Annotated in this window: 48 protein-coding genes and 5 pseudogenes (2 of these 53 cut by a window edge); 15 read left to right on the top strand and 38 right to left on the bottom strand. The window is 61.9% G+C overall.

The annotated features are described in order from the left end of the window. From ACF8E5_RS01455 to ACF8E5_RS01440, 4 genes are all read right to left on the bottom strand, one after another. Nucleotides 1–854, bottom strand: the 5' portion of a protein-coding gene (locus ACF8E5_RS01455) for an NTP/NDP exchange transporter (RefSeq protein ID WP_197844466.1). The gene continues 430 nt to the left of window position 1, outside the view; 854 of the gene's 1,284 nt are visible here — the first part of the coding sequence; its start codon is at nt 852–854; the stop codon falls past the left edge of the window. Nucleotides 855–858: 4 nt separating this feature from the next. Continuing rightward, entirely contained in the window at nt 859–1,767 is a 909-nt protein-coding gene (locus ACF8E5_RS01450; protein WP_392474800.1) for an aldo/keto reductase, read from the bottom strand. Nucleotides 1,768–1,848: 81 nt separating this feature from the next. Further along, nucleotides 1,849–2,736: a Dyp-type peroxidase gene (locus ACF8E5_RS01445; RefSeq protein ID WP_392474798.1), complete on the bottom strand. Its 888-nt coding sequence runs from the start codon at nt 2,734–2,736 to the stop codon at nt 1,849–1,851. Nucleotides 2,737–2,861: 125 nt separating this feature from the next. Then, the gene (locus tag ACF8E5_RS01440; RefSeq protein ID WP_392474797.1) at nt 2,862–3,332 is read right to left on the bottom strand and encodes a sterol desaturase family protein; all 471 of its coding nucleotides are present in this window, start codon (nt 3,330–3,332) and stop codon (nt 2,862–2,864) included. A 398-nt stretch (nt 3,333–3,730) separates the two neighbouring features. On the opposite strand from ACF8E5_RS01440, the gene ACF8E5_RS01435 reads away from it, so the two are divergent. After that, nucleotides 3,731–4,426 carry an MgtC/SapB family protein gene (locus tag ACF8E5_RS01435; protein WP_058604574.1) on the top strand — a complete coding sequence of 232 codons (696 nt, stop codon included), beginning with the start codon at nt 3,731–3,733 and terminating at the stop codon, nt 4,424–4,426. Between the two features lie 50 nt (nt 4,427–4,476). Here ACF8E5_RS01435 and ACF8E5_RS01430 read toward each other — a convergent pair whose 3' ends face one another. Then, nucleotides 4,477–6,024 (bottom strand): sensor domain-containing diguanylate cyclase, encoded by a 1,548-nt coding sequence (locus ACF8E5_RS01430; RefSeq protein WP_196185909.1) that lies wholly within the window; start codon nt 6,022–6,024, stop codon nt 4,477–4,479. A gap of 140 nt (nt 6,025–6,164) precedes the next feature. On the opposite strand from ACF8E5_RS01430, the gene ACF8E5_RS01425 reads away from it, so the two are divergent. Together ACF8E5_RS01425 and ACF8E5_RS01420 are read left to right on the top strand one after the other, a co-directional pair. Continuing rightward, on the top strand, nt 6,165–6,665 hold the full coding sequence (locus ACF8E5_RS01425; RefSeq protein WP_078478633.1) for a DUF4142 domain-containing protein: 501 nt from the start codon (nt 6,165–6,167) through the stop codon (nt 6,663–6,665). A gap of 7 nt (nt 6,666–6,672) precedes the next feature. Next, nucleotides 6,673–6,942: a hypothetical protein gene (locus tag ACF8E5_RS01420; protein WP_058604664.1), complete on the top strand. Its 270-nt coding sequence runs from the start codon at nt 6,673–6,675 to the stop codon at nt 6,940–6,942. A gap of 100 nt (nt 6,943–7,042) precedes the next feature. Here the strand turns inward: ACF8E5_RS01420 and ACF8E5_RS01415 are convergent, their stop codons facing one another. Together ACF8E5_RS01415 and ACF8E5_RS01410 are read right to left on the bottom strand one after the other, a co-directional pair. Then, on the bottom strand, nt 7,043–7,213 hold the full coding sequence (locus ACF8E5_RS01415) for a DUF6021 family protein (RefSeq protein WP_196125528.1): 171 nt from the start codon (nt 7,211–7,213) through the stop codon (nt 7,043–7,045). A gap of 53 nt (nt 7,214–7,266) precedes the next feature. Next, complete coding sequence (locus ACF8E5_RS01410) at nt 7,267–8,256, bottom strand: DNA-binding protein (RefSeq protein WP_392474796.1); 990 nt, start codon at nt 8,254–8,256, stop codon at nt 7,267–7,269. A gap of 259 nt (nt 8,257–8,515) precedes the next feature. Between ACF8E5_RS01410 and ACF8E5_RS01405 the strand changes: the two are divergent. Further along, nucleotides 8,516–9,115, top strand: a pseudogene (locus ACF8E5_RS01405) (transcriptional regulator); the annotation flags it as partial. A 2-nt stretch (nt 9,116–9,117) separates the two neighbouring features. Next, nucleotides 9,118–9,522: pseudogene (locus tag ACF8E5_RS01400) on the top strand (ornithine cyclodeaminase family protein); the annotation flags it as partial. Between the two features lie 11 nt (nt 9,523–9,533). Here the strand turns inward: ACF8E5_RS01400 and ACF8E5_RS01395 are convergent. Further along, a pseudogene (locus ACF8E5_RS01395) lies at nt 9,534–10,001 on the bottom strand (amidohydrolase family protein); the annotation flags it as partial. On the opposite strand from ACF8E5_RS01395, the pseudogene ACF8E5_RS01390 reads away from it, so the two are divergent. Both ACF8E5_RS01390 and ACF8E5_RS01385 read left to right on the top strand, forming a co-directional pair. Then, nucleotides 9,995–10,978 (top strand): annotated as a pseudogene (locus ACF8E5_RS01390) (putative bifunctional diguanylate cyclase/phosphodiesterase); the annotation flags it as partial. The pseudogenes ACF8E5_RS01395 and ACF8E5_RS01390 sit on opposite strands and share 7 nt — an antisense overlap. A 61-nt stretch (nt 10,979–11,039) precedes the next feature. Further along, complete coding sequence (locus tag ACF8E5_RS01385; protein WP_153302505.1) at nt 11,040–12,026, top strand: site-specific integrase; 987 nt, start codon at nt 11,040–11,042, stop codon at nt 12,024–12,026. Nucleotides 12,027–12,044: 18 nt separating this feature from the next. On the opposite strand, the gene ACF8E5_RS01380 is transcribed toward ACF8E5_RS01385, so the two are convergent. After that, on the bottom strand, nt 12,045–13,184 hold the full coding sequence (locus ACF8E5_RS01380; RefSeq protein WP_197844456.1) for a glycerate kinase: 1,140 nt from the start codon (nt 13,182–13,184) through the stop codon (nt 12,045–12,047). Nucleotides 13,185–13,316: 132 nt separating this feature from the next. Further along, nucleotides 13,317–14,414 carry a sugar diacid recognition domain-containing protein gene (locus ACF8E5_RS01375; RefSeq protein ID WP_078478641.1) on the bottom strand — a complete coding sequence of 366 codons (1,098 nt, stop codon included), beginning with the start codon at nt 14,412–14,414 and terminating at the stop codon, nt 13,317–13,319. A 161-nt stretch (nt 14,415–14,575) separates the two neighbouring features. Between ACF8E5_RS01375 and ACF8E5_RS01370 the strand changes: the two genes are divergently transcribed. The 3 genes from ACF8E5_RS01370 (at nt 14,576) to ACF8E5_RS01360 (ending at nt 19,589) form a co-directional block, all read left to right on the top strand. Continuing rightward, entirely contained in the window at nt 14,576–15,904 is a 1,329-nt protein-coding gene (locus ACF8E5_RS01370; RefSeq protein WP_326383449.1) for an MFS transporter, read from the top strand. Between the two features lie 163 nt (nt 15,905–16,067). Continuing rightward, a complete protein-coding gene (locus ACF8E5_RS01365) occupies nt 16,068–17,588 on the top strand; it encodes an FAD-dependent oxidoreductase (protein ID WP_392474795.1) in 1,521 nt (506 codons plus the stop codon). Nucleotides 17,589–17,672: 84 nt separating this feature from the next. After that, nucleotides 17,673–19,589, top strand: a complete 1,917-nt coding sequence (locus ACF8E5_RS01360; RefSeq protein ID WP_197844453.1) for a sigma-54-dependent Fis family transcriptional regulator — start codon at nt 17,673–17,675, stop codon at nt 19,587–19,589. 46 nt (nt 19,590–19,635) lie between these two features. Here ACF8E5_RS01360 and aldA read toward each other — a convergent pair whose 3' ends face one another. The 4 genes from aldA to ACF8E5_RS01340 all read right to left on the bottom strand — a co-directional run bounded on the left by aldA (nt 19,636) and on the right by ACF8E5_RS01340 (nt 25,225). After that, complete coding sequence (gene aldA, locus ACF8E5_RS01355; RefSeq protein WP_058639297.1) at nt 19,636–21,069, bottom strand: aldehyde dehydrogenase; 1,434 nt, start codon at nt 21,067–21,069, stop codon at nt 19,636–19,638. Nucleotides 21,070–21,076: 7 nt separating this feature from the next. Next, a complete protein-coding gene (locus tag ACF8E5_RS01350; protein ID WP_230379099.1) occupies nt 21,077–23,200 on the bottom strand; it encodes a PQQ-dependent dehydrogenase, methanol/ethanol family in 2,124 nt (707 codons plus the stop codon). 240 nt (nt 23,201–23,440) lie between these two features. Further along, on the bottom strand, nt 23,441–24,145 hold the full coding sequence (locus ACF8E5_RS01345; RefSeq protein ID WP_392474794.1) for a TraX family protein: 705 nt from the start codon (nt 24,143–24,145) through the stop codon (nt 23,441–23,443). Between the two features lie 6 nt (nt 24,146–24,151). After that, nucleotides 24,152–25,225, bottom strand: a complete 1,074-nt coding sequence (locus ACF8E5_RS01340) for a metal-dependent hydrolase (protein WP_392474826.1) — start codon at nt 25,223–25,225, stop codon at nt 24,152–24,154. Nucleotides 25,226–25,448: 223 nt separating this feature from the next. Here ACF8E5_RS01340 and ACF8E5_RS01335 point away from each other — a divergent pair, with 223 nt between their 5' ends. Beyond that, nucleotides 25,449–26,393: an alpha/beta hydrolase gene (locus ACF8E5_RS01335; RefSeq protein ID WP_058604556.1), complete on the top strand. Its 945-nt coding sequence runs from the start codon at nt 25,449–25,451 to the stop codon at nt 26,391–26,393. Here the strand turns inward: ACF8E5_RS01335 and ACF8E5_RS01330 are convergent. Further along, complete coding sequence (locus ACF8E5_RS01330; RefSeq protein WP_058639248.1) at nt 26,344–27,075, bottom strand: hypothetical protein; 732 nt, start codon at nt 27,073–27,075, stop codon at nt 26,344–26,346. The genes ACF8E5_RS01335 and ACF8E5_RS01330 overlap by 50 nt on opposite strands. 113 nt (nt 27,076–27,188) lie before the next feature. Beyond that, nucleotides 27,189–27,980: a histidinol-phosphatase gene (gene hisN, locus ACF8E5_RS01325; RefSeq protein ID WP_058604555.1), complete on the bottom strand. Its 792-nt coding sequence runs from the start codon at nt 27,978–27,980 to the stop codon at nt 27,189–27,191. A 214-nt stretch (nt 27,981–28,194) separates the two neighbouring features. Here hisN and ACF8E5_RS01320 point away from each other — a divergent pair, with 214 nt between their 5' ends. Beyond that, complete coding sequence (locus ACF8E5_RS01320) at nt 28,195–28,368, top strand: hypothetical protein (protein ID WP_230375251.1); 174 nt, start codon at nt 28,195–28,197, stop codon at nt 28,366–28,368. Nucleotides 28,369–28,488: 120 nt separating this feature from the next. Here ACF8E5_RS01320 and ACF8E5_RS01315 read toward each other — a convergent pair. Further along, nucleotides 28,489–28,597: pseudogene (locus ACF8E5_RS01315) on the bottom strand (AMP-binding protein); the annotation flags it as partial. A 166-nt stretch (nt 28,598–28,763) separates the two neighbouring features. On the opposite strand from ACF8E5_RS01315, the gene ACF8E5_RS01310 reads away from it, so the two are divergent. Further along, on the top strand, nt 28,764–30,899 hold the full coding sequence (locus ACF8E5_RS01310; RefSeq protein ID WP_392474793.1) for a TonB-dependent siderophore receptor: 2,136 nt from the start codon (nt 28,764–28,766) through the stop codon (nt 30,897–30,899). Between the two features lie 51 nt (nt 30,900–30,950). On the opposite strand, the gene ACF8E5_RS01305 is transcribed toward ACF8E5_RS01310, so the two are convergent. After that, nucleotides 30,951–31,472 carry an acyloxyacyl hydrolase gene (locus ACF8E5_RS01305; RefSeq protein ID WP_058604547.1) on the bottom strand — a complete coding sequence of 174 codons (522 nt, stop codon included), beginning with the start codon at nt 31,470–31,472 and terminating at the stop codon, nt 30,951–30,953. Nucleotides 31,473–31,838: 366 nt separating this feature from the next. Next, complete coding sequence (locus tag ACF8E5_RS01300) at nt 31,839–32,708, bottom strand: LysR family transcriptional regulator (RefSeq protein WP_058639239.1); 870 nt, start codon at nt 32,706–32,708, stop codon at nt 31,839–31,841. A 106-nt stretch (nt 32,709–32,814) separates the two neighbouring features. Here ACF8E5_RS01300 and ACF8E5_RS01295 point away from each other — a divergent pair, with 106 nt between their 5' ends. Beyond that, complete coding sequence (locus ACF8E5_RS01295) at nt 32,815–34,200, top strand: aldehyde dehydrogenase family protein (RefSeq protein ID WP_196125511.1); 1,386 nt, start codon at nt 32,815–32,817, stop codon at nt 34,198–34,200. A 315-nt stretch (nt 34,201–34,515) separates the two neighbouring features. Here ACF8E5_RS01295 and ACF8E5_RS01290 read toward each other — a convergent pair whose 3' ends face one another. From ACF8E5_RS01290 to ACF8E5_RS01260, 7 genes are read right to left on the bottom strand one after another with little or no spacing between them, the layout of a single operon-like run. After that, complete coding sequence (locus tag ACF8E5_RS01290) at nt 34,516–35,682, bottom strand: OmpA family protein (protein WP_197844449.1); 1,167 nt, start codon at nt 35,680–35,682, stop codon at nt 34,516–34,518. Between the two features lie 11 nt (nt 35,683–35,693). After that, a complete protein-coding gene (tssE, locus tag ACF8E5_RS01285; RefSeq protein WP_197844448.1) occupies nt 35,694–36,140 on the bottom strand; it encodes a type VI secretion system baseplate subunit TssE in 447 nt (148 codons plus the stop codon). 4 nt (nt 36,141–36,144) lie between these two features. After that, on the bottom strand, nt 36,145–36,681 hold the full coding sequence (gene tssJ / locus ACF8E5_RS01280; RefSeq protein WP_197844447.1) for a type VI secretion system lipoprotein TssJ: 537 nt from the start codon (nt 36,679–36,681) through the stop codon (nt 36,145–36,147). Continuing rightward, the gene (gene tssG / locus ACF8E5_RS01275) at nt 36,662–37,759 is read right to left on the bottom strand and encodes a type VI secretion system baseplate subunit TssG (RefSeq protein ID WP_197844446.1); all 1,098 of its coding nucleotides are present in this window, start codon (nt 37,757–37,759) and stop codon (nt 36,662–36,664) included. The genes tssJ and tssG overlap by 20 nt, the downstream gene beginning before the upstream one ends. Continuing rightward, nucleotides 37,723–39,492, bottom strand: a complete 1,770-nt coding sequence (gene tssF / locus ACF8E5_RS01270; protein ID WP_197844445.1) for a type VI secretion system baseplate subunit TssF — start codon at nt 39,490–39,492, stop codon at nt 37,723–37,725. Before tssF ends, tssG begins: the two co-directional genes overlap by 37 nt. 23 nt (nt 39,493–39,515) lie before the next feature. Next, the gene (gene tssA / locus ACF8E5_RS01265; RefSeq protein WP_197844444.1) at nt 39,516–41,102 is read right to left on the bottom strand and encodes a type VI secretion system protein TssA; all 1,587 of its coding nucleotides are present in this window, start codon (nt 41,100–41,102) and stop codon (nt 39,516–39,518) included. Continuing rightward, the gene (locus ACF8E5_RS01260) at nt 41,099–43,297 is read right to left on the bottom strand and encodes an ImcF-related family protein (RefSeq protein WP_392474792.1); all 2,199 of its coding nucleotides are present in this window, start codon (nt 43,295–43,297) and stop codon (nt 41,099–41,101) included. Before ACF8E5_RS01260 ends, tssA begins: the two co-directional genes overlap by 4 nt. Before the next feature lie 615 nt (nt 43,298–43,912). Here ACF8E5_RS01260 and ACF8E5_RS01255 point away from each other — a divergent pair. Next, nucleotides 43,913–44,398, top strand: coding sequence for a hypothetical protein (locus tag ACF8E5_RS01255; RefSeq protein ID WP_197844954.1), 486 nt, complete (start codon nt 43,913–43,915; stop codon nt 44,396–44,398). 1 nt (nt 44,399) lies between these two features. Here ACF8E5_RS01255 and ACF8E5_RS01250 read toward each other — a convergent pair whose 3' ends face one another. The 12 genes from ACF8E5_RS01250 to ACF8E5_RS01195 all read right to left on the bottom strand — a co-directional run. Next, nucleotides 44,400–45,452, bottom strand: a complete 1,053-nt coding sequence (locus ACF8E5_RS01250) for a hypothetical protein (protein WP_326383437.1) — start codon at nt 45,450–45,452, stop codon at nt 44,400–44,402. 77 nt (nt 45,453–45,529) lie between these two features. Continuing rightward, nucleotides 45,530–45,787: a PAAR domain-containing protein gene (locus ACF8E5_RS01245; protein WP_197844952.1), complete on the bottom strand. Its 258-nt coding sequence runs from the start codon at nt 45,785–45,787 to the stop codon at nt 45,530–45,532. Beyond that, complete coding sequence (locus ACF8E5_RS01240; RefSeq protein ID WP_197844955.1) at nt 45,787–46,281, bottom strand: DUF3304 domain-containing protein; 495 nt, start codon at nt 46,279–46,281, stop codon at nt 45,787–45,789. Before ACF8E5_RS01240 ends, ACF8E5_RS01245 begins: the two co-directional genes overlap by 1 nt. 85 nt (nt 46,282–46,366) lie before the next feature. Next, entirely contained in the window at nt 46,367–46,783 is a 417-nt protein-coding gene (locus ACF8E5_RS01235; protein WP_326383434.1) for a hypothetical protein, read from the bottom strand. Next, complete coding sequence (locus tag ACF8E5_RS01230) at nt 46,771–47,235, bottom strand: DUF3304 domain-containing protein (RefSeq protein WP_058606172.1); 465 nt, start codon at nt 47,233–47,235, stop codon at nt 46,771–46,773. Before ACF8E5_RS01230 ends, ACF8E5_RS01235 begins: the two co-directional genes overlap by 13 nt. A gap of 85 nt (nt 47,236–47,320) precedes the next feature. After that, nucleotides 47,321–47,950 (bottom strand): hypothetical protein, encoded by a 630-nt coding sequence (locus ACF8E5_RS01225; protein ID WP_392474825.1) that lies wholly within the window; start codon nt 47,948–47,950, stop codon nt 47,321–47,323. Beyond that, nucleotides 47,887–49,662, bottom strand: a complete 1,776-nt coding sequence (locus tag ACF8E5_RS01220; protein ID WP_392474791.1) for a phospholipase effector Tle1 domain-containing protein — start codon at nt 49,660–49,662, stop codon at nt 47,887–47,889. The genes ACF8E5_RS01225 and ACF8E5_RS01220 overlap by 64 nt, the downstream gene beginning before the upstream one ends. After that, a complete protein-coding gene (locus ACF8E5_RS01215; protein ID WP_392474790.1) occupies nt 49,650–50,483 on the bottom strand; it encodes a DUF4123 domain-containing protein in 834 nt (277 codons plus the stop codon). The genes ACF8E5_RS01220 and ACF8E5_RS01215 overlap by 13 nt, the downstream gene beginning before the upstream one ends. Continuing rightward, nucleotides 50,480–52,861 (bottom strand): type VI secretion system Vgr family protein, encoded by a 2,382-nt coding sequence (locus ACF8E5_RS01210; protein WP_392474824.1) that lies wholly within the window; start codon nt 52,859–52,861, stop codon nt 50,480–50,482. The genes ACF8E5_RS01215 and ACF8E5_RS01210 overlap by 4 nt, the downstream gene beginning before the upstream one ends. Before the next feature lie 2 nt (nt 52,862–52,863). Next, the gene (gene tssH, locus ACF8E5_RS01205; protein ID WP_392474789.1) at nt 52,864–55,518 is read right to left on the bottom strand and encodes a type VI secretion system ATPase TssH; all 2,655 of its coding nucleotides are present in this window, start codon (nt 55,516–55,518) and stop codon (nt 52,864–52,866) included. Nucleotides 55,519–55,667: 149 nt separating this feature from the next. Then, entirely contained in the window at nt 55,668–56,171 is a 504-nt protein-coding gene (locus tag ACF8E5_RS01200; RefSeq protein WP_197844944.1) for an Hcp family type VI secretion system effector, read from the bottom strand. A gap of 16 nt (nt 56,172–56,187) precedes the next feature. Beyond that, nucleotides 56,188–56,804, bottom strand: partial view of an OmpA family protein gene (locus ACF8E5_RS01195; protein WP_392474788.1) — the 3' portion only. Its footprint extends 1,045 nt past the window's final position; 617 of the gene's 1,662 nt are visible here — the last part of the coding sequence; its start codon lies off the right edge, out of view; the stop codon is at nt 56,188–56,190.

Here is a 56,804-nt window from a genome sequence, read left to right as displayed (position 1 = left end):
GCCAGTGCCTGAACGACTGCATCTATTGCGCCGAACACCTGCGTCTGCCGAGTACGGTCGGTGAAGGTTTCACTGACAATGCGAGCCTGTTCGAAATAGAGGAATGTGCTGACACTGGCCAGCAGCACGACGAACAGAGCAATACCGAGCAGGTACGGCGTGCGTATTACCGCCGTTGCACCGGAAAACGGATTGCCGCCCAGTGCGCGGCCCTCGCAAGCGGGATCGCGGGTCGGGAGTGGATTATTCGTGCGCCAACGCTGCAACACCCAGGCGGCCAGTACGCTGCCCAGCAGCAACACGGCCGCGAGCGTCAACAAACCGGGGTGTCCGAGGGGCGCAACCAGCAGCGTGCCGAGCAGCGGCCCGCACAATCCGCCCACACTCGCCCCTGCTGCCAGTACGCCGAACAGGCGCTTGCCTTGCTCGGTGCTGAACAGGTCGGCAAGTACGCTCCAGGCCAACGAGATACTCAGCAGATTGAATACCGACAACCAGATATAGAACGCCCGCGCCACCCAAGGCCCGTCGGGATGGCGTGCCAATAGCGCGGCAAAGGCGAGCAGGTTGCAGATGAAGAAGCCATAGGTCCAGGGCAATATGTGCCGGCGCCGTACACGGGAGGCCATCCAACCAAACACAGGCAGGCAAACCAACGTGGCGATGAAGGTACCGGTGAACAGCCATTGCAGGTTTTCGACGCCACCGGCAACGCCCATGGTTTCTCGCACGGGCCGGAGCATGAAATACCCCGTGAACAGCATGAAGAACAGTAGGCTGCCTGCCAGAACCGCTGGCGCTTCCCCGGGCCGCATGTCCAGCATCTGCTGTAGGCGCTGTCGCCGCGTCACCATGGTGTCAGGCGAACTGTTTGATCAGCGCTTGCTGCTGCGCCTGGGTAAGCATCGGACCCTGCCCTGCCTTGAGTTGGTCCAACTGACGATCCAGTCGGCCAGTGGCCGGTATCACGGCGGTGACTGCCGGGTGGCTGAGTGCGAACTTCAGGAACAACTGGGCCCAGCTACCGACGCCCTGTTCCTGTGCCCATTCTGGAAGGGCGCGATCCTTGACCGCCGCGAACAGACGACCGTCATCGAAGGCGCGGTTGATCAGCACCGCCACGCCCTTGTCACGGCACAAGGGAAGAAGCTCACGCGCAGCGCCAGGGGCATTGACTGCGTAATTGATCTGGATGAAGTCCAGAGCCTGGCTGCGCACGATCGCGGCCACCTGGTCGTGTCCCGAGTCCAGATAGTGGGTGATGCCCACATAGCGTGTCTTGCCCTGTTGCTTGAGTTCACGTGCATAGGGCAACTGCTGTTGCCAGTCACGCAAATTGTGCACTTGTAGCAGGTCCACCTTGTCCGTGCGCAGGCTGCGCAGCGTGCCGTCCCATTGGGCCTGCGCATCTGCGCGGCTGTTGGCGGCGATCTTGGTGGCAATGAAGCACTGGCGGTGCCACCCGCCTTCGGCGAGCAGTTGACCCAGGATGCTGTCGGCGCCGCCGTAGTTGGGAGAGGTGTCGATGACCCGACCGCCACCTTTGAAGAAGGCTTCAAGCACCTGATACAGCTGCCGGTAGTCCGCTGAGCCGGCCTCGACTTCGAAGCTGCCTGACGTGCCGGCGCCGATCACCGGCAGTAGCTCACCCGTTGACGGAATCGGCCGCGAGAGCAGGCTCGCCATTGCAGCTGCGCTCAGCCAGGGGCTGGTGGCCAGCAGACCGATCGCAGCGCCCGCACGTAGGACATCCCGACGTCCATACATAGGAAATCTCCGTAACAGAGCGGAAATATCCAATGCTAGTTCGTGGAAGCTGTCTTGCGATCATCTTGTGTATCTGGATGTTTAAGCCTCGGGCTGCAACAACAGGCGCAAGTCCAGCGAACCCTGCGCCATCGGCGGGCACCAGTAGTAGCCCCCGGTCAGCGGGCGTGTGAACTGATACAGGGCATCGATCACACCGTCCTCCAGCCCGCTCATGCGGCGCAGCTGAACCTCGAACGAGGTGAAAGACGTACCCAGCGCCACGAACGCCAGCCCTGCACCGCGGGTATCAGCCCAGGAAACCGAGCGACGCACCATGAAAGCCTCCGGTGCATAGCTTTCCTGGGCAGTACGCTTCACATGGGCGGACTCAGGCGCATCCTCCAGTTCCTCGTTATCGCTCAGGCGCCGGCCGATGATGTTGTCCTGCACCTGCTGTGGCAGCGATTTGAAGTAGTGCATGTCGTGCTTCCACAGCTGGAACGCGGCGAAGCTCGACCCCTGCAAGCCAGGCGCGCCCTCACTCAGGATGGCGGCTTCGATGGCGTCGTCGCCGCTGGGGTTTTCCGTGCCGTCTTCGTAGCCCGTCAGATCCCGGCCGCCTCGGTGGAGGAAGCCATCAACATGATCAACCAGCGCAAAGGCTGGGCTCAATAGACGCTCCAGCGCCTGGGCCTGCAGATACAGGTCCCCGCGTTCGTCTCCCCGCAACCACAGCCACAGCGCATGCTGGGTACTGGGGTTCTCGACCGCGGCGTCCAGCAGCGGGAACGGGGTCAGGCCTTGGATCTGGGCGTTCAGGGCTTTTGCCAAAGGGGCGCCCACACCCAGTGTCACACGCAGGCCGTCGACATGGCCCAGCAAGGCATCGAGGGCCGCAGGCACGGCCTCGGTTGACTCGATGGAGAAGAACAGGTGACGCGCGTGCACCGGCACGGGCGTGGCAAGCAGACCTTGCTGATACGGCATGAAGGGCGAGTCCTGGGGTGAAAAGCGCGCATGCTACTGCGCAGGTCCAGACAGTGCAATGTATGCCGGGCAGGCAGGATGGTGGAGGCAACCCGGTCAGCAAAGGCGCCTGTGCGCTTGAGACCTCAGAGAGCAGAGCCCCTGTTGCGCCGCAGCTCGCGCACCAGCCGCTTTAACGGGGGCGCGTAGAAAAAACCGAACGACACGCTACCCTTGCGCCCTTTGACGGCGTGGTGCAGCCGATGCGCGCGGTGCAGGCGCGTCAGGTACCGCCCCACCGGGCGCACCGTGCGGGGCCAGTGACGGTGAAAAAAGCCGTCATGCGCGATTACGTACAGCGCGCCGTAAGCCGCCACCCCGCCTCCGACCCACTGCAATGGCGCATGCCCGGCTTTGCCGACCGCCACCAGTGCCAGCGAAATCACCGCCAGTGCCAGCAGGTACACGTCGTTGGTTTCGAGCACGCCCAGCTGGGGTTCGTGGTGCGAGCGATGCAGCCACCAGCCCCAGCCATGCATGATGTACTTGTGCGCCAAGGTGCCGACACCCTCCATGGCCACCAAGGTGCCAAGCAGGACGAGGATATTGAACAGCATGGATCAGCCCGCAACGGTTCAGAAAAGGCAAAAGGTTAACCATTGGCCGTGAATTTTTCCATCGTACCGGCAGGCTTGTCAGGCATTTGCGGATGAAGCCATTGTCATGTTTTTACCCTTGACCTGATCGAGGGTCGGGCTTATCGTCCGCGCCGCACTTTTGCATTCACCAATAGGAGCCCTGCATTGGACACTAGCCCCAGTCGCTTGCGACAGGCCCACGCGGCGCGCTAGCCCGGCAGTCTCCCACGCTGCCTGGCCGAGTTGCCGAGGCAGCCGATGCACAGCATCGCCCCCTCCTTCCCCCCCCGTGGTCCTTTCGCATCTCTGGTTTTTACCACCGCGCTTTCTTGAGTGATGGCGTTAGAGCGGGCCTGTGCCCGTGGAAGAGGTTCATAATGGATTGGAAAGTATTTCTGCTGCGTGTCAGCACCGCCCTGCTGCTGGGGGCTTTGATCGGCGCCGAACGCCAATTGCGTCAGCGCTTGACTGGCCTGCGCACCAACGGCCTGGTCAGTACGGGTGCCTGTCTGTTTGTACTGATGACCCAGGCGGTTCCAGGCATGGCGCCTACCGACGCCTCCCGGGTGGCGGCGTATGTGGTGTCGGGTATCGGTTTCCTGGGCGGCGGCGTCATCATGCGTGACGGCTTCAATGTGCGGGGGCTGAACACCGCGGCAACGCTGTGGTGCACCGCTGCCATCGGCGTGCTGTGCAGCCTGGGGCTGCTGCTCGAAGCAGCCCTGGGCGCGGTGGTCGTGCTGTGCGCCAACATCTTGCTAAGGGATATCGCCCAACGCCTGGACCGCCAGGAGGTGGTGCCCGCCACGGAGGTAGAACAGCAGTTCGAGGTGCGTATTGTCTGTCGAGCCCAGGATGAGATTCAGGTACGCAGCTTGATGCTGCATAGCCTCGGCGAGCCTGAACTGCGCCTGCAGTCCTTGCACAGCGAGGACTTGCCAGACCCGGCCCGCCTGGAAGTGCGTGCCCAGTTGCTGGGTACCTCACAGGCGCCCGCCCAGTTGGAGCGGCTGGTCAGCCGGGTCAGCCTGGAGAAGGGCGTCAGTTCGGTACGTTGGCAACTTCAGGCATGAAGTCGATGCCCGCCAGGGCCAGGCGGGCTGCCTGCATCCCGATGCGGTTCTCAAGGGTCAGCGACCGCGTAGCGGTCCCGGCCCTGGCGCTTGGCTTCATACAGTGCCGCATCTGCGGCTTCGAGCAGTTGCTGTGGACTCTGTTCACTGCGCGTGGGTTCTGCCACCGCAATACCCGCACTGAAAGAGACGATCCCCAGTGGACTGCCCGCATGCACCAGCATCTCCTTGCGCAGAGCTTGCTGCAGCGTCTCGACAAACGCCTTGGCTCCGCGTAAATCCGTGTCGGGTAACAGCAAGGTAAACTCCTCGCCCCCGTAGCGTACGGCCAGATCTGCCGGACGCTGGGCGGCTTGGCGCAGCAGTTCGCCGAAGCGTTGCAAGCACTGATCGCCTGCCGCATGTCCGTAACGGTCGTTGTAGGCCTTGAAATGATCCAGGTCGAGCATCACCACGCACACCGGATACGCCTGGCGCCGAGCCCTGCGCAGCTCGGGCTCGAACACCGCGTCCAGCCTGCGACGATTACCCAACCCGGTCAGGCTGTCGGTCAAGGCAAGGGTCTTGAGGGTCTGGTGGGCCTGGTGCAAGGCGCGCTCGATCACGATGCGTTCGCGCACCTGGCGAAGGACCACCCAACCGAACAACGCAAGGACCATGACCAGCACCAGTAACACCACCAGCGATTTGATTGCATCCTGGCGCCAGGGGGCGATGATTGACTCGCGTGACAGGCCCGCTTCGACCACCAGCGGGTAGCTGGCCAAGGCTCGGTAAGCGTACAGGCGCGGTGTACCATCGACGACGGCCACCGCTTCGACCAACCCTTGGGCTGCATAGGGCAGGTGGTGCTTGAAAATATCGCTGTTGGCCAGGTTACGCTCAAGCAGCGGTTCCACGAATGGGCGCCGCACCAGGATCGTACCGTCGCGCTTGGCCAGCACCAGCGCACCACGTTCGTCGATCTTGAATTCGCCGTAGTAACGCACGAACCAGTCGACCTTGATGGTCCCAAGCAGTACGCCCGCAAAACGCCCATCCGGATAATTCAGGCGCCGAGAAATAGGTACGATCAGATCGCCCGTCGAGCGGCTGCGTACCACTGCACCGATGCGAATGGCGCTATCGGGATGGTCGCGGTGGTAGATGAAGTAATCACGGTCGCCATTGTTAGCGGCCGGCGGCGTTGCCGAGCGGTCCGTGACGAGCCAGCGACCATGGCTGTCGTAGATGAACAGGCCGTGGAGCTGAGGGATGATGCGCACCTGTTGGCTGAGCAACCCATGCATGCGTTTGCGATCCAAGTGCTCGAACCCATCGCCTTGCACGCGCTCCACCAGCGCCGCACTGATGGAATCGACCTGGCGAATGGCATCCTCGGCATGCTGGGCGGTGGCCTGGGCCAGATTGGTCACCATGTTCGCGGCATTGTGGAACGCGTCCCGGTAATCACGCCAGATTCGCCAGCCCTCAACGGCTGCGAACGTGGTCATGACCACCAGCATGAACGCCAGCACCAGGCGAAACAGGGCTACCGCTCGTCCCTGGCCCGCCAGCGCAAGGGCTCTTTCTTCATCGGTCTGCCTGGCGCTTCGCATGCACATCCCCTGCACGTGCTTGGTCAACGCTGTTGACCACTGCCACACCCTGTTGATGCAAAAAAGATGAAACCTTTGGCCTGCGCGCGCCCTCAACAGTACGCGACACTGATGTCGCGCCATCGTTTAAGGAGTGAAACATGAGCAATCTCTTCGTCAAGCGCGTCGGCCTTTCCATGGTGCTGGGCATGGCCTCGGTTCACGCCTTTGCTGCCAGCTCGGACGACTTCGTAGACGCGGCTACCGAAGCCGGCATCGCAGAGATCGTGACCGGCAACCTTGCTTTGGAAAAAAGCCAGAACGCCGAGATCAAGACCTTTGCCCAGCACATGGTGACCGACCACACCAAGGCCAACCAGGAGCTGGCAGAAATTGCCAAGAAGCTGGACATCTCGGTGCCCGATGATGCGGCCATCACCGACAAGGTGAAAAAAGTGATTCTGGAATGGCGTGACGAGTCCTTCGACAAGTCTTACGTGAACAATCAGGTCGATGCTCACGAGAAGACCGTCGAACTGTTCAAGAAAGAAGCCACTTCTTCTGACAAGGCTGAGCTCAAGGCATTCGCTGCCAAGACCCTGCCAACCCTTGAGAAACACCTGCAAGAAGCCAAGGCACTGCAAACCCAGCATGGCAAGTGAGGCGCGCATGAGTAACGACGCACTGAAAAGCGAAATCCTGACCCGACTCAACCATGCTCACCCCCATGGTCTGGGCAAGGAACTGCTGGACAACTACCGCGGTGAAAAAGCTGTGGCCGGCATGCTTAAATCGCTGCAGGACGATGGCCTGATCCACGACGGTAGCGTAAGTGTGGATGCTGAACATGAGATGACGCTCAACTACCCGATCAAGCTCTCTGCCAAGGGTGTCGAGGCGGCCAAGCAGGCTGAAGTGGAAAAACAGGCACAAGCCTGACGTCCGCTGGTCAGCACGGGCAAAGTCCACCCTGACCTTGATGCTGGATAAAAAAGGCCCTGATCGTATCGATCAGGGCCTTTTGCTTGGTGCGTGCCCTTCAGGTGTCTTTCTCTACATCCCTTGGTGGTTTGGCGGGGCCTTGGGGGTCTACCTGAGGATCATCGAGGTCGGGAGAATCAGGGTCAAAGCCAAGGTCATCCGGTTTATCGGCTTCGTCGGTCGAGTGAGGGCCGTGCTGCGTGCCGTGGGTTGTGCCTCGTTCGCTCATGCGGTCTTCTCCAAATGGCTGTCTAAGGAAGAAAGCCGTTGCGCCAGAAAGTTTTATTTATCTTCGCTGACGCTTAGCTGATCCTGACATCGGCGCAACGACGCCTGGTTCTCTGTCAGCTCCCGCTCCAGCGTCTCAAGCTTTAGCGCCTGATCCCGACACAAGACCTTGCTGTCCTCCAGCGCTTTGGCCTGCATAGCCAATTGGCGGCGCAGCTCGTCGCTGCTCCCCTGGGCCTGTGCCAGCATCGTGCGCAAGCCCTGGATCTGGGCGTCGCGCTGCTCTAGCAGCTGTTCCTGAGCCCGCCGTTCGCTGCTCGCCTGGCGATTCTCCCCAAGCAGACGCTCGTTATCACGGTGCAGGCGAGTGAGCTCGTCCTGCTTGACGATCATGGCCTGCTGTAACTGCCGTACTTCGACCTGCATCTGCTGCAACTGAGCTTCGTGACGACGCTGCTCGTGTTCGCGCTGCTCGCGACTGGCCGTGCGGTAGTGCTCAAGCGCATCGCGGGCGTGTCGGTGCTTGTCTTCCAGGGATTTGACCTGCTCATCCTTATCCGCCAGGCGTACTTGCAGTTCCCCCAGGGACTGGTTGAGGCTGGCGCTGCGCAGCTGCTCAGCCTGTAGCGTGCTGAGCGTGCTGGTGAGTTTCTCTGACTCCGCGCGCAGGGCCGCTGCATCGATTTCGTGTTGTTGCTCAGCCGCTGCAAGCGCCTGCTGGGCTGCCGCCAAGGCCGCCTCGAGCTTCTCGCGCTGCTCGGTGAACACGCTTTCAGCACGCTCGATCACCAAGTCCGCTTCATCTTGCAGTTGCGTCGCCAACTGTCCTACCAGGCGGCTCAACACTTCACTGATCGGCGCGCCACCTTCGGAGGGCATTGGCTGCTGTCCGTTGAGCTCCTTGAGGTAGCGGTGAATGGTGGTTTTCGAGCCCGTATTGCCCAGCTCGATGCGGATGGCATCGATGCTGGGGTTCTCCCCTCTTGCAATCAGAGCCTGCCTGGCCTGTTGCACAACCACCTTGTTGATACCGCCACGTGCCATGCATGCTCCTACGATTTCGTAATGTTGTACGTACTATGTAATTACGTACCAATTCTGCTGGTTCCGAACTGCTAAAACAAGTGCAATCTCACATGGAATAATCACGGCTTATCGAATGTTAGGCCGATTTTGAGCCGGTTCTGGTCGCCACCAGCCCGTCTCAGCGTGTACAGGGTGGTTGATCGGCATACGGCGCCTTGTGCGAGGAGGCATTCGAGAGCCAACATAAGCGCCTCCTTAGAATGCACAGTGGCCCCGCATGTCGCTCGAGAACTACCAGGCAATCGCCGAAAGCATTGCCCTGTTGCTGTATCCCCATGCCGAAGTCGTCGTCCATGACCTGCGCACCCAGACGGTGGTGCATATCGCCAACAACATCTCCAAGCGCAGCCTGGGAGATGACTCGGCCATTGCCGAGGACCTGGACGATCTGCTCGGCGGCGCCAAGTTGGGCCCATATGAGAAGTTGAACTGGAACGGTCAGAAGGTGCGCTCCATCAGTACGGTCTTGCGCGATGAGCAGGGTGATGCTCGGCACCTGATGTGCATCAACCTGGACCTGCCGGTGCTCGAAAACGCCCGTCATGCGCTGGAGGCGTTCTTTCAAATGGGTCGCCTGGTCGAGCAGCCTCAGGCGCTGTTTCGCGATGACTGGCAAGAGCGCATCAATACCTTCATGCATGCTTGGCTCAAGGCGCGCCATTTGTCCCTGCAGACAATGCAGATGGGAGACAAGCGCAGTCTGGTGCAAGCGTTGCATGCCGAGGGTGCGTTCGAAGGCCGAAGCGGCGTGGACTATGTGGCCAATGTGCTGAACATGGGGCGTGCGACGGTTTACAGATACCTCAAGGCGCTCAGGAGAGTACACACGACGCCGCGGAACTGGCGGGCCTTGCCAACCTCATCGTCAGCGCCACACCTTCGCGCGAGCCGCTGTTGCAGGCGCACTAAATACAACCGGGCACTCACATCACTGCTGTCGGTGCGGACGGCCCTGGCAAGCAAGAGCTGGACCCTGGGCTGGTCGCCAGGGCCGACCGCTTGGTCGTCGACTCGATCACCCAGTGCGCCCAATATGGCGAGGTGTCCCATGCGCTCGGCAAAGGCCTGGTGACCGCAAGCCAACTGGTCGAACTTGGCGCGCTGCTGGCAAGCCGAGCCCGTGGCCGGGAGTCCGACGACCAGATCACGTTGGCTGACCTGACCGGCGTTGCCGTTCAGGATGCGCAGATCGCCGATTGTGTGCTGGCGGCCATCGGCGCCTGAAAGCGCCGGATTCAGAACTCGCGTTGTACCTGCGCAGGCCGGCGCCGCATCAGTACTTTTCCGTTGCGCACCGACACCAGCGCGTGGCCCTGGCTGCGCACCATCTCGTAGTCGTCCGGGGCCGAGAGCAGCAGCAGGTTCGCAGGGCGACCGGTCTCGATGCCATAGCGCTCACCCAGGTTCAAGGCGCGGGCACTGTTGTCGGTGATCAGGTCCAGGCAGCGCTGCAGGTCCTGATAGCCCAGCATGTGGCAAATGTGCAGGCCCGCCTCGAGCACGCGCAGGATATTGCCGTTGCCCAGGGGGTACCACGGATCGACGATCGAGTCCTGGCCGAAGCACACGTTCATGCCAGCACGGTCGAGTTCGGCGACACGGGTGACCCCACGGCGCTTCGGATAGGTATCAAAGCGCCCTTGCAGATGAATGCTCTCGGTGGGGCATGACACGAAATTGATGCCGGACAGCTTCAACAGCCGAATATGCCCTGGAAGGACAAGAGGTCAACACCAGTCCCAGTATCGGGGTCAGCATCTGCCCGCGCGATGGCCAGGACATCGACAGCCTGGTGCGCAGCGCCGATGCGGCCATGTATTCGGCCAAGCAGGCCGGCCGCGCGCAGTACCGCTATTTCGACCCCTCCCTGAACGTGGCCGACATCCAGGCATTTTCCCTGGAGCAGGCGTTTGGCGCTGCACTGGCAGGCAGGCAATTCGTCTTGCACTACCAGCCGCAGATCGGCCTCGATGACCACAAGGTCGCAGGCTTTGAAGCGCTTGTACGTTGGCAGCATCCCGAGTTCGGCCTGCTCTACCCCGACCGTTTCATCGCCCTGGCCGAACGCAGCGGCTTCATTGTCGAGTTGGGCTGGGAAGTCCTTCGCCTGGCCTGCGAGGCTTTGTCGGCCTGGCACAGGGAAAGCCGCCAGGTCCGCCTGGCCGTCAACGTGTCTGCCTTGCAGTTGCGTCAGCCTGACTTCACTGTGCGCCTGCTCGACCAACTGAGCGAGCACGGCATTGCCCCCGAGCATCTGGAGCTTGAGATCACCGAAACCACCATCCTCGACCCTGAGGGCCCGGCGATTGCGCATCTACACCGGCTGCGCCAGGCAGGCATCGGGATCAGCCTGGACGACTTTGGCCGAGGCTACGCAGGCTTCGCCCATCTGCATGCACTGCCTTTGAGCAAACTGAAGATTGATCGATCCTTGATCGCCTCGCTGTCCAACAGTCCGGACGACAGCCCCATCGTGGCCTCCACCATCATCCTGGCCAAACGCCTGGGCCTGGTGGTGGTGGCCGAAGGCGTGGAAACCCGCGAGCAGGTCGTGTGCCTGCGCCTGGCGGGGTGCGACGTTGCTCAGGGCTATCATTTCAGCCGGCCCCTGTCCGCCGCGCAGCTGCGTGACTACGTGCCGTTCAAGCATCAGGCGCAGCCCCTGGCCGCGTTGCACTGAAGCGAAGAAGAGCGTGCAAACCCTGGCAAACCCTTGGTACCGGCAGGCCTCAAGGTTTAAGGTGGCACCACTGCATCCATCCGCCGACGCCCGCACCATGACCGATATCGAGCGCTACCTGCGCGCCGCCACGCGTGACAACACCCGCCGCAGCTACCAGGCGGCGGTGGATCATTTCGAGACGCAATGGGGCGGTTTTCTGCCGGCCACTGCCGAAAGCATCGCCCGGTACCTGGCCGACCACGCCCAGCAGCATGCGGTCAGTACCCTGCGCCAGCGCCTGGCGGCCCTCAGCCAGTGGCACATCAGCCAAGGCTTCCCCGACCCCACCAAAGCACCAGTGGTGCGCCAGGTCCTGCGCGGCATCCGCACGCTGCATCCCACCCCGCCCAGGCAGGCAGCGCCATTGCTGCTGCAACATGTGCAAACGGCCGTGACCTGCTTCGAGGAGGAAGCCCGCCAAGCCCAGGCGAACCACGACATGGCCGGGCTGCGCCGCGCCCGGCGCGACACGGCGCTGCTGCTGTTGGGGTTCTGGCGTGGCTTTCGCGGCGATGAACTGGCGCGCTTGCGGGTCGAGCACATACAGGCCGAAGCGGGCGTGGGCATCACGCTGTTTGTGCCGCGCAGCAAAGGCGACCGCGAGGCACTTGGCGTGCAGCACCGCACCCCGGCCCTGAAGGCCCTATGCCCGGTAACGGCCTACCTGCAATGGCTGCAGGTGGCCGGCATCGCCCACGGTCCGGTGTTCCGCAAGCTCGACCGCTGGGGCAATCTCGGTGACCAGCCGCTCAACAGCAACAGCCTGGTGGGCCTGCTGCGGCGCATGTTGGCCCGCGCCCAGGTGCCAGCTGCGCTGTATACCGGTCACTCCCTGCGTCGCGGCTTCGCCACCTGGGCCAGCGCCAATGGCTGGGAGCTCAAGTCGCTCATGAGCTACGTAGGCTGGAAGGACGCCAAGTCGGCGCTGCGCTACATCGATTCGACGCAGCGTTTCGGCGACCTGGCCGTGTTGCCCAGCACACCCCTGCCGGTGCTGGCACCCTGAGCTGCGCGCTTCATCTGCTCAGATGCGCTTGACCCAGGCCCAGAGCCGACCGATGTCACAGGCGCGGGCTTGCAGCAGGCGGGAGGTGTCGCGGCAGGCCTGTTCCAACGTCATGGGACCGTCCACCAGCGCAAAGGCGGCATCTACCCCATGGGCGTACAGCTGCTGATAGCCCTCGCCGAGCATGCCCGCCAGCACGACCACCGGCACGCCATGACGCTTGGCGACCCGGGCCACGCCCATCGGCGTCTTGCCGCGCAGGGTCTGGGCATCAAAACGGCCCTCCCCGGTCACCACCAGGTCCGCGTCCCTGACATGGGCTTGCAGGCCGGCCAGTTCGGCCACCACTTCCACGCCGGCCCGGAACTGGGCACCCATGAAGGCCCTGGCCGCAAAGCCCATGCCCCCGGCGGCGCCGCAGCCTGGGTAATCACGCACATCCTGGCCCAGCAAGCGGGCGCAGTGGTCGGCGAAGTGACCGAGCGCCTGGTCGAGGGCCTGAACCTGTTGCGGGCTGGCCCCCTTCTGCGGCCCGAAGATGGCCGATGCGCCCTGGGGGCCGCACAGCGGGTTGTCCACATCAGCCGCCACTTCGAAATTTACGTGCGCCAGGCGCGGGTCCAGCCCGCTGGCATCGATCCGTGCCAGGCCGGCCAGGGCCAGGCCACCCTCGGCCAGTGGCTGATTGTCTGCATCCAGCAGTCGCAGGCCCAAGGCGCGCAGCATGCCACTGCCCGCATCATTGGTGGCACTGCCGCCGATCGCCAGCACGACGCGCTGCGCGCCGGCGTCGAGCGCCGCGGCGACCAGCTCACCGGTGCCCCAGGTGCAACTGCGGCAGGCGTCGCGCTGACCGGTGGGCACCTGTTGCAGGCCGCTGGCCTGCGCCATTTCGATGATTGCGGTGCGGCTCTGGGGCAGCCAGCCCCAGCCCGCCGCCACAGCTGTGCCCAAGGGGCCGCGCACGGTAAGCCGGCGCAGCTCGCCGTCGCTGGCGGCAAGAATGGCCTGCATCGTGCCTTCGCCACCGTCGGCCATGGGGCACTCGATCAACTGGGCGTCGGGCAGTGCTTCGGCCAGGCCAGCAGCGATGGCGCGCGCCACGTCTGCCGCCTCGAGGCTGTCCTTGAACGAGTCAGGCGCGATGACGATCTTCATGATGATTCTCCTGTCCGGGTAGCGGCATGCTGACAGCTGGCCCGCGAAGCGGCGTCGGTCAAATGCACAAACCGCCCGACGGATTGTTTGGGCAGATGCCAGCGCCAGGCGACAGTGCCCAGCCGGCTATGGCTATCGGATGGGCAGCAACTGCAGCCCCAGGTACAAACTGAGCATGCCCTCCAGGCGCATGGGGTCCACCTCGCCCAGCTCGGCGATGCGTTCAAGCCTGTAACGTAGGCTGTTGCGGTGAATACCCAGCGCCTCGGCACACGCCTGGCTCTGACCATCATGGGCACACCAGGCGCGCAGCGTAGCCAGCAATTGCCCACTGCTGTCGCGGGCCTGAATGCGCAGCAACGGCTCGAGCAGTTCGTCCAGCGCCTCATCGTTGCGATGGCGCCAGAGCAAGGCTGGCAGGCGATAGCGCTGCAAGCTCAGCAGCCGTTCCTGGGGCACCACCTCACGCCCATAGGCCAGCAGGTCGCGCACACGCCGGTAGCCGCGGCGCAGCTGCTCAAGACCCTGCGCGGCGGTACCCATGGCCGAGCGCTCCACCGCCCAACCGTGCCGCTCGATGCGCTCGACCAGCCGTGATACCTCCAGCGCCACGCCTGCCGGGCGACACCACAGCAGCGAGTGGCGCGCTGGGCTCACGCACCAACTGTCGGGGTAGCGGCTCATCAGCCAGCCTGCCAGCGCTTCGGCATCGGGCCCGCTGGCCAACTCGAACAGGCAGGGAATGCGTGGTAGCTGCGGTTTCAGGCCCAGTTGGCGTGCCTCGTCCAGCAGCCGTGAGGCGTCGCCGGTCCCGCCCAGCAGCAAGGCCAGCAAATCGTCGCAGCGCTGCTTGCGCCACTGCTGATCGGCCTGCAGGTGACGCTGGGCCAGCAGCATTTCGGCGGTCATGCGCACCAGCTCGGCATACACCCGAACCTGCTGCGGATCACCCGTCAGCCCCAAGACGCCCATCAGGCGGTCGTCGAGCATCAGCGGCAGGTTCACCCCCGGCTGCACCCCCTTCAGGCAGCGTGCCGCCTCCTGGTCGAGCTCCACGTTGCGGCCATTGGCGAGCACCAGCTGGGCGCCTTCGTGCCGTGTGTTGATACGCTCCGGCTCGCCGCTGCCCAGGATCAGGCCCTGGCTGTCCATGACGTTGACGTTGCAGGGCAGAATGGCCATGGCGCGGTCTACGATATCCTGTGCCAGGTCGTGGTCGAGTTCGAACATTCAACGGTCCTTGGGGGCGTGCGGTTGGGCTCGGGCACAGCAGCAAGGCCCATGGCCTGTGCAAAAGCACAAAGACAGCCACGCCGCCGTCCCCGAGACTCGTTCAGGCGAGCGCCGGAACAGGCGACGCGGTGACAACCATAACAACAGAGAACCCGATCATGGCACACAGCCCCGCCCCTGACCAAGGCACGGACACCACCCGCAATGCGCTGTACCGGCGCATCACCTTGCGGCTGATTCCGTTCATTTTCATCTGCTACCTGTTCAACTACCTCGACCGCGTCAACGTCGGCTTCGCCAAGCTGCAGATGCTCGACGCGCTCAAGTTCAGCGAAACCGTCTACGGCCTCGGTGCCGGTATCTTCTTCATCGGCTACGTCCTGTGCGGCCTTCCGAGCAACCTGGCGCTCAACCGCTTCGGCCCACGGCGCTGGATCGCTTTGATGATGATTGCCTGGGGCAGCTTGTCCACCTGTCTGCTGTTCGTGACGACCCCCACCGAGTTCTATGCCCTGCGCCTGCTCACAGGTGCCGCCGAGGCAGGCTTCTTCCCAGGCGTGGTGCTGTACCTCTCGCGCTGGTTCCCCGGTGCGCGCCGTGGCCGCATCATGGCCTTGTTCATGTCCGCGATCCCGGTCTCGGGCCTGTTGGGCAGCCCGTTCTCCGGCTGGATCCTCGAGCATTTTGCAGCCGGGCAACATGGCCTTGCCGGCTGGCAATGGATGTTCCTGATTCAAGGGCTGCCGACCGTTGCGCTCGGCGTGCTGGCGGTATTCCTGCTCAGCGATGGCTACCAGAAAGCGGCCTGGCTTAGCGATGATGAACGCCGGCTGATCGCCGCCGATCTGCAGGCCGATGCCGACAGCAAGCCGCCCACCACGGGCGACAGCGTTCTGGCCGTGCTGGCCAACCCGCTGATCTGGACCTTCGGCTTCATCTACTTCTGCATCCAGAGCGGCGTGTACGCGATCAACTTCTGGCTGCCTTCGATCATCAAGAACATGGGCTTCGACAACCCCCTGCTCATTGGCTGGTTGAGCGCCATTCCCTACTTGCTGGCCGGGGTTTTCATGATCCTGTGCGGGCGCTCGGCGGACCTTCGCAACGAGCGCCGCTGGCACTTGGTAGTGCCGATGCTGATGGGCGCTGTGGGCCTGCTGATGGCGGTGAATTTCGCGGCTACTCCGGCGATCGCCATCCTGGGCCTGTCCATCGCCACCATGGGCGCCCTCACCGGCCTGCCGATGTTCTGGCCGATGCCCACGGCCTTGCTCAGCGCGGGTGCGGCCGTGGCGGGCCTGGCCCTGATCAACTCGGTCGGCCAAATGGCGGGCTTTCTCAGCCCTTATCTGGTCGGGTTCATCAAGGACCAGACCGGCTCGACCGACGCTGCCCTTTACGCCCTGGCGGCGCTGATCGTGGTGGGTAGCCTGGTGGCCCTGCGCGCCACCCGTATCCTTACGCCCGCACCTGCCACAGCCGACTGACGGTCGCGCCAACGGCGCTTGCTCGTACGGGTCATACGGTCCCGTGCGAGCAAGATTGACCTGCCCTTGTGCCCCGTACTGCGCTCCAGTCGTCAGCTCGACGCAGCCCGACCGGGCAAATCGGCGTCGAACCCTTCCAGAGGCCCCCTTTGGAGAATTCACCATGACCGAACACGCCGTGGCCCGCCTGGCCGACCTCGATGAACACACCCCCCTGCGCGTGGAAGCCGGTAGCGAAGAGCTGATCATCGTCCGTCAGGGCGATCAGGTGCGTGCTTTTCAGGGCAACTGTCCTCATGCAGGCGCGCCGCTGGATGAGGGCCGCGTCTGCGGCGGCTTGCTGATTTGCCCATGGCACAAGGCCGCGTTCGCCGTGGACGAGGGGGCCGTGTGCGAGCCCCCTGCCCTGACCGACCTGCGCCGCTACAAGGCCTGGGTCAAGGATGACCAGGTGTGGGTGGACGACCGCCCTCTGCCCAAGGCGCGCCCGCCCCGGCACAGCGATGCGCGGTGTTTCGTGGTGCTGGGGGCCGGTGCGGCAGGCAGTGCCGCCGTGGCCACGTTGCTCCGCCATGGCTTCAACGGCCGCCTGGTGTGGATCGACCAGGAGCGCCAGCCGGCCTACGACCGCACGGCCCTGAGCAAATTCGTGCTCGCAGGTCAGATGGCCCCGGATGAGGTGCCGATGCTGCTGGAGCCTGATGACCTGCGGATGGGGCAACTGGAGCGTCGGCACGCCAAGGTCCGCTCGCTCAATGCCCAGAAACGCCAGCTCCTGCTGGCCGACGGCCAACGCATTGACTATGACGCCTGTCTGCTCGCCACGGGCGCCAAGGCCCAGCGCCCGGATATCCCGGGGCGTGACCTGCCTGGCGTCTTCACGCTGCGCGCGCGCGCGGACGCGGCGCAACTGCTCGATGCCGTGGAACCGGGTAAACCGGTTGTGATCGTGGGCGACAGTTTCATCGGCCTGGAAGCGGCCTCGGCGTTGAGCGAATACGGTGCCCAGGTCCATGTAATCGGACGGCACGATGTCCCGCTGGCCAAGCAGCTGGGCGAGCGCATCGGCCGGGCGATTCGTGCCTTGCACGAGCGCAAGGGCGTCACTTTCCATGGCCCGGCCGAGGTGAAGGCGATCGAAGGCGTAGATCAGGTCGAAGCGGTCGTGCTTGGCAGCGGCGAGCGCGTGGACTGCCAGGCGGTGCTGCTGGGAACGGGGGTAGCCCCGGCCACGGCTTTTCTCAATGGGGTGTCGCTGGCCGACGACCATGGCGTGCCGGTCAATAGTGAAATGCAGGTGGCCGAAGGCCTGTGGGCGGCGGGTGACATGGCCACCTTCCCACTCGCCGGCCAATCGGTGCGCATCGAACACTGGCGGCTGGCGCAGCAACACGGCGTCATCGCCGCGGCAAACATGCTGGGCCAGCAGCGCCGCTACGCCGACGTGCCGTTTTTCTGGACCTATCACCATGGGCAGCGGTTCGAAGTGCTCGGCCACGCTCGGCAGTGGGACGCCATCACCTTCGTCGGCGCCCCGGAAAGCGGGGATTTCATTGCGCTGCAGTGCCTGGCGGATCAGGTACAGGCCGTGGTTGCCAAAGGTTATGCCTCAGCCATGATGCAGCTGTCGCAACGCATGAAGCGGCCGCTCACCACCGCCGAGGCCCTCGAACTGATCCACTGAGCGCCCTGGCCGCGCGTCTGGGCTGGCAGCGCGCCATCAGCTAGGGTTATCTTCACCCCTGATAACAATAACTGTGGAGCGCCCATGCCCGCTCATAACCCTGCCTCGGAACTGGCGGCCTTCGTCGACAGTCATTTCGGCCACCGCGGCCTGGTCCCGGAAGCGGTGATCGCCGAATCCTGGTACCGCAGTGTCACCCAGCACCGCCTGGACCCAAGTGTGCACCCGACGGACAATATGCTCAGTGCCGCCGAAATCCGCCAGCTGCAAGCCCAGCACCAGGCCTACCTGACCCTCGCCAGCCAGGGCGTGAGTGGCTTGGCCCGGCGGGTGGCCGATGCAGGTTTTGCCGTTTTGCTCAGCGATGCGGCGGGGGTCACGCTCGATGCCCGCCTGCCTGCCGACGCCGGGCACTTCACCGGGTCCGGGCTGGTGGTGGGGGCGCGCTGGGACGAGTCCATCGCCGGCACCAACGGCATCGGCACCGCGCTGGCCTCACAACAGGCGCTGACCATTCACCGTCAGGAACATTTCCTGGCCAGCAATGCCCGGCTCAGTTGCTCGGTCTCGCCGATTTTCGACAGCCATAACCACCTGCTGGGTTGCCTGAACGCGACCTGCTTGTACAACGATGGGCCCAAGCAGGCCCAGCACCTGACCTTGCAGTTGGTGACGCTGTACGCGCGGCTGATCGAAAACGCGCATTTTCGCCAGCGTTACCGCGACTGCCTGACCCTCGCGGTCAAGCCCTGCGACGGCGATGCGGACCTGGCAGCCGAGCAATTGCTGGCCCTCGACGAGGGTGGCCGTATCGTCGGGGCCAACCGGGCCGCGTTCAACAGCAACCCCCATGCCCTGCTCGGCCTGCGTATCGAGCAGGTGTTGAGTGCCGACATCGACCAGTTGCTGGCCCTGACCCAGGGCGGCGCTCGGGGCACGCAGCTGTACGATGCGTGCCAGGTCACGGGCCTTGAGGTTGGCCTGCGCGTGCCGCGCGCTTATCGCCCTTGTGCCTCGACTGCACCGGCGGCCTCTGCCAACGCGCATCCGACACTCGACCAGCTGGCCGGCGGCGACCCGCAGCTGCAGCACGCCGTCGCGCGCCTGCGCAAGGTGCTGGACAAGGACATCGCGCTGCTGCTCAGCGGTGAAACCGGCACCGGCAAGGAAGCGTTCGCTCGCGCCCTGCACCAGGCAAGCGCCCGAAGCGCCCGGCCTTTCGTGGCGCTCAATTGCGCTGCCATTCCCGAAGCACTGATCGAAAGCGAGTTGTTCGGCTACCGGCCCGGCAGCTTCACCGGGGCGGACCGCAAGGGCATGAAGGGCAAGCTGGAACAGGCCAACGGCGGCACGCTGTTTCTCGATGAAATAGGCGACATGCCGGCCGATCTGCAAACCCGTCTGCTAAGGGTGCTGGCGGAACGGGAGCTAGTGGCGCTGGGGGCGGCCACGCCGGTGAGGCTGGATATTCAGGTGATATCGGCGACGCACCAGGACCTGACTGCCAGGATCGCCACCCACCAATTCCGCGAGGACCTCTACTACCGGCTCTGTGGCATGCGCATCACGCTGCCGGCGCTGCGCGAGCGCAGTGACCGGGCGCACGTGATCGAGGGTCTGCTGGCACGTCTGGCACCAGGGCTGAACCTGTCAGCACCTGCACACGCCGCCCTGCTGGCCTACTCCTGGCCGGGTAACATTCGCCAACTGCTCAATGCCCTGCGCCAGGGCGCGGCCCTGGCAGAAGGCGGGTGCATCGAACTGGCCGACCTGCCCGCCGAGTTGCAGCTTGGGCAGGTCGAACCGAGCAGGACAATCTGCGCAACGCCGCAGCTTGGGCAGCAGGTCGAGGAGGCTGAAGCTGACCATCTGCTAACGCTGCTGCGCCGTACCCAGTGGAACATGAGCGCCGCCGCCCAGGCCGCTGGCATCTCGCGCTCCACGTTGTACCGCAAGATCAGGCGCCACGGCATCGTGCAACCCAATCGCCAGGGCCACTGAGCCCAGTGCCCTGCCGTGACGGCGGGGCACTGGCAACTGCCGAGCTTCAACCCTGGATGTAGACCACCTGCGTGCGCGTGTACTCATAGAGCCCATGCTTACCGTCGGCCCCGCCTATGCCCGACTTGCGGGCCCCGGCGTGGAAGCCTTGCATGGCCTCGAAGTTTTCGCGGTTGATGTAGGTCTCGCCAAAGTCGATTTCCCGGCATGCCTTGAGCGCGGCGTTCAGATCGCGGGTATAGAGCGACGAGGTCAGCCCGTACTCGCTGTCGTTGGCCAGGGCAATGGCTTCGTCCAGGTCCTCCACCACCTGGATCGGTAATACCGGCCCGAAGATTTCCTTGCGCATGATCTCCATGTCGCCCGCGCAGCCTGCCAGCACGGTGGGCTGATAATGAAAACCGCTGCCAAGGTCGGCCACCTGCCCGCCCGTGACCACCTGCGCGCCCTGGGCCTGGGCGGTGCGCACCATCTGCGCCACCTTGTCCAGGCCGGCCTGGTTGATCAGCGGCCCCATGTGCAGGTCCTCCTGCGTCGATGGGTCCCCATAGCGCGTGGCGGCCATCGCCTGGGCCACCTGATCGATGAACCGATCAGCCACCTGGCGCGCCACGTACACGCGCTCTGCGCAGTTGCACACCTGTCCGGTGTTGATCACCCGCGAGGCGACGATCGCGTTCACTGCCAGGTTCAGGTCGGCATCGGCCAACACGATGGCAGGCGCCTTGCCGCCCAGTTCCAAGTTCAGCTTGGTGATGTTCGGCGCCGCCGCTGCCATGATCCGTGCACCGGTCGCCACACTGCCGGTGAAACTCACCATATCCACGCCGGGGTGACTGGACAGGCCGTGGCCCACGGCGGCGCCTGTGCCGCCGACCACGTTGAACACCCCGGGTGGCAGGCCGGTTTCGGCCACCAGCCGGGCGAACGCGTAGCAGTTGATCGGGGTTTCCTCACTGGGCTTGACCACGATGGTGTTGCCGGTGATGAGCGCCGGCGCCATCTTGCGGGCGATCAGGAAGAACGGGAAGTTCCACGGCAGAATGCCTGCCACCACGCCCACCGGTTTGCGCATGAGAAACACATGCTCGGCCTGACGGTCGCTGGTCAACACCTCACCTTCCAGGCGCCGCGCCCACTCGGCCATGTAGTCCAGATAATCGGCCGTGAAGCCGACTTCCACCTGGGCCAGAGCCGGGACCTTGCCGCCTTCCAGGGTAATGGTCCGGGCCAGCTGGTCGGCATTGGCCCGTATCCGGCTCGCGATAGCACGCAGGTAGCCCGCGCGTTCCTGCGCAGGCCGGGCTGCCCAGGCCTTCTGAGCCCGGCGTGCCGCGCTCACGGCCTGGTCGACCTGAGCCTGCGAGGACTCAGGCACGCGACCGAGCAACTGGCCGTTGGCCGGGTTATGGACCTCAAGCAAGGCCTCACCGGGTTCGAACCGGTTGTCGATGAAGTTCTGGTAGACCGAATCGTTCATGAGCATTTCACTCCTGTGGTGCATTGTCAGCCAGCGATGAAGAGCTTGCCGGGCGGGCGCTGAACCGCTTCCAGACCTCGCCCTCCTCCTGCAAGTCGTGGGCACGCTTGATCAGGTACTGATGGACCTGCTCGACCTGCTCGGGGTTGAGGTTGTCGGCGAACGAGGGCATGCCATCGGGCACCCTGCCGCCGTAGAGAATCCCGAGGAACATCTGGTGCTTGTCGGCGCTCAGCTTGCGCAGGTCCGGCAGTACCCCGCCGCTGACCGCATGAATGCCGTGGCACTGGGAGCAGTTGCCGTCGTACAGCGCAGCGCCTGCGGCGACCGTCTCGGCGTTGGCCGTCAATGGCGGCGGCTTGGGCGCATCGGCAGGCGGGGCCGGCTCGCGCAGCTTGGCCGTGCCGCCCAGCTTGTAGGTCAGCACCTGTGCGTAGGGCTGCACGCCTGCACGCAACGAGAGTGCCCCAGCGAACGTGGAAAACGCGCCGCCCCAGCCCGCCATGAAGGTGACGTATTGTTCGCCGTCGACGGCATAGGTGATCGGTGCGGCCATCACGCCGCTGGCCGCAGGCGCTTCCCATAGCTTCTTGCCGGTTTCGGCGGCATAGGCAATGACCCGGCCGTCGGCGCTGCCTTCGAACACCAGGTTGCCGGCCGTGCTCAAGGTGCCGCCATTGAAGATGGTGATGTACGGCACTTCCCAGGCAGGCGCCTGCTTGACCGGGTCCCAGGCGATCAGTTTGCCTGACCAGGTCTTGGCCATGTCCAGCAGCCCTTCGGCGCCTTCGGGCATCATGCCGGTACGCAGCCCCAGCTGATAGACGCTTTTGAACGGGTTGCGCTTGGGCGCTTCGGGCACGTGCTCGTAGTAGGCGGACATGATGTGGGCCGGGATGTACACCAGCCCCGTCTGCGGGTTGTACGACATCGGGTGCCAGTCGTGCGCCCCCCAGAACGCCGGGGTCACCAGCTTGCGCTTGCCGTCCTTCCAGTAGGCCGCCGCCTCGTCATCGACGATGGGCCGGCCAGTCTTCATGTCGATGCCCTTGGCCCAGTTCACCGGCACAATGTTCTTGGCCGACAGCAACTCGCCGGTTTCCCGGTCCAGCACATAGAAAAAGCCATTCTTCGGCGCCTGCATCAGCACCTTGCGCGGCTTGCCGTCGATGGGCAGCTCGGCCAGGATCATGTGTTGGGTGGCCGTGAAGTCCCAGGCGTCGCCGGGCGTGGTCTGGTAGTGCCAGGCGTACTCGCCGGTATCGGCATTCACCGCCACGATCGAGGACAGGAACAGGTTGTCGCCCTTGGCCTGGCTGCGCCATTTGGGGTCCCACATCGCGCCGTTGCCCACGCCGATGTACAGCAGGTTCAACTGCGGGTCATAGGCGAAGGAATCCCAGGCTGTCCCGCCGCCGCCCCACTCGACGTAGGCATCCCCGTGCCAGGTCTTGCTGGCGATCTGCATGGCCTTATCCTCAGGCGGTAGCTTCGGGTCGCCCGGTACGGTGTAGAACCGCCATGCCTGGCGGCCGGTTTCGGCGTCGTAGGCGGTCACATAGCCACGCACGCCGAATTCGGCGCCGCCATTGCCAATCACCACTTTGCCGTTGACCACCCGCGGCGCACCGGTGATGGTGTAGCTGCGCGTGGTATCGGCGCGGGTGTCGACCGACCACACCCGCTTGCCGGTCTTGGCGTCGATGGCCTCCAGGCGACCGTCGAGCACACCGACGTAGACCTTGCCCTGCCACACGGCCACGCCCCGGTTGACCGCATCGCAGCAGGCCTCGCCCGCACGGTTGCGGTCGGACTGCGGGTCGTACTTCCACAGCAGCTGGCCGTTGCGCGCATCCAGCGCGTACACCACCGAGAACGGCCCCGTGGTGTACATCACCCCATCGACCACGATGGGAGTCGCCTCCACACCGCGGTCCAGGTCGAGCTTGTAGCTCCACGCCAGCCCTAGCTGGCTGACGTTGCTCTGGTCGATGGTCTTGAGGGGGCTGAAGCGTTGCTCGTCGTACGTGCGGCCATGGCTCATCCAGTTGCCGGGCTCTTTGTCCGCATCAATGATGCGTTGCCCATCGACACCGGCGGCAAAGGCCAGGGGTGTCCAACTGAGGGCCATGGCCAGGCAGCCGAGTGCAAGGCGTTGGGGGCCTGATCGATTCATGCGCTGTTCTCCGTTCTTGTTATGGCGACGCTGCGACGAGCGTCATTCCAGGCAGGAGCAACGGCTGTGCCAAACCGCCGGCTGACGGCCGGAGATACCGCGGTAGAGCCTTTGGCCGTCAGTGAGCAGGGGCCGGATACGGGCGAATGCTCGACACAGTTGCGTCAACCTTGGGTCAGAGGTGGAACAGGTGTGTCACAGCTGAACAATGCCCGCAGCTTTGATCAGCAAAAGGTGCAGCGGGTAGAACCCATAGCCCCAGCGACCCACTGCCGGCACGCGACGCCATCGGCTGTGCAACAGGCCGTTGCCGACCGGGATGGCCACGGCGGCAACCGTCAGCGTGACCCAGGTGAAGGGGGCGCTTAAGTGCGTCATCAACCAGCTGTTGGTCAAGTTGCCGGCAACCGCCGACAGGCACGGCACAAGCCACATTCGGCCCCCGTAGCGGTGGGCAAGCACGCAGGCGGCGGGTAGCAGCACCCCTGGCAGGCCGTACATCAGGTACGGGCTGCCAGCCCAACCTGCGCCCAGCGCGACCAGCCCCAGCAGCCGCGTTGCCAACTGGGTATGCTGCACGCCCCAGGCCAGCAGCAGGCCCAACAACAGCGTCGGCATGATGCTGAACGTGGTCGAGCCGCTGTCCAGCCAGCGGTAAGCGGGCTCGGACAGCACCGTGAACAGCAGCATCAGCCCCAGGTACCGCCCGTGGTGGCGATCAAGCAACGTGTCAGGCCCGCGCCGCACCACGTTCATGGCCATGGCCAGGCAAAAGAGCGGAAACGCCAGTCGGCCAACCACGAACAGGCCGTGGGCCTGCGGCCAGAGAAAGCGCAGGTGGTCAGCGACCATCGCCAGCATCGCGACCCACTTCACCAGGTCCAGCCCGCCTGAGCGCATGGGGGGCTACTCCACCTGGCCTTGCCCTGGCGTTGCAATGCGTGCGGTCCAGGCGGCCAAGGGCAGCGGGGGTTGCTGGAAGACGATGCGGCGCCAGATCAACCTCAGTGCCTGCCCGTCGAACAGATCGCGCGGGCCGCTGACGGTGTGCACGGCCGGCTGCTGCGTCTGCCAGCGGCCCTGCTCGCCCTTCCGTGCCATGTCAAAGCGGAATGTGTAGTTGCCCGGCGTACCCATGCGCAGGTCGGTCACCACCAGCCGGTCGCCGACCTGGTCGTAGCGCAGCCAGTCGTCGGTGAACCAGCGCAGCCGCTGGTGCAGCGGATCGTTTGCCAGCACCTGGGCCAATGACAGGTTGCGGTTCAGGCGCAGCATCTCTGGCGACTGGCGGTCCAACAGGCTACTGACCCCTTCGTAATAGACGCCGTCCGGCGCTTTGGCCAAGACCCGCCAGACCAGGCTGTTGAACGCCATGGGCACTGCCCGAACCTCGCTCACAGTCACGCCCTTGGCATCGAGCGCGGCCTGGAAACGGTGTTCTGCCAGGGTACGGCTGGCAAGGCCTAAGCCCAGGTACGTGGTGCTCAAAACCAGCGCCACGGCCATGAACCGTAGTGCGCGGGCATGGGTGCCACGCACGGCGGCGTAGGCCACCGCCACCAGCAACGGTACGGTATACACAGGATCGATGATGAACACGGCCGCCCAGCTTTGCGGGGTCACGTGCAAGGGCCAGAGCAGCTGGGTGCCGTACACGGTGAACGCGTCGAGCACAGGGTGGGTCACCAACACCAGCCAGAACGTCAGGAATAAGCAGGACAGCGTATAGCCTTTGTCCGGCCAGGCCCTGTTCACCAGCCATGCCAGAAGCGCTGCCAGCGCGGTCAGGACGAACACTGAATGGGAAAAGCCACGGTGGTAGGTCATCTGCGAGACCGGGTCGGCATAGCGGATGATCACGTCCAGGTCCGGCAGTGTGGCCAGCGCAGCGCCGTAGACCAGGGCCCGACGGCCCTGAATGCGCCCCAACAATGTGCCTTGCAACGCAGCGCCGAGAACGGCTTGGGTTATCGAGTCCAAAACAAAGCCTTCGTCAGGAGGGTGTCGGGCCACGCTACCTGCTTGCGGGGCGCTTGCGCAATCGGCGCACCGTGCGCACGCTCGCGCTGGAAACAGCTTGCAAAGAAGCTGACCCGCCGGCGGGTAATATTTCTTACATATGACCTGCAGCATTTGATAGAACTACGCCACGCTTCTTGTACGCTCCCGCGCCTTGACCACTTTCGAGACCCCCAAACTCCGTATGTCTACCCGGTTGTTCTCCGCCCTACGCCGCCGTTGGTTCAGCTGGCTGTGCGCTGCCACCTTGGTGCTCGCCCTGCCCGCCGGGTGCTCGGTCTTACAGCACAAGGAACGCGAGCTGGTGTTTCGCATCGAGCCCGGCCAGGCCAGCTGGTTCCATGGCCTGCCCGGCGGTGTTCAGGAGCTGGACCTGCGCCCGCGTACCTTCGCCGAGAACCAGAGCCTGCATGCCTGGTGGTGGCCCGCAAAACGCGCCGATGCCCCGGCCATTCTTTACCTGCACGGTGTGCGCTGGAACCTTACGGGCCAGCTGTTTCGCATCGAGCAGCTGCACGCCATGGGTTATTCGGTGCTGGCGGTGGACTATCGCGGCTTTGGTCGCAGCCGAGGGGATTTGCCTTCGGAAGCCACCGTGTACGAGGACGCTCGCGTGGCTTGGGAGCGTTTCGCCCAACTGCAACCTGATGCCAGCAAACGCCTGATCTATGGGCACTCCCTGGGTGGGGCCGTGGCGGTCGACCTGGCGCGCACGCTTACCCGTGAAGCCCGAGACACGCGCACCAGCGCCCCGGCGCGAGGGCTGATCCTGGAGTCCACGTTCACCTCGTTGGGCGATGTGGCAGGCGTGGTCGCCAATACATCGCTGCCGGTGCGCTGGCTGCTGTCGCAGAAATTCGACTCGCTGGGCAAGATCGGCGACATCGACCTGCCGGTGCTGCTGGTCCATGGCCTGGACGACCGCTACGTGCCCTCGCGTTTCAGCCAGCAGCTGTTCGAGGCCGCGCGCGAGCCCAAGACGCTGTTGCTGGTGCCGGGTGCAACGCACAATAACAGCATGAGCCTGGCCGGGCAGCGTTACCGCAAGGCCATCCAGGCCCTGCTCCAGGCGCAGCAGGTCACTGTACCGGCAGGAAATTCATCAGCAGCAGGCTTTGCGCATAATTGAGGCCGATACGGCGGTAACGCTCGTCGAGCAGCTCGGCCAGCAGGTCGAGGCGGGCAACCACCTTGCCGAACTCCACGGCAAAACTCAGGTTGCTGCCCTCCTCCGAAATTTCATTGGAGAACAGCAACAACACACCGTTGGCGTCCTGCCGCTGGCTCAGCATCCAGGTGGCTTTTTCGATGTTGCGCGCGGCGTTGTTGATGAACAACGGGTCGAGGGTGTCGGTCATGTAGAACGCGGTGCGCCCACCGTGGGCGGTGATCAGCATACTGCCGATGGCGTAGATGAACGCACCCACTCGATCACCGCGAAACTCCGGGCTCAAGGCATAACTCAAGGCAGCCAGGTCACGTCGATTGCCCAGTTGCGCCAGGGGTTGGCGCTGCTCGATGGCCAGGCGGATCTGGCGCTCGGCCGTGGCCGCGTCCAGGTAGCCTGAACGTTGCAACTGGTTGGGATTGCGCAGGTACAGCTTGTTCATCAGCAGGTAGAGGCTTTGCAGGTTGTCGCGCATCGACAAGGTGGCCAGGCGGTCCACACTGGTCTGGAACAGCTCGCTGGGTTTGCCTTCGCCTAGCTGGTTGACGATGTCGCGCCCCTGCTGCTGGGTGCAGGCGCACAGGCTGGCCAGGGAGCCTGCCAACAGCAGGCGAACTATCGTGGAGCAACTGCACACTACCATCGGCACCGCTTCATTTTCGGCGGCCACCGCGGGGATCGCGGCGGCCTGGGCCTAGCATAGAGCCCCGAAAGCCAAAAAAGTGCGGCAAGCGCCAGTCCGTGCAGTGACCTGAATTACATCGCGCCGCGCAGCAGCTCCACGACCTGGGCATGCAGGGCCGGGTCACCACAGGCCACCACGCAACCGCCCTGCTGCGCGCTGCTGCCATCCCAGGCGGTGATCACCCCACCTGCGCCCTCGATGATGGGCATGAGCGCCTGCACGTCATAGGGCTGCAAGCTGGCTTCGACGATGACATCCACAAAGCCCGACGCCAGCATGCAATAGGCGTAGCAATCGCCACCGTAGCGCATCAGCCGCGCCTGGCTGGCCACGTGCTCGAACGCAGCCTTGCGCGCAGGCGTATCGAACATGTCAGGGGTGGTGCACATCAGCGTGGCCGCTGCCAGTTCCTTGCAGGCGCGGGTCTTGAGCGCTCGCGTGCCCGACCAGGCACCTTCGGGCGTGCCGATGAACCGTTCGCCGGTAAAGGGCTGGTTCATCACCCCCACGACTGGCCGGGTACCGTCGTTGAGCGCGATCAGCGTGCCCCACAACGGCAGGCCGGTGATGAAGGCACGGGTGCCGTCGATCGGGTCGAGCACCCAGGTCAACGGGCTGCTGCCCACGGCCACGCCCGCCTCTTCCCCGAGAATGCCATGGTCTGGATAGCGCGCCTGGATCCGCTCGCGCATCGCGTCCTCGGCCGCCTTGTCGGCGACGGTGACCGGGTCGTACAAGCGACCGCCTTTGTCCTCGACCTCCAGGCTTGCACGAAAGTAAGGCGTGATGGCCGCGCTCGCAGCATCGGCCAACTGCTCGGCAAACTCACGAAACTCGGCAATCTGTTCGGCGCTCAGGGGCATGGAAATGGGGCCTTGTGCTAGTCAGGGAGGCGGCATGATAGCAAACCCGCTGATCGGCATGGCGCCCACAAAACAATATCAATATGGCATCATCGAGCCTTGATTTAGCCAGGACTCGCTCGTTGTACTAGCATACCTGTCACGCACCGATGCCGACCCAGGATGAGGGCTTGCACCACAGCCGGGCTTCTGCCCTGGCCTCAAGGACGATTCGATGAGCATCAATTCCATTTATCCGCAGATCGGCAAGATCATTGCCAGCATCCTGATGGCGACCTGGGCCAAGCGCAAATTGGGCGCAGTGCCAGTCCACCAGGTTGGCCAACATGCGTTGCTCGACCATCACCCCTTGGGTTGGCCGTTGGAGCCAGAGGTAGAGATGACGTAGTCCAAATCCGTACTCGTTTGTGGTGCGAATGAGAAGCTGGCTACGGGCCCGGTAGGCCACGACGGGTTGTCCAGTTCGATCTGTGGCCTGCCGTGCTTGGGCAGCGCGGTGCGAACCGCGAAAGGGTCAGGACCACGTGCGGGGCGCTGTCCTGCAACAGGTAAGCGATACGCTCTGCCGGGTGAGCCGGATCGATCGGCACGTAAGCGCCGCCTGCCTTGAGCACCGCAGCCTGACCAAATGGATGGCAGCTGGCTAGCGACCTGCTCATTACCGCCTGCGCATACAGAGCACAGGTGTAAACCGAAACAGATGCATTTGATAATGATTCGTAGTATTTTTCGCGGCGCGGTTAAACCTCCAACCTCAGCGCCCTACTTAGGATCGTACTGTCGATGCGTCGCACGTTCGTCTCGCTTTGTGTACTTCACGCCGTTTCTTCCCTGGCGTTTGCCGACCCGGCCTCCCCGCCCGACACCGCGCAAATCGAACTTCAAGCCTTGAGCATTACCGGCAGTGCCGACGCCGAGCGGGCCGATGGCCCGGTCGAGGGGTACAAGGCCAGTCGCTCGGCCAGCGCCACGCGCACTGACACCGCACTGCACGAGACGCCTCAGTCGGTCAGCGTGGTGCCCAAGGATGTCCTGCAGGATACTGGCGCCACGCGCCTGCAGGACGGGCTCGATTATGCCGGCGGCGTAGGCCGTGCCAACAACTTCGGCGGCCAGGGCCTTACCACCTTCACGGTGCGCGGCTTTACCACTGGCGAGTTCTACCGCAACGGGTTCCCGATCAACCGGGGCTACCCCAACGCGCCCGACGCCAACACGGTCGAGCGCCTGGAAGTCATCCGCGGCCCGGCCAGCAGCCTGTATGGCCGTGGCGATCCGGGGGGCACCTTCAACGTGGTCAGCAAGCAACCCCTACCAGACCCTAAAGTGACCCTGGGCAGTCAGTTCGACGACCAAGGCATGCACCGCGCTACCCTCGATGCCACCGGGCCGCTGAACGAGGATGGCTCCGTGGCCTACCGGCTCAATGTGCTGGGCGAAGGCGGCGACAGCTTCCGTGACGATGTGCAGGGCGAGCGCTATGACGTAGCGCCAGTACTCAGCTGGCAGGTCAACGACAGCACCAAGGTGGTGTTCGAAGGCGACTTCATGCGCAACAACCACCCCCTCGACCGTGGCCTGACCCGCTACGCTAGCCAACCGCGCAGTGCCTCGCGGGACACTTACATCTGGGAAAAGGGCAGTGACAACCTGCTGCACAACGACAACAACATTGCCCAGGTACGCTTCGAGCATCTGCTCAACCAGGACTGGACGCTGGCTGGCGGTTTCCAGTTCCTCGATGGCAGCCTGCACGGCAACGCCGTGGAGGCCAACAAGGCCCCGGTGGATGGCCGCACCCTGGAGCGTAACTTCAACTGGCGCAAGCTGCAGTGGACCGACCGGGACTGGCAACTGAACCTGACGGGGCACTTCGACACAGGCGCGTTCAGCCACACCTTGCTGACCGGCGTCGAATACGAGAACTACGATTACAACTCCATCATCCAGCGCTCCTCGGCGCGCGATGGTACCTACCCCATCGATATCTATCACCCGGTACTGGGCCAGCCTCGCCCTGCCCTGACGCGCACCACCACCTGGGACAAGGAGAACCTGCAAACCTGGGCGTTCTTCATTCAGGACCAAGTGGCCCTGACCGAACGTCTCAAGGCGCTGGCCGGGGTACGCCTGGAGCGCTTCGAGCATGACTACGACGACAAGATGCCCACCAACCGCGACTTCAGCAAAGGGGAAAATGGCGTCACGCCGCGCGTTGGGCTGATCTACGACCTGACCGATACCCTGGCGGTGTACGCCAATACCGCGCGCTCGTTCAAGCCCAACACCGGCACGCCCGCCAGCGGTGGCGGCTTCGATCCGGAAAAGGGCAAGTCTTATGAGCTGGGGTTGAAGTGGGCGTCGCTCGATGGCCAGCTGAGCGCGGATGCCGCGGTCTATCACATCATCAAGGAAAATGTCCTGGCCAACGATCCAAGCGACCCTACCAACACCTTCAAGGTGGCCGCAGGCCAAGTGCGCAGCCGCGGGCTGGATATCAATGTGGCAGGCAACCTGACCCCCGAATGGCGCGTCATCGGTGGCTATTCCTATGTCGACGCCGAAGTCACCAAGGACACCAGCCTGCCCAGCGGTACGCGCCTTGCCAATATCCCGCGCAATACCTTCAGCCTGCTGAACACCTACGAGTTTCAGGACGGTTTGGCCAAGGGGCTCGGGTTGGGCGTTGGGGTGAAGTATGTGGATGACCGCGCCGGCCAGACCGCAACCACCACCTACACCATGGAGCGCTACAGCGTGGTGGACCTGCTGAGCTTCTACAAGGTGAACGAGCACGTACGCCTGAACCTGGACGTGAAGAACCTGTTCAACAAGGGCTATGACGAAGGCTCGTTCAACACCTACGCCTATCCCGGCGCGCCGCGTACGGTGCAGGCCGGGGTGGCCTACACCTTCTGACAGGCACTCGACCGGCTCGGCGGCAACGCAGCCGCCGAGCCGGGCTGTTCATCAGAAGCCTTTGCTGTAGAACAGCGAGTACGACTCGATGCCATCGTTAGGCTGGCGGATGCCGGCGTTGGAGTAATGGATGGCGCGGATGCCGACCTTCTGCTCCGACGGCAACTTCAAGCCCAGGCCAATACGGTCTTCGAAGTTGAAGGACGAGCCCAGGCGCTGGTCGCCGACACGGGTCTTGGAAAATGCCGCGATACCGATACCCGCTTCGATGTAGGGGGTGTAGGTGAAGCCGCTGAACTCATAGGTGAACACCGGGCTGAAGGACAGCGAGTGGGCACCGCTGGCGTCACCGCCTTCCCAATAGGTGTAGCCCGCGTCCCAGTAGCCGGTCAGGTGACCAACACTGGTTTCGAACCACTGCTTGTCCCAGTCGAAGGACAAGCCTGCACGGTAGGTCATGTCGCCTTGGCTGGTAACACCGACAGCGCCGGAAACCTGAGCAGCCTGGGCCAGGTTCGCCCCGGCGAAGGCCAGCACGGCGGCAGCCAACGAAGCAGCGATACGGGATTTCATCTATGACATCTCCTGATGGTAAGTGCGACAGCTGGAAGTCTGGACCCTGGGTCAGTCGGTTGCATCAGCCTGCTGAGCATCGACTGGACGGCCTGGGGCTTTGACCTCTCGAAATTTTTGGTAACCGAATCTCATGTTTCGGTCACACGATGTAATAATTGCCGGATTATGGTCAGTTGTATAGGAACTTGGAAGTAGATTGCTATCACTTCTCGTGTTCCTTAGCCGTTTACTACTTGGATTGGGCTGGATAGGCGCGCTAGACCGCTTTCCATATCCAAGGCCCTGGCATAGTGGTCCAACGCATCGAGCCGGCAACGGATGCCTAGACTGGTCACTGTAAGAATCGTTCAAAATCATTTTGAATCAGGTAGATGAGATACTTTCTTCAAGTAGATTCACGAACGTTGACAAGCTGCGCGAGACCGTTCCACGGCGCCAGACCAGCCAGGTCTTGAGGTAACGGAAGTCTTCAGACATCGGCCAGGCACTGACCGTGCTGCACCCTGGCATGTTCTCCAGCATCGTGCGCGGCATCATGGCCAAGCCTGCACCGGCACTGACGCACGCCAACATGCCATGGTAGGACTCCATTTCGTGGATCTTGCGTGGGACGGCCTGATCGTTGACGAACCAGTTCTCGAAATGGTGCCGGTACGAGCAGTTGGCGCGAAAGGCGTAGATGTTTTCGCCGTTCACGTCTTGCGCCCGGGTCACGGGCGCGTGGTTGAGGGGCGCGATGATCACCATCTCTTCTTCGAAGACCGGCATGCCCTCCAAGGTCGGGTGCAAGACCGGCCCGTCGATGAACGCGGCCACCAGCCGACCCGACAGAACACCCTCTAGCATGGTGCCGGATGGTCCCGTGGACAGATCCAGGTCCACCTTGGGATAGCGCTGGTTGTAGGCTGCCAGCACGGCCGGGATGCGCACCGCCGCGGTGCTTTCGAGCGAGCCCAGTGCGAACGTGCCCTGCGGATCCTCCCCTGCCACCGTGCTGCGCGCCTCCTGGACCAAGTCGAGGATGCGCCGGGTGTACTCCAGAAAATTCCAGCCGGCCGGGGATAAGCGCAGGCGGCTTTTTTCGCGAATGAACAGGTCTACGCCCAAGTCCTCTTCCAGTTGCTTGATGCGCGTGGTCAGGTTGGAGGGCACCCGGTGGATATGCTGCGCCGCTGCACTGATGCTGCCTTGCTCGGCGACTGCCTTGAACATCTCAAGTTGTATCAGGTCCACGGCTTTCTCCGAACGTGAATGAGTGGCTCATTATTATTCAGTTTTCATTAAATCCCTAGCCCACTAGGCTGAGCCCACTGCATACCTACAGCGAGAGTGTCCCGCCATGAATGCGATCAGCAGCCAGACCCACGCCATCTCCCTTGACCCGTACACCGGCGAACAGATCGGCGCCTACCCGTTCGACACCGATGCCGCGCTCGAAGCTGCGCTAACGCGGGCCAAGCATGGCTACGGCCAGTGGAGCCGGCTGTCGGCCGATCAGCGCAGCGAGCACCTCCTGGCGCTGGCCACTGCCCTGGAGACTCAGGCAGAGACGTTTGCCCAGATGATCAGCCGCGAAATCGGCAAACCCATCACCCAGGCCCGTGGTGAAGTCAGCAAGTGCGTGGGGCTATGCCGCTGGTACGCCGAGCACGGCCCCGCGATGCTCGCGCCTGAAGCGACCCAGGTCGAAAAAGCCCGCATCGAATACCGCCCGTTGGGCCCGATCCTGGCCGTGATGCCTTGGAACTTCCCCGTCTGGCAGGTGCTGCGCGGCGCGGTACCGGCGATTCTGGCGGGTAATACCTACGTGCTCAAGCATGCCCCCAATGTGATGGGCAGCGCCTACCTGCTGGACAAGCTGTTCAAGGATGCGGGCGTCCCGCAGGGTGTGTTCGAGGTGCTCAACGTGACACCGGACGGTGTGACTCGCGCCATCAACGACCCGCGCATTGCGGCGGTGACCTTGACCGGCAGCGTGCGCGCCGGCATGGCGATCGGTGCTCAAGCCGGTGCTGCGCTGAAGAAGTGCGTACTGGAACTGGGCGGCTCGGACCCTTTCATCGTGCTGGCCGATGCCGATCTGGATGCAGCCGTGCAGGCAGCAGTGATCGGGCGGTACCAGAACACCGGGCAGGTGTGCGCGGCCGCCAAGCGCTTTATCGTCGAGCAGAGCATCGCCGAGGCCTTCACGCGCAAGTTCGTTGAAGCAACGCAAGCCTTGAAGGTGGGCAACCCGCTTGAAGAGGCGACCTATATCGGCCCCATGGCCCGCTACGATTTGCGCGACGAGCTCGATGGCCAGGTGCAGGCCAGCCTTGCCGAGGGCGCTACGTTGTTGCTCGGCGGTCACAAGGTCGAGGGTGTGGCCAACGTTTACGCACCGACCGTGCTGGGGGATGTGACGCCGCAGATGACAGCCTTCAGGCAGGAACTGTTCGGCCCGGTTGCGGCGATCACCACCGCGCGGGATGCCGACCATGCCGTGGCGTTGGCCAACGACAGTGAGTTTGGCCTGGCCTCGACCATCTACACCGCCGACTATGCCTTGGCCGAGCGCATGACGTCGGCGCTGGAGACCGGTGCGGTGTTCATCAATGGCTACTGCGCTTCCGACCCCCGTGTCGCCTTCGGCGGGGTGAAGAAAAGCGGGTTCGGGCGTGAACTGTCGCATTTTGGCGTGCGTGAGTTCACCAATGTGCAGACGGTGTGGTTGGATCGCAACTGAGGCGCTGGCAGGCTTGGGTGCCGTGTTGCGGGGTTAGCTTCGCGTTTTACACCGTCGGGGGCCGCTGCGCGTCCCCATCGTGGTACAAGACCGCTCCACGCGAGCCGGTGGGTTTCATGTAAGGGGCAAGACAGTCACCCTAGACGCAGCGCCCGGCTCAGTGTTACGCGGTCCTTGTAGAAGCGGTCTTGCACCGCGACGGGCCGCGCAGCGGCCCCGGCGATCTAGAGTGCCCGCTGACTCCAGGATGCCCAGTACATCCTTGCGCACGTTACGCGCCTGCGAGTCTAGTTGCTAAATGGCCTGGATTAGCCATCATGCAGGCTCCTTTGCCCGAGTCGAACGCCCTACCGCCTCCAGCTCACCGCATGCATCTCGCTGAGGTACCAGGCGAATGTCCACCCGACGATTCTCTGCGCGGCCATTGAGGGTGTCATTGCTGCTGACCGGCTGACTGGCTGCAACACCTTGGACAGCGAAGCAACTGTCTGGAATATCGCCCATGCGCTGCATCCAGTCGCGAACAGCAGAGGCGCGGGCACGAGAAAGATCTAGATTCCTGGCAGCATCCCCCCGCGCATCCGCATGTCCGGAAATGACGATCAGCCAGCCTGGTTGAGCCTTGATTCCGACCAGAGCATTGATCAACAGCTTGGTTGAGCCGGGTTTGAGTTCAGCGCTGCCGGGATCGAACAGGATCAAGCTGTCGAGTTGGATAGGGTCAGACGGAGGGGGTTCTTCTGCTTGCCTGGCTGCCCACTCTTGCCAGCCTAACCACCCCAAGGACGCAATCGTGACCATCAATGTCAGCAACCATGGCAATACGACACGCTTGTGCACCGAAGGCTCGACAACGAATGTATAAGCCGCAGGCGCAGAAACGACAGCAGCCATGTGAGGCGTAATGGGAGGCTCAGCAACCGTCGCCCAGGATTGCAGCGCAAGCGGCATTGGCGCCGCTCGGCTTGCCGACACGCGTTGCAGAAGGCTGACTATCTGATTGCGCAAGACCTGCAGTGACACCAATGGCGCATGACCGAGGCGTTCCAAGCGATGCTCCAGCCGGTTCAGCTCGACAACCAGATTGCTCAGCACTGCCGAGTTTGACGTGCCCCACTCCACCCGGCGTACCCATGGATGCAATTGAGCAAACAGCCAAGCCAGGAGGTCGATACGAGCTGACGCCTGCACTGGCCACAAGTGCGGCCACTCATCGCTCAGTGTCCCGAGCAGCGCCACGCCTTCAGTCAAGCCCGCCAACCCTGTGCGGTAGCTGCGCGCAAGCACAAAAGCCACCGCGGTCTGCAGTTCAACCCCGTTCAGCTCGAATAGCCGCAGGCACAGCCCCTCGACTTTTGCCCAGTCCACGTCTGGGCAGGCAGGGTGATTGAGCTTTGCCAACTCACCGTGCAGCCTCTTGAACTCATCGAAGTCGCCCGGATTACCACCCAGGCGGACACGCATCTCAAAAAGCGTCGTCATCTGGCCCCCTGTCAGTTCCAGTGCACGGGAAGGTAGCCTTCCTGCTTGAGGTGACGTACCACAACCCAGCCTTCGACCCCGAGTGTGGTCCCAAAGAACGCCCTGCCGCCGCCCTTGATGAGTACGTCAAGGGCATAGTCAAGATGGCCAGGGCGGGACTGAGGCATCAGATGCACGCTCACCTGCGCCAGCCGTGGCTCATAACGGCGCAACGTTCGGGCGATGTTGTTCATCAAGCCATGGGCTGAAGCCGGTAGCCCTTGCAGCACCGTGCCCATATCTGGCAAACCATAGTCGGGCAGATGCGAGATTGAACCTGCACGGCTGTTGAGAATGCGTTGAATGTTGTCCAGCACCGAGAGGGTCAACTGGTCATCTTCATTCACCTGGCTCAGCGCTAGCTCACCGCGGAAGTTCTGCAACAGCATTTCGTAAAGAGAGGGACTGGTTTCAGGCATGCAGTCAGCCCTCCGCGCGCTGTCGGAGCGTCAGTCGGTTATCGCCCAGTTCGAGCACCCTGGCCTGATCCGGTTCGAGGTCGTCCCGCTGCAAGACAACGCGCCACGTATTTTCGATAACGTCTGGACTTCGGAATAGCGCTACCACCGCAACATACCGAGCGTCGCTTTGTAGAGGTGTACTCAGCTGCGCCGCCTCACCGGGCTTTATCACCACGACGCGCTCATCGAGCAGATCATTGCGAAGCACTCGCTCACCTTGGCTTACCAGTTCGTCATAGGAGGCATTCTCCAGTGCCTTGCTGCCCTTGAGCTGGTAGATCCGCACCAATACTGGCACCGACAGCCCGCTCATCTCTGCGCCATCGGTATTAATCGCTGTCCGGCCGTTGAGATCCAGGTGCAGCGTTTTGACTTGCTTGAAGAAGATCATCTGGGCAGTGGACGCCGTGCCGTCTGCCACCGTTTGTGCAAGGCCACACCCACTCAAAACAGCAAGCAACGTTGATGCGGTGAAGCCATTAAAAACGGTACGCAACATGCTGTACCTCCCTCCTGCAAGGATTCGGTTGCAGACCTTGATATCGGCCTAGGTTGATTGTGATCGCGTTGTATTGAGCCGATGCCTGTACGCCCTCTGTCTGCCTCAACACCGCGGTCATGCCCAGCATCGACCTGGTGCGCCCTAGTACAGGAGCCGGCACGATCTCGCGTGGAATCGAGAGTTGCAGCAGCGCTGTGCAACGCCACCCCAGATACACCTCAAGCAAAACCCGCAAATCGGTCAGCAGCCGGCCCCCCGGAAGCCACTCACGCGCTTCATCCACATCTTCGGTACACAGCAACAGGCGCAGTTGGCTGTTAGCGTCGTGCCCGACAGCACCCAATGGCATGCCCTGGCCCAACCTCACCGGACGCTCGGGTGCAAGACTGGCAGGCTGCTCAAGCAAAACGCTCTGCGGCCAATGCCCGGTCACGTGCGTATCCGTATGCGGCGCCAGCAACTTCACCAAGGCACCTATCCCCTCCGCGTTGCGCGTGGGCAGGCGCATCACACTGAGAAGGGCCAGAAAACGTGACATCGGTGTGGCGATGCGCGCTGCCGTACCGGGAATACCCAGCCCGATCAAGCCCAACAAACACTGTGAAGTGGCATCTCGCCCGCCCGGCTCGAACGTTGCCGGGTAGGAGTACTTGCGCCAGATCCGGTAGAACTGGGTAAATAGACGATGGTTGAAGATATCGAGGAAGTGCTCCAGTGCCTCATGGCCTTCGCGCCGCTGAGCGATATCATCCAGATAGCCTGTGGGCAAAGGAGAGTCGACGCCATACAAACCCAGCAGCCGGGTTCGCACGGTCAGCGGTCGGTCTGGAGCAGACTCGTCGATTTCAATGGCCTTCAACTCACCTGCTGGAAATCCCATTCCAGGGTCTGGCCGGAACCTGACCCGGTCATCGCCGGGGTGTGCAGTGCTGCCCAACGGTGGTTGTTCAGCCAACACCTGCTCCAGCACCTGGCAGAATCGGTAGACGTTAGCGGTTGAAATCTGTTCAGCCAGCACGTGCAGAATGCCTTCGGCCGTCAACCGGGAATACGCTGACTGTGATGTTCGTTCCATCGCAGGCACCTCCCCGTCGGTTGCAGAATCATCGTCAGTTGAGTGCACAAGTGAATGTCCGCGTACAGGGCGAAGAACCGGCTGAGCATTTCACCGAACAGGCAGATGTCCCCCTCCCCTGAAAAGCCGTTGCTATCGACCGTCACCTCGATATCCACACCTCGCAGCAAGAAGCCTTTTTCGAAGCGCTGGATCAGGTGATGCTTGACGTCGACAATGGCCTCAAGACGGCGGCGATTCGTTTCGCTGCCCGTCCACTCATACAAAGCCAACGTGCCACGCAGTACTTCAGCGCTGTTGAGCATCGGCAGAAAATTCGATCCCAGATGACTGAGCACTCGCCAGTGGAAACGATCGCGGTTCGGCGGGTAGCAAGGCAGCGTCGGCGCGGTCAGGTTGCGTACACGCAAGCCTGCCTGAGTGGACTGCGCCGCAGCATCGAGCAAGGTGCTGCGCAAGGCTTTGCGCGGCAGCTGGCCATTGGTACCCGTCAGGCGCAATGACAGGCTTTTGCGGTTGAGCAATACATCTTTGTCAAAGCCCTCCCCGCCAAGAATCAGCCAAGTGTCATGCAAACCATTGGCGCCGCGCCTCAAGCGGGTATGGAAGTAGCGCTCAGGGGCCTCATCGCGAAGCATGCCCCCTTTGTGGCGAAAGCTGCTGAAAGGCACGTAGTCCTGACGCACGCTGTCCTTCGTTCCAGAAACCTTGTCTACCGAGTAGATCTCTGTATGCCCGTCCTGCAAGCGCATTGGGCGAAGCAAGTATTCATTCTGCAACGGGTCCAGGGTGAGCGGGTCCGCCTCCAGTGCAAACAGGTTGATCACGGGAACCGCGTGCAGACGAATGTGCTCTTGTGTGGGCGTGAACGTATGCGACCAGGTCTCACTGAGCATGACCTCAAGCTCGAACCATGGGGCATCTGGGGGCAACGCGAGCGAATCGAGGCCACAGAGTGTGACGAACATGAATTTCTCACGGAACGTGAAGTACTCCAGCAACAACTGATAACCACTGAAGGCGCTATCGCCTTTAGGCCATAGACGATCATCGTCCGCAAACCCCTTAGGCTTGAACTGCCCCGCAAATGCCTTGCGTTGCGCCGCGCCTGGCAAGCGCACATGCAACGCCTGTACGTTCAATGTCAGCGCCTGATGCAGCACACTGGCAAGCGCCGCGTCGCCACTCAGATACAACGGGATATGCGCGAGGTCGAGTTGATCCCAGTTGGCCAGTGCTCCACGCGCGAAGCGTAGGCGCAGAACTGCACGCCCATCTGGCTCATGGTCAAGTCGCACGGTTTCCAGATGGAGCGGCCGTAGCGTCAAATCCTGCGTGGTGGAGTAGCGGCAGCGGGTACCGTGCTGCCCCACCGGCTGTGACAGCACCTGAAAGCCTCTTGCGACCTGCTCGCAGCCCTTCATCTGACTGACATCTGGCATCAGTTCGACGATGGCCAGCGATGGGATGGTGCGCAAATAATGGGGCCATAGCAGGCTTACCAGCCCCTCCGTCAGCTCGGGCAGGTCATCGTCCAGTTTCTCGCGCAGGCGCCCCATCAGGAACGCAAAGCCCTCGAACAGGCGCTCCACGAAGGGGTCTTCCGCGCCGGGTTTATCCAGGTTGAGCTGCGCCGCACGGTCCGGAAAAGCCTGGGCAAACTCCTTGCCCGCTTCGCGCAGGTAGCGCATTTCAGCGTCGAAGTAACGCAGGGTTGGGTTATCCGTAGTCAAAACAGATTCCTGATCAAATTGAGTTAGCTGCACAGCACTGCAGCTCGTACCGGGTCAAGGGATACGAGGGCTGCCAACTGATGTTCCATTTGCCGCGCCAACACAGGCCGGTCAGCGTCGTTGCGCTGGGCCTTCAAACGCAGCAGCTTGAGTAAACGCGCCTTGACCTCGAAGAGCAGGTCAGGCTCCCAATCGGCAAACGTGTGGCGTTGCGCGGCAGCGTCCAGCTCAGTGAACAAATGAATGGCCAGCTCGGCCTTGCCGCACTGCTCGGCCACGCGCGCCATCAGCAAGCGCAGTAACCAACGCTGACGCCCGGTCTGCACATCGGGCCGGCTTGCCAGCCAAGCCAGCGCCTGCTCGACACCGTCAGCATCCGCTTGCGCCAGTGCCTCGGGTTCCAAGGCGAGTATTTCGCAGGCAGCCGCCGACAGTGCGGGGGCCGCTGCGGGCAGCCATTGATCTGGGCGGTTTCCGCTGACCTGCTGGTTGATCCACTCACGCGTGGCCTCATCAGCGAATGGCGAGCCATCGCTCCAACACAGTAGCTCCACGCCCGGCAGCCGGTGCAGCAGCATGGCCAGATCGTGTTTGACGATATCCGCCCAGCTTTTGTAGGGGTCAGCCGATTTGCCCAAGGCCTGATGGAGATACCATTGCAGATCCAGCCAGAAGTGATTGACGCCTTCGGCATACATTTGCTCAACCTGATCAATCAACTCGCTCCAGCTTTGCTGCAGGTGCAAGCGCTTGAGCTGCGCGCGATACTCGCCGCGAGGCGGCGCCAGGCGGGTAGTCCCCTGGGCATTTTGCGGCGGTACCTGATGCACGGTGTCCCAGCGCAAGCTCTTCATCAGCCTATGCGCTGCCAACCACCCTTCGGGTTGTTCACGCAGGTAGCTGGCCAGGCCCCGGCCACTGTCCAGCAAATCGCGACCGGACTTAATGGGTGATGCGCTCGGGCCAGGGGCGCTACTTCTCAGCGGTGAATCACTGCTGGTCTGCGGGACGATTGCATCCACACCTCCCGATACGGCGAGTCGGGTGTTGAGAGCGCCGTACAAGGCGTCCAATTGTGGCCGGTGGTCTTCGGGCCACTGGCTGAAGCCGTGCTCCAGCCACACCAATGCTGCCACCGTTCGCTCGCTTTCAGCCTTGACGACCTGAGGGTACAGCGACAGGCTTGCCAAGACCCTGCTGCCGGCAAGCCACTCCAAAGCCATCTTGCGGCTATTGGGGCGCGCCGGCAGGATGTCGCAGGCATAGCGTTCCATCAGCGCCGCCAGCAAACTCAGGCCATCAGCCAGACCGGCCTCACCATCCCGGTGCAAGCGTGCCCACAGATAGTAGGTGGCAACGCGTAGGTCCTTGCAGGACTGCTGGAGCAGCTTCTGCGCCAGTTGCGCCACAAGGTCCACATCCGCCCCGGAGAGTTTGTTGACCTCTTCGCGCATGCGCTGGAAATCATCGTCGTAGCCCGGATCCTTTCCCACAGCTACATCACCGCTGATGGGCGTTAGCCAAGGCTGCCAGGATTCGCCGTGTTTGCGGGCTATGACCAGCGGCTCGCTGGCGGGCAAACAGCTTTCGACAAGGCTTTTCAGGCTCATTCGAAACCCCCGTTCTGCGTGTACTGCGGGGTGTCTCGGCCATCTGCCAGAAAGATCTCTCGTGGCAAACTGAACCCGCGCAACTTGAGCAGTGCCAGCGGCCCTTCGCCCAACTCCGTGCGCAAGTGCCAGGTCAGGCCCAGGCCATCTGGCGCATCCAGCACGACCCGAAAACGACTGTCGCCGTCGTCCAGCGCCGTGACATTGGCCTGCTCCAGTAAACGAATCAGCCCCCAGGTACCCTGGTAGTCCGCAAACAGGCGCTCGCCGGTATGGACGCTGCTCCACGTCAGGCTGATGCCGGGATGGTCGCCTTGCCCGGGCCAGCGAAAGCGTTGCCAGCTTTCTCGCTGATTGAAGTAGTGATGCTTTTCACCATTGAGTACGAAGGTGGTCTGCACCACATCACGCACAGGCTTGCCTTGCAGCTCGAAGCTCAAGCCCATACCGCCATCGGTATACAGCACATCGGCCAGCTGACTGAGCTGGTTGATCGCGGTGAGAAAGTTCGGGTTGAAACGCAGGCCCTGGCTCTGCCGCGCGTCGGCCACCCAGCGGCTGCCTTCCTTGCGCAGAAGACCCGTGAGTTGCTGCGCCAGAAACTGTTCGATGCGCCCGGAGTCGGCGCGGATCATCTGCCCCAGCATGGGTAAAGAGGCGTCGCTGCTGGTGGCCGCGAACGGATAACGGCCGCTGAAGGCGCCCTGCCACTCATCGACGATCGCGCGCTGCCACGCCCGGTTGAGGCCGGCCGAGGACGGCTGCAGAATCTGTTGCCAGGCCTGATCCAGCGGCTGCACGAACAGCGTATTGGCCGCTGGCCCCCAGTCGGCGCCGAGGCTGGCGGCGATCAGGTTGCCGTAGGCCTGGGTATCGGTCAGGTCCGTGCCTTTGCCTTGAAATACCGTCTGCGCCAAGGTCTGAATCATCGCCTCGGGGTCGAGCGCATTGACCACCTGTTGCAGCTTCAAGCGCACGCCGGTGACCCGGATAAGGAAGGCTTGCAGGCTCAGGCGGCCATCGACTGATCGGCCTTCAGACTCCTTGCCCAGCAACGCCATCAAAGGGCCAAAGGTACTGTCGAGCGGGCCGCTGGGTGTTTGGGGAAGTTGATCGATGATCGGCGCTGCTTTTTGCCCCACCAACTTCTGTGCGGATTCAATCAGGGAATCGGCCAGGGCCTGGCCACGAACACCGGCCTGGCCCTGGTAGCTCAATGTGTTCATCAAGGCAATCAGTGGTGACTGACGTACATCACTCATCAGCGTCAACTGAGCAATCACATCCCTCAGGCCGTGGCCCTGCTGCCAGCGCAGGCTGTTGAGAAAGCCCAGCCATGCACTGCTGTAATCCTGGAAGTAGCGTGCGGTCAACCGCTCCCTGAGTTGGTCGGGGCTCAGTTCACTGCCGATGTCGTTGGGGTTGTCGCTGAGTACCCAGTCGACTTCTTCGCGCCGTGCCTGCGCCGCCTCTTCAATGGCTGAGCGGACCTGCCCTTCCCAGGCTTGGCGGGTGAATACACCGGGGACCTGTTCTGCACTGGTGAACAAGGAGCTTGCATTGGTGTCGTCGACCATCTGTTGCAAACCCAACGCTGGGTAGTGGTTCGCCGCAGTGTCGAGCACTTGTTGGTACAGGCTGCTTTCAGTGTTTCGTTGCCCCAGTTCGCGCAGCAGCACCTGGCGTGTTTGGGCGATCAGCCTGAGATTGGCCTTGATCGCCCAGTCAGGGTGCTCAGGCAGGTGCTGGCCGTAGAACGTCCACAGTGCCGGTTCGGCAGTGCCCAGGGCCTTTACCAGGAAATCGGCATCGGCTTTTTCCGGGCGCGCCAGCATCAGATAGGCTTTGAGGTAGTCATACGTCTGCTGTGCCCGCTCAGAGCTCGCCGGAGGCAAGTTGACTAACGCCTTGAGCCGTTTTTCCAGCTCAGCGACAGCTGGGTCACGGAGCAGCTGGTTATTGGCCTGCGTATAGAGGGGCCACACCGCTTCACGCAGCTCGTGCGACCGGTTCAGGCCAAAGCGCTGGTACCACGGTGCGCCGTATTCTGATCGGTAGTCCAGGCGGGAGAGTTCGCGTACCAGCTCGTCCAGTGCCTGTTTAGTATCGACGCCTGCTACAGGCTGCTGCAAAGCGCTGTACGCCGCCGCGATCTGACCGACTTCGGCCCGGTTGCTGGCAAAGGACAACAACAAGCCGATACCCCAGATGCAAGCGAGGCCCAGTGCAGAAACGTAGGCAATTCTGGCTGGGTGCCAGCCCAGTCGGCGAGCTCGGGCGGAGCGATCGTTGAGGATTCCGGACCATGCTGGGTCTTCGGGCCAGTGATGATCGATTGCCGACGCAGATCCTGACCTATGAGCTGGCAAGCTGAACCACACGCCACGGACCTGGATGCCCCGTGTGGTTCTGCCTGAGAGGGACTCAATCAGCCGATACCATCGTGCAGCGCCGTCAATTTGCAGGCCACGCGCAAGCCGCAGAAGAAAGTCGTGCGCTATCTGGACCTGCATCTGCGCCAAACCCTGTTCGCGCAGCGGCTGTTGCAAGTTACGCAGACGCTCAGCCAATTGGACTGGAGAAAATCGCGGTGGTAATAGGCAGCCTACCGCCCGCACGTCGCGGGCTGGCTGTGACCATTCGCTCTCGCAGATCTGCCATACATGAACGGATACCTTCCAACCTGAGAGCCGGGCAAGTCCCTGCAACCGATTGAAAGCAAAGCCCAAAGACTCGCTATCGGTACATTGAGCTCTGTTCACCACCCAGAGGGTGCCATGCAGCCCACCTCTTTGGCCTAGCGTGCACCATTGTTCTATCAACGTTTGATCAAGAGCAGTCTGCACACTGCCCCCCCAGAGCAGAACCGTATCCTTTCCCATCAGCCACAGCTGATGCGTCAGACCGGGCGCGACCGCTTCGACTTCGGCCGGCTCACCAATGACTACATAAAACCGGACCCGACGCCGCCAGAACTGACCATGATGCTCACGCAAGTGCTGCTGGATCTGCGCACTCACATCTGGGGGCCAAGTTTCGACCTCCAGATCAGACGGTTGCACCCCGGGACGATGCACAAGGCCTCGGATACCGTGCAGCACTGCCTGCCATACGAGCACTGCGGTCACGAAAAGCAGTCCCCAAAAGATGAGGCCTTTGAAGATAAGGTCCATGAGAGAAGCCCGACTGCGGGGGTGCCCTACCCAGAACCACCAGGCTACCCCGCAGGCGGTGACTATTACAGCCACCGTTACAGCGAGCAAAACAGCCGTTTGCCAAGCAGATACTTTTTGTGATTCAGCTACCTGATTCATGGGGCCGCACAATTCCAAGGGTCAAGGTGAAATGAGGGTCTGAAGCCAGCCATGCGCAGGGCACGCCATGCTGCTGGACATACCAAGCGGCAAGGGTCTGCACGACCATAGCTTCCAGTTGTTCCAACGCGCCAAAGTTGGCGTCCTGAGCGTTGGTTTTGGCATCCCAGCCGATTGCGGCTAGATCAGGCACATGAGGCTGAGAAAACGCTATACAGGTCTGCGCCGGTGCCTCTAGCAGGCTTTGCTCGACAGCCCGCTCGGCAACGGTCGCCAGGTCCTCGTCTGCCTGCGAGAACCACTCGCCACGAAAAAAGGCCACGTCTCCTTCAGCGCCAAGTAGCCATAGCACTGCGGCCTCACCTGCGGGCAAAGAACTTGCACGATCAGGTGAGGAACTCTGACAACCGGCACAGAGCACACGCGCACCATCAGGAGCCCCTTGCAACTGATCGATGATCGCGTCAAGGCTAAGGATCCCATCCCATGTCTGAGGATATTCAGGCAGGTGCACGTCAGGACAGCACTGCGCCATCTGCTCGACGAATGCACGCCAGGCTGCCTGCGAGCCATGCCAATAACAGCTTGACGGGGTCAAGCTCTGATCGGTGCTACGCTGTGCCCCCCACTTCAAGGCGAGCAGTGTTGCCAGCTCTTGCTCGCGCTGTTTCGCGTCGCGTCCAAATACCTGGAGCAAACGAAGCGACAAGCCTTCACCCGTCTCCCGTGCCACGGGTGGCAGTTTCGCACGGTCCAGCAAGCCGTCCAGATCCTCCGGGCTACCGCACGAAGCACTCAGCAGAACCGACTCGACCAGCGCAACTTTCTGGCGATGCTGTGCCCACCATGCCTGCTGCTCCCGCTCCACCGCTTCGCCATAGCACTGGGCGTTGTGGCGGTTAAAGCGGAAATAGAGCACATGAATCAAGAATGCCAGTAACCCGCTGAGCAACATGCCTCCCACCGTAAAGGCGACAAGCTGCGGTGCAACAAGGGAAGGAGGCAGGACACTTGCAATGCCGAGCAATGCCAACAACCCGATTGCCCCTGCAAACCAGCGCGAGTAGCGAGGCTCACGCGCCAATGGATAGGGTGCAAACACCGGAATCCTCTTCATGAAGCAGCTAAGGTATCGGGCATGGAACTGGCCAGGCTACAGCCGCAAGCACAGCGGTGAGCGTGCAGTGCCACCGGGCAACCATCGATCTCGATGAGGTCACTGCCTTCGGCAATCACCGTCAGCCCATGCAGGTTGCAGCGCACAGCGTCCCCCTTGCAGGCAATCGGCTGGTCTTCACACAGATAGTGCCCTTCGAGCACCTCGCCGCCTCCCTCACGCAAGCTGTCACCCTTTCTAATGAACGCGTGCATCACTGGTGCTCCTGTTGGTCAGAGCTTTTGGCAGGACATGATTGCGGCTCCGGGAACTGCAGCGGGGTTTTGATCGGGTATTCGGGGGTGCCGTAGCCGTAACAGGAGGTGGTGACTTGAAGCTCATCACAGGGCAGGAAATGCACGGTGATGCCGCAGACTTTTTGGCCGGTGTAATCCGGGACGGGGACAACTTTGCTGTGGGTGCGCTTTTGCGCCAGGACTTTTTCTCTCCAGGCTACAACTTTGGACCAATCTAATGTCCCAGGAAAATCTTCTGTGCTTCCAGCCCCCGTTTCCCAGTCAATCCGCACCGTTAGGCCCGGATGCCAGCGTTCTGGTGCGCCGTAGCAGCACCCTCCACCACCTCCTTGGTAGGGGCCGATGATGTCAATCGCCGAACGGCCATCGACACTGAACCGGTTGATCGCCCAATGGGTGTGGTTAATGCCATAAATGCTGCTCGCACTGGCTACCGTAACACCCACAAACATTGCCACACTGCCGAGAGTGATGCTTAGTACATGGCGCAGTATCACCGTGCCTGCACGTTTTGCTTTGACTTGCTGCATCCCCCTGTCAGCCCAGCCCATTGTTCGTCTCCTTCACCTTCGCGTAATGAGCGTCCCAAACTGCAGTGATGCGTTGCTGGTGCTGAACCCATTGCTCAGCATCATCCGCTGGAATCGTCCGGGTATGCCCTGAGGTGTCGGCGATGAGGGCTGCAGGCGCCGACTCCCCATCCGGCTCGACCCTCAATGCAAGGTCCCTTCGGTCCGCTTCACCGAAAAACATCATGCGTTCGTTGAAGTAACTGCCCCAGGGTTCACGTCCTGCCGACAAACTCACACCCAGGTAATGACTGTTGAGCAGGGCGTGCAGAAACCAGCCGCGTGAGTAGGGCTGGCTGACCCTTTCACGCCCGGCAGCCTTGGCGAGCAAGAGCAAAGACAGGCTGGCATAGTCGGCAAGAACCATGCGATTCAACGGGAACATGACTGCGGCTCCGGCAACTGCAGCGGGGTCTTGATCGGGTACTCGGGGCTGCCGTAGGCGTAACAGGAGGTAGTGACCTGAATGTCATCACAGGGCAGGAAATGCACGGTGATGCCGCAGACTTTCTGATCGGTGTAATCCGGAAGGGGAACGACTTTGCTGTGACTGCGCTTTTGCGCTAGGATTTTTTCTCTCCAAGCCAAATATTTAGGCCGATCTCCGAATCCTGGAAAGTCTATTGCGCTACCGGCACCTGTTTCCCACTCAACCCGCACCGTCAGCCCCGGATGCCATGCGGGTGCGCTGTAGCAGCACCCTCCACCCCCGCCTTGATAGGGGCCAATGATGTCAACGGCTGAACGGCCATCGACACTGAACCGGTTGATCGCCCAATGGGTATGGTTGATGCCATAAATGCTGCTCGCACTGGCGACCGTAATGCCCACGAACATCGCCGTGCTGCCGAGCACGATGTTCAGTAGATGGCGCCGCATGCGCTTGGCTGCGCGTTTGGCCTTCAGTTGCTGCGAACCATCGTCAACCCACCCCATTGCTCACCTCCTTCACCGTCGCGTAATGGGCATCCCAGACTGCCGTGATGCGTTGCTGGATTTCAGCCCTTTGTTGAGCGTCAAGCTCTAGAATCGTCCGGGTATGGCCTGAGATTCCGGCAATGCTGACCGCAGGCGCTGACTCTCCGTCAGGCTCGACCCGCAATGCCAGGTCCCTTCGGTCCGCTTCACCGAAAAACACCATGCGTTCGTTGAAGTAACTGCCCCAGGGTTCACGTCCTGCTGCCAGACTCACGCCCAGGTAGCGACCATTGAGCAGGGCGTGCAAGAACCAGGCGCGCGAGTCATGTACCTGGTCATCGAGCAAGGCCCGCAACAGCCCTTCTGGTTTCTGGCTGTTACGGTGCTCGTCGACATTGCCGCGAGTGCCCTCAGAAACGTGGTTGTGCTCACCCAGCGGAGGTGGGAAGAGCTCACTGACCTTTTCACGCCCGGCAGCCTTGAGGCGTTCTCGTTCGGCCCGGGTTTCGGCACTGTTGAGGTACGTCAGCAGCGCGATGGGGTTGACCTGTTTCGCGATGCGCAAGAAGGTCAGATAGGGGTCGCTATCGAGATTGCGATAGGCCTTGCCGAACTCCTCGGCAGCTTCGCGCAGTTGCGTCTGAGCTCTGTCCGGGTCGAAATCGGGGATGCCAGGTTCCAGCGGCGAACCGGTGCGCCGTTAAGTTCGCGGGCTTTTTGCTGCAGGCGGCGGGCCTGAACCTTAGCCTGCTGTCGCTCCCGTTCTGCCTCGGCGCGTTTGCGGGCATCCTCCGAAGCGTGTGTATCACTGGCATTGCGGTAGAACTGTGTGGTCTTGAGACTGGCGAAGGCGTAACGATCAATTCGCCACGCGGTGATCCAGGCGAGTTGGGTACGTACTGCGTCTTCTAGAGAAACTGAAGCCGGCGAGACTTGATAACGTTCGATTTGCTCAAGCGAAAGTGGATGAGGGGAATTAGTCATGTTGAGAGTCACCTGACGCCAAGCGTTAAAGCGATTGACTAATGGCGGTCCAGCATCGAACTGCATTACGAGATCAGGTTCCATAGCCCGCCAAATTTCATTCAGCAGGCCCACTGGCAGCGCGTGCGGTGGAACTTTTAACGGAGCTCCATAAGTAAAAGCGTCAGCATACAAATCGTTTAATGCGATCTGCGAAAGCAACAGATCATCTTGTAGACCAACCGCCTTCCCCTGATCACCCGGCGGATACCCTCCTCCCTGATCCGAATGCACCCCGGGATAGATCACCTCAACGCTGTTCGCCGGGTAGCTACCATCCTCCCGGCGGATCGACTCCAACGGAAAGCTCAACCGCTGCTCGTGACTCGCGACGATATGCAGGCAGCGCTTAACCAGGTTTCCTCTGGGCAGTACCTGGCTGTCATCGCCCCAGCCCATATGCCCAGTGACCCCAGGCGAAATATCGGCAAGCCCCACCGATACCACGGTATCCAGCAGCCCAAGGTATTCCACACTGATCGGTAGCTTGAGGTCGTAGAGCGTGAGTGTCGGCTCGGCCTCGCGGCGCGACAGCAGCAGGTTCAGCCAGTTGATGAACGCCCGCGCCGCCGCAGCTCCCCGCGAGAACCCATAGACATACAGCTTGATCCCCAACAACTTCGACTGCCCCGGCTGAGGTGGGCCCAAGGCGATACGCAAGGGTTGTTCGATGGCCTTGAGTTGCCGGCGAAACTCTCGGGACCGGTTGGCGGGCCCCATCGTTCCCCCCGTTCCCATCCAGGTTCCCATAGCCTCGACCGATTTTTGCAAGGCGACGTTGTCCAGCCGTGGTAGCGCCAAGGTAAGCCGCAGGGCATCGATCAGCATCAGCAGGCCCCAATTGATGCGCTCTTCACCACGACGCGCAAATGCTAGGCCTTCACTGGTGTAATCCAGGTCGTTCACCTCCGGGAAGGGGGTGCCCACACCCGGCATGTAGTACTTGAAAAACTGCCCGTTGCCGGTACCTGCAGCATCAGTCAAACCTTGCGCACGGCCGTGATGGCTGGTACCGCCCGCGTGACCGGTGCCGATGCTTGCGCGAAACAGCCGTGCGATATTGGTCGGGTGAGGGACCTTGGACTCGTACAGGTCGTTATTGAGGTTGTTGCCCGTACCGTCGAAAAACAGGCTGATGTGAAGCGTCTTGCAGCAAGGCGGCGTCTGACGGAAACCGGAAGCCAGGCACAGGACGTCGTGATAGCCACGCTCCTGCTCACATTGACGCAGGACGTTCGCCTGCACCTGCTCCATGCGCTGAGGCAGCCGCCCCTGCATCGGGAACTGCGGCGGATAGCTGACGGGCTCCTTTATCGGGGACATGAATACGGCTCCTGGCCATGCAATGGGGCCTTGATAGAAAGTGCGGAATCGATCATGTGGCGCAGGTGCTCGAGGGTATGAGCCTCACGCTGACCATGTGCCAGCAGGCCGGCCGTGCTGGCGGCCAGCATCCCGCTGTAGCAAGTGCGGAAACGCTGCTCCGCTCCCCAGTCACTGGGAAATTGCGCAGCAAGACTGACCATCGCTATGGTCGCGTCACCGGCGCAACAGAGAACGTCGACCTGGCTGTCACTGAGCTCAAGTGGCGTGAACTGCTCATCGATCTCTGGGCTTTGCGCTGCACCGAGCAAGTGCTGAGGGATGCCATCGCGATCGAGCCAGCTCCAGAACAACGCGGGCTGTAACCACGGCTGCTGTTGCTCAGGCGTCAGTACGTGACTGAACAGCAAGGGAAACAGCCTTGGGTCGTAATAGCGCAGCAAGCCCAGACAACCTCCGTTGAGTGCCTCGATGCAGCGGCCAAGGTGCTCTGCGAGTATCGAAAAGGGCCAGGTCGATGCCAGGGTCAAGACAACTGGCAGGCCATTGGTGGCGTTCAGCAAACCCAGAAGCCATTGCCGCTGCAGCGGCTGTGTCAGATCAACCCGCACCAGCAGAGGGGCCAGATCCTCGGCAACTTCCTCAGGCAGGCCAGTGAACAGGGAGTAGCAATCCAGCGGCGGGTCGACGCTAAGCACACTGGGGCGCATCGGTGACTCGCAACCAGCCTGGTCGATGATCACGTGCAGATAGGGGGTCTGTGCCTCCTCGCACGCGCACAGCAGGAGATTGAGCCACGTGGTGGCCGACTGTGTGCTCATGCCTGCGCCTCCCTGAGTACGAAGCCCTGGGCAGCGGCTTGCGCCCTCTTCAGACATTCCTTGCACACGGCTCCCGGCAACTCAGGCAGCACGAAGGTCTCACCAGCAGGTGGATTGAATCTGTGCTTGCCCTTGAGACTGATCAAGCCCGGGCTATGGATTTGAATTTCGCCTTGATCAGTAATACGGATGAAGCCACCGCCACAGCCGAGCGTAATTCCCTTCTTGGCCGTCAATTGCAGATGACCCTCCACGGACTGGACGGTGAGGTCTTGCTGAGCAATCAGATTGAGCAAGTCGCCATGCGACTCGATTTCCAAGGGGCCTTTGCCGGAGATCAGGCGCATGCCTTGCTGTTGCGCCAACAACGAGATTCCCTGGCCGGAGTGGGCAAACAGCCGCTTGCCTGCAGCCAAGTTGAGTTCTTCGTCAGTTTGAGCACAGAGTGCTTCACCACTTTTCAAGAGCAAGCTTGCCGGCGTCACTGCACCAATACCATCAGGTGCACTAAGAAGAATTGCAGAGCCTTTGAGGTTTTTTGCCTCAGCCTCGAACCGGCTCAGCGCATCGACATCAGGCTGGCGGCTGCGATGGGTCTGAGCAATTTGGCTCCATTGGGCCAATTGTTGCTTCGCACTCTCTAGCAGGGTGCTGGCGCGGTCCATAGTGAGCACGTCGCCCGCAGCATTGGCTTGTTTGTCAGCACTAATGAAAATTCCCTTGCCGCCACGAATCGCTCCCCAAGCATCGGTGCGCAATTCAAAGCCTTCACCACGCGTCTGATTACTCGAATCCACCAAATGCCCCAAGTTAAGCTGGCTCTTGCCACTGTGCTCCGTACTGAGCTTGACGTGCTCCTGTCCACGCGTATCGTCCATGCGCAACTTGTTATTGGCCGGGGTCCGCAACACATTGCGTTTGTAGTTGCGCAGCGTCACGTGGTCGGGATGTTCGCTGTCGTGCAAGGCATGGGCGATGTAGGGCCGGTCCGGGTCACCTTGCTCGAACGCCACCGCCACTTCAGTACCGCAGATCAACGGCAGGTGCAGGCCATGGGTGTCACCGGCATAGGGGCGTGCCAGTCGTAGCCAGACGCTTTCCTCGCCTGCTCGCCAGGTGTCCCGGTCGAACAGAAAGTTGACCCGGTAACGTCCCTCCATGTCGATATGGCTGTAAGGATCGTTCTTTTGCGTACTGGTGACCCGCGCCGGCACCGTACCGGCGATCTGTGGCTTGCCCAGCAATTTTGGCCGAAAGCCTATCGTCTCCGAGTAAGGGATCGCGTCGAACGTGACTTCCAAACTCCGGTCGCGTGCTGCCTCGACGGTCAAATGGGTGATGACCACGCCAGGTTCGAAGACCTGTGGCGCCCCGTCAGTGACCGTCAGCACTTGCCCTGGGGCCAGCGTCACGCTGCTGCTGATGCCGGTGCAACGGGTCTGATCATTGAGAAAGCGTTCATGATTCAGGCGCGCATAGAAGTACCCGCTTTCGCTGAGCAGGTCTTCATCCTGGTCAATGGCGTCACCCAGCGCGGTATAAGGCTCTCCGTAGTGATACCCCTCGCCATAAGTCGTTGTGGCCCCCCGGCTGTGATCAACATCACCGTCCAGAAAGGCAGCCGCGTCCCGATGGTGGTAGGCGCGCACGTTGATATGCTGCTCCACCACCTGATGCTCAACTTGCAGCGCCCATACGCCGTCCTGCCCATTGCTGGTCAAACCCGACAGGGGCCGATGCGGCAACTTGACGCCAAACTGGTAATGCCGTTGATGGTCGTGAAACTCCACCACATCAATGTAAAGCCGATCGTCGTGGGAGAAGCGATACCAAATGCCGACTTCCGCCAGCAGACGGCTGATGAAGGTCAGGTCACTTTCACCGTACTGCATGACCTGTTCACGCTTGGGATATTCGCGCGCCAGGTCGAACACGAAGTGCTGCCCTTGCAGTTGGTGGCGACTGCGCAGGATACTTTCAACAATTTCCGGAACCGATTGATGCTGATAGATCCGGTACTGCTTGCCACGTCCGAGCAATGCCAGGTGCGCTTCAAGTGTGACTTGGTAGCGGGCTTCGTCCCGGGAGCCGGAGACACGCTTGAAACCCGTGATCACGCCATGCACTGTGCGTGATGTCCCGTCAGGCATTGGAAGCTGAGTGGTCAGTTCAGACTTGCCCAGATGGAAGCTGGCATCCTTACCGAGGATCTGCGCCGCCTCGATATCCTGCTCCTGGGAAGTGAATGCAACGGTGTACTTGAATGGCTGGCTTAGCCATTCCTCGCCTTTGAATGACAGCACATCGAGCTCGGCCGTAAGGTCTTCAACTTCTAGCTGATAGCGGTTATGGGTGAAACCCGTTATTGGCTTCGCCATGATCAAGCCCTCTCGGTAGCCAGCAGCGCGGGATCGTGTTCATCCGCAAAGATCAAGCTGATGCCGGTGTCTTCGCAGTACCCAAGCGTCACGGCTTGTGTTGGCTGACCGAGGGCTTGGCGCTGCAGCAACTGCTGGCTGAGCACCGGCAGGATCTGCTGGTTGAGCAAGCTATCGATGTTGCGAGCGCCGGTATCTGGCAAGAGGCAGGCGGCGACCAGCGCCTCGTAGAGCGGGTCATCAACCTCACACCTCAAGCCGTAATGGCGCAGCAGGCGTTTGGCCACCTGGTCGAGCTTGATGGCGACTATGCCTTTGAGTGCATCGCCCCCCAGCGGGCGAAAGATCAAGGTCTGGAAGCGCGCCAACAGTGCAGGCTGGAAGTGCTCGCGTAGCACGGGACGCAGTAGTTCGTGCAGTGCCGCTTCCTCAATGTCTGGCTGCCGCTCGACACTGCCTTGCAGCAAGTCGCTGCCCAGATTGGAAGTCATCAAGATGACGGTGTTGCGAAAATCGATCTCCCTTCCTTCTCCATCACGCATGAGGCCGCGATCAAATACCTGATAGAACAGGTTGAGCACATCACGGTGGGCCTTCTCGACTTCATCCAGCAACACGACGCTATAGGGACGCTGGCGAACGGCTTCAGTGAGTACGCCGCCTTGGCCGTAGCCGACATAACCCGGCGGCGAACCCTTGAGTTGGCTGACGGTGTGCGCCTCCTGGTACTCAGACATGTTGAGCGTGATCAATGACTTCTCACCACCGAACAGACTGCTGGCCAATGCATGCGCCGTCTCTGTCTTGCCGATACCACTGGTCCCTACCAGTAGGAACACGCCCATCGGTGCTTTGTCGTCAGTGAGGCCCGTTCGGGCGGCGCGCAATCGTTGGGCAATTGCAAGTAGCGCGGCGTCTTGTCCAACAACACGCTCGGCCAACTGATCTTCCAGGTTCAACAAGCTGGCATGTTCATCCTTCAGCAAGCTGCCGAGAGGCACGCCCGTCCAGTCGGCGATCACTTCAGCCACACTGCGGGCGCATACGTCGAGTGACAGCAGTGGCCGACTGCCCTGCACGTAGTTGAGTTGCTCTTGTAGCCGAGCGCAGACAGTTGTATCGACCTGCTCGGCCTGGCGAGCCTCTAGCAGCTGATGGGTAAGATCGAGCTCTTGCTGGTATTGCAGCACCAACGCGGCTTGCTGACTCTCCAGCTGCACCAATTGGGCAGTGATCTTCGCCAAGTGAGATTCATCCGAATTACCGGTAAGCTGTGCGTCGTCTTCCAGCGCCATCCGCTCGGCGATCAGCGCTGACTGTTGCGACTTCAGCTGAACCAGTGCGTGAGGCTCACAATCCAGACTCATGCGAACGCGGGCGCAGGCGGTATCAACCAGATCAACGGCTTTGTCTGGCAGACGGCGCCCCGTCAGAAAGCGCCGGGACAAGCTGACCGCCGCCTGCACTGCGGCGTCTTGAACATGTACGCCGTGGTAGCTGGCATATCGCGCTTTGAGCCCTCGCAGCATCACACAGGCATTGGCATCATCTGGCTCATCGACCTTGATTATCTGGAAGCGACGCTCCAGCGCCGCATCGCGCTCGAAGTACTGCTTGTATTCACTCCAGGTGGTGGCAGCGATGGTGCGCAGCTCGCCACGCGCCAACGCCGGCTTCAGCAGATTCGCCGCGTCTGCGCCCCCAGCCTGGTTGCCAGCGCCGATCAAGGTGTGGGCTTCATCAATGAACAGCAGCACCGGAGTCTCTGACCGCTGAACAGCGTCGATCACATTTTTCAGTCGTTGCTCAAACTCGCCTTTGACCCCGGCACCCGCCTGGAGCAGCCCCAGGTCCAGCGTACGGATACACACCGGTTTCAGGCTATCGGGGACTTCGCCGCTGGCGATGCGTAAAGCCAGCCCCTCGACCAGCGCGGTTTTGCCAACACCTGGATCGCCTACCAGAATAGGGTTGTTCTTGCGCCGACGGCTCAGCACATCGATCACCTGACGGATCTCATCGTCGCGGCCGAACACCGGATCAATCTGCCCTGCTGCAGCCTTGGCAGTAACGTCATGGCTGAACTGATCCAAGATGGCGAGTAATGCCGAATCACCACCTGTGCCGCCCACAGCCTCAGACTCTCCTCGCACTTCTGGCTTGAACAATGAACTCTGCTCTGACTGACGTTCTTCCGAATCGAATTCAAGCAGCGCTTTCACCTGCTCCGATTGCGTAGGACCGATGCTCAATGCAGGCCAAGCGGCTGAACACTTAAGCAAGTTTGGCGCTTCAAACAGCGCCCCCAGCAAGTGAACGGATCGCAACTGCTCGCAGTCACGATCCAGCGATGCCAGCAACCAGCCATTGGTAATCAGCTGCTGCACTTCACCGCTCAGCTGAGGTTTGCTGAGAACGCTGCGCGGCAATGTGTTGAAGTGGTCAAGCAGTCCCTGCCAGATGGCATCCATATCCCACTCGTATCGGCGGGCGATGACCACGAGATCGCCCTCGCCTTGTTCAAACAGTTTCAACAGCCAGTGTTCAACGGTGATATGACTGTGCCCACGTGCCTGGCAAAGTGAAGCTGCTGCCGTGAGTGCCTGGGTACAATAGGCGTTCAGCCGGCGAAGCAGGCGTGTAGGATCGTGTGCCATACAGGGCATCCTTGTCGTCAATGATCGGCATGTCGCCACAAGTGCGAGCGCATCTGACTATCTGAGGTGTATTTGGCTGAACGCCCGCGCACGGACGCTCAACCCAAGACACTGGGAGCTGTCAACCAACTTGGGCTGAAAGCCAGGTTTTATCCAGCGGCAGCGGCGCTAGGGCGTTCATTCCAGGAATCCGAATGGATGATGTTTCCATCCTTGAAAGCCCAAGTGATCTTCTCGTAGCGCAACTCGACCAATTCCAAGTGATTGTGTTTCTCTTTCGCTGGATCTTTGACGTCGTGCATCTTTGGAGCAACTTTCACGACCTTGACATTTTCCAGTTTGGTGTTGAAATACTCCACCTCCTGCCCGGCATCATTGATTTTGTACCATTTGAATTCCGCTTCTTTGAGCGTCTGCCCGGTCGTCACGGCCTTGTAGAGATAAGGAGAAGAGGCGTCTATCTCTTTGGTGAAAACAAAAGGTGTATGGATACGCGTACCGGTTAATTTGCCGGTGTTGTTATCGGTTGGGATATACACATCATGATCTTGACCGACGACTTCAACACTGCCTTCGCGGCCTTTTACATCCACCGAGCCTTTGATATCGGCCCCGCCGTCGTCTTTCAGCCACAGATAAACAGGAATAGCCATTTAGAAGTTCCTCATTTCAAACGTTGGGCGTCGCGAAGTGCGACAGGGGTTGCAATCCCGAGGCCGTAGTCGAGGACTGACAAGCCCCCGCTTCCGGCACCAGGCGAATTTCAACTCGGCGATTGGCCGACCGTCCTTGTTCCGTGTCGTTGCTTGCAACGGGCTCACTCGCCCCCAAGCCTTGTACTGCGAAGCAGTTGCTGGGTATGTCACCCATGTGTTGAATCCAGTCGTGAACCGCAGCGGCGCGTGCTCGCGACAAGCGCAGGTTCTGTTCGTCACTGCCCGTCGCATCCGTGTGGCCTGTGATCACGATCAACCAGCCTGGCTGTGCCTTGATGCCCGCAAACGCATTCACCAGGAACTTGGTCGACTCTGGCTTCAACTGCGCGCTGCCACTGTTGAACAGCGATAAGCTGTCCAGGCGAACCGTGCGTGGCTTGTCAGGCACGCCTTGAGGCACGGTCGGCATGCGGTGGCCGTTGATCGCAGCCAGCAGTGAAGGACGTAATCTTTCGCCTTGATACAGCCCGAGACCAAGTGACCACGGCTCGCCCTGGCGGTAGTAGTGATCCAGGCGCTGCGCATCCTGGCGAAGCACCATCATTGCCTCCTGGCGCTGCGATACGTTGG

It is taken from the genome of Pseudomonas sp. WSY_20, assembly GCF_043104335.1.
GTDB lineage: Bacteria > Pseudomonadota > Gammaproteobacteria > Pseudomonadales > Pseudomonadaceae > Aquipseudomonas > Aquipseudomonas parafulva_B.
This window is presented reverse-complemented; position numbering and strand designations above follow the sequence as displayed.

Excerpts from the sequence above, each read along its gene's own strand:
- ACF8E5_RS01450 (WP_392474800.1), bottom strand. The coding sequence starts at position 1,767 with ATGTATGGACGTCGGGATGTCCTACGTGCGGGCGCTGCGATCGGTCTG.
- ACF8E5_RS01445 (WP_392474798.1), bottom strand. The coding sequence starts at position 2,736 with ATGCCGTATCAGCAAGGTCTGCTTGCCACGCCCGTGCCGGTGCACGCG.
- ACF8E5_RS01440 (WP_392474797.1), bottom strand. The coding sequence starts at position 3,332 with ATGCTGTTCAATATCCTCGTCCTGCTTGGCACCTTGGTGGCCATGGAG.
- ACF8E5_RS01435 (WP_058604574.1), top strand. The coding sequence starts at position 3,731 with ATGGATTGGAAAGTATTTCTGCTGCGTGTCAGCACCGCCCTGCTGCTG.
- ACF8E5_RS01430 (WP_196185909.1), bottom strand. The coding sequence starts at position 6,024 with ATGCGAAGCGCCAGGCAGACCGATGAAGAAAGAGCCCTTGCGCTGGCG.
- ACF8E5_RS01425 (WP_078478633.1), top strand. The coding sequence starts at position 6,165 with ATGAGCAATCTCTTCGTCAAGCGCGTCGGCCTTTCCATGGTGCTGGGC.
- ACF8E5_RS01420 (WP_058604664.1), top strand. The coding sequence starts at position 6,673 with ATGAGTAACGACGCACTGAAAAGCGAAATCCTGACCCGACTCAACCAT.
- ACF8E5_RS01415 (WP_196125528.1), bottom strand. The coding sequence starts at position 7,213 with ATGAGCGAACGAGGCACAACCCACGGCACGCAGCACGGCCCTCACTCG.
- ACF8E5_RS01410 (WP_392474796.1), bottom strand. The coding sequence starts at position 8,256 with ATGGCACGTGGCGGTATCAACAAGGTGGTTGTGCAACAGGCCAGGCAG.
- ACF8E5_RS01380 (WP_197844456.1), bottom strand. The coding sequence starts at position 13,184 with ATGAAGATCGTCATCGCGCCTGACTCGTTCAAGGACAGCCTCGAGGCG.
- ACF8E5_RS01375 (WP_078478641.1), bottom strand. The coding sequence starts at position 14,414 with ATGTTCGAACTCGACCACGACCTGGCACAGGATATCGTAGACCGCGCC.
- ACF8E5_RS01370 (WP_326383449.1), top strand. The coding sequence starts at position 14,576 with ATGGCACACAGCCCCGCCCCTGACCAAGGCACGGACACCACCCGCAAT.
- ACF8E5_RS01365 (WP_392474795.1), top strand. The coding sequence starts at position 16,068 with ATGACCGAACACGCCGTGGCCCGCCTGGCCGACCTCGATGAACACACC.
- ACF8E5_RS01360 (WP_197844453.1), top strand. The coding sequence starts at position 17,673 with ATGCCCGCTCATAACCCTGCCTCGGAACTGGCGGCCTTCGTCGACAGT.
- aldA (WP_058639297.1), bottom strand. The coding sequence starts at position 21,069 with ATGAACGATTCGGTCTACCAGAACTTCATCGACAACCGGTTCGAACCC.
- ACF8E5_RS01350 (WP_230379099.1), bottom strand. The coding sequence starts at position 23,200 with ATGGCCCTCAGTTGGACACCCCTGGCCTTTGCCGCCGGTGTCGATGGG.
- ACF8E5_RS01345 (WP_392474794.1), bottom strand. The coding sequence starts at position 24,145 with ATGCGCTCAGGCGGGCTGGACCTGGTGAAGTGGGTCGCGATGCTGGCG.
- ACF8E5_RS01335 (WP_058604556.1), top strand. The coding sequence starts at position 25,449 with ATGTCTACCCGGTTGTTCTCCGCCCTACGCCGCCGTTGGTTCAGCTGG.
- ACF8E5_RS01330 (WP_058639248.1), bottom strand. The coding sequence starts at position 27,075 with ATGGTAGTGTGCAGTTGCTCCACGATAGTTCGCCTGCTGTTGGCAGGC.
- hisN (WP_058604555.1), bottom strand. The coding sequence starts at position 27,980 with ATGCCCCTGAGCGCCGAACAGATTGCCGAGTTTCGTGAGTTTGCCGAG.
- ACF8E5_RS01320 (WP_230375251.1), top strand. The coding sequence starts at position 28,195 with ATGAGCATCAATTCCATTTATCCGCAGATCGGCAAGATCATTGCCAGC.
- ACF8E5_RS01310 (WP_392474793.1), top strand. The coding sequence starts at position 28,764 with ATGCGTCGCACGTTCGTCTCGCTTTGTGTACTTCACGCCGTTTCTTCC.
- ACF8E5_RS01305 (WP_058604547.1), bottom strand. The coding sequence starts at position 31,472 with ATGAAATCCCGTATCGCTGCTTCGTTGGCTGCCGCCGTGCTGGCCTTC.
- ACF8E5_RS01295 (WP_196125511.1), top strand. The coding sequence starts at position 32,815 with ATGAATGCGATCAGCAGCCAGACCCACGCCATCTCCCTTGACCCGTAC.
- ACF8E5_RS01290 (WP_197844449.1), bottom strand. The coding sequence starts at position 35,682 with ATGACGACGCTTTTTGAGATGCGTGTCCGCCTGGGTGGTAATCCGGGC.
- tssE (WP_197844448.1), bottom strand. The coding sequence starts at position 36,140 with ATGCCTGAAACCAGTCCCTCTCTTTACGAAATGCTGTTGCAGAACTTC.
- tssJ (WP_197844447.1), bottom strand. The coding sequence starts at position 36,681 with ATGTTGCGTACCGTTTTTAATGGCTTCACCGCATCAACGTTGCTTGCT.
- tssG (WP_197844446.1), bottom strand. The coding sequence starts at position 37,759 with ATGGAACGAACATCACAGTCAGCGTATTCCCGGTTGACGGCCGAAGGC.
- tssA (WP_197844444.1), bottom strand. The coding sequence starts at position 41,102 with ATGAGCCTGAAAAGCCTTGTCGAAAGCTGTTTGCCCGCCAGCGAGCCG.
- ACF8E5_RS01245 (WP_197844952.1), bottom strand. The coding sequence starts at position 45,787 with ATGCACGCGTTCATTAGAAAGGGTGACAGCTTGCGTGAGGGAGGCGGC.
- ACF8E5_RS01240 (WP_197844955.1), bottom strand. The coding sequence starts at position 46,281 with ATGTTTGTGGGTGTTACGGTAGCCAGTGCGAGCAGCATTTATGGCATT.
- ACF8E5_RS01235 (WP_326383434.1), bottom strand. The coding sequence starts at position 46,783 with ATGTTCCCGTTGAATCGCATGGTTCTTGCCGACTATGCCAGCCTGTCT.
- ACF8E5_RS01230 (WP_058606172.1), bottom strand. The coding sequence starts at position 47,235 with ATGTTCGTGGGCATTACGGTCGCCAGTGCGAGCAGCATTTATGGCATC.
- ACF8E5_RS01220 (WP_392474791.1), bottom strand. The coding sequence starts at position 49,662 with ATGTCCCCGATAAAGGAGCCCGTCAGCTATCCGCCGCAGTTCCCGATG.
- ACF8E5_RS01215 (WP_392474790.1), bottom strand. The coding sequence starts at position 50,483 with ATGAGCACACAGTCGGCCACCACGTGGCTCAATCTCCTGCTGTGCGCG.
- ACF8E5_RS01210 (WP_392474824.1), bottom strand. The coding sequence starts at position 52,861 with ATGGCGAAGCCAATAACGGGTTTCACCCATAACCGCTATCAGCTAGAA.
- tssH (WP_392474789.1), bottom strand. The coding sequence starts at position 55,518 with ATGGCACACGATCCTACACGCCTGCTTCGCCGGCTGAACGCCTATTGT.
- ACF8E5_RS01200 (WP_197844944.1), bottom strand. The coding sequence starts at position 56,171 with ATGGCTATTCCTGTTTATCTGTGGCTGAAAGACGACGGCGGGGCCGAT.